The following is a 57,671-nucleotide window of genomic DNA, read 5'->3' on the forward strand; positions in this document are numbered from 1 at the left end:
TGTTCGCCATCTTTACAAAGATAGGTCCATCGACGTTCGGGGGCGGATATGCGATGATTCCAATCATCGAACGGGAAATCGTAGGCAAGCGGCAGTGGCTCGATGAAGCGGAATTGGCTGACATGCTGTCACTCGCGGGCAGTGCGCCGGGAGGCGTAGCGGTCAACTCAGCTGTATTCGTCGGGTATCGCAAAGCCGGCATCGCCGGAGCGATCGCGTCCGTCATAGGCATTACGCTTCCGGCACTTATGATCGTCATCGTGCTTAGCCTAGTGTATCTGCTGTACGGCTCGAATCCGAAGCTGATTGCCGCTTTGAAAGGGATTCATGGCGCAGTAATCGCACTCATTCTGATGGCGGCATACAGGATGGCGAAGGCGTCTGTCATAGACAAAACAACGGCCGCCGTCGCAATCGTGACCGTCCTCGTGCAAGTTATATTTAAAATCAACCCGATCTATATCATTGTGATCGGGTTATTCGCGGGCATCGCAATCATCAAGGGCAAGGAGCTAATCGGGCATAGAACGAGTATGGATCAACTTCAATCGCGGCCTAGCGCGCAGGAGCTCTTCGCGCCTGAATATTACATTTAGACAAGAGAGGGGTGGCAGACTATGGTATGGCAGTTGTTCTTTACTTTTCTGAAAATCGGATTCGTTTCCTTCGGCGGCGGCTATGCTGTCATCCCGATGATTCAATATGAAGTCGAAGCGCATGGCTGGCTCGAGACGGAGCGGTTCCAACAAGTGGTCGCGATGGCAGGCATGTCCCCTGGTCCGATCTCGACGAACACAGCGACGCTCGTCGGCTACGACTCGGCTGGCATACTAGGCGGCATCGCCGCAACACTTGGCATGGTACTGCCGTCGCTTGCCGTTATTGTTTTGCTATCGGCACTCTTCTTCCGGTTCCAAGGGAGCAAGTGGCTGAGGTCCTCGCTGTATGGATTAAGACCGATCATTGCGGGAATGATCGCATACGCGGCGCTGCATTTTGGATTCTTGAGCGGCAAAGAGGCGTTTACGTGGATGACTGTATCGACGTTAGTCATCTGTGCGGGCTGCTTGGTGCTGCTCACGCGGTATAAGCTGCATCCCGTTGCCGTGATTGCGGCGGCAGGCGTGGCAGGCATTGTTATATACACATGAGAAAAGGTTGTCAGATACAACCTTATTTGTTAGGCGTCCCGCGCACAGCGGAATCCGATATTGCTGCTGGAGCTGTCAGGCGTATTCGAGCTGCGTGCAGCTACGCGATAGCGATTGCAATAGGATTTGTGGCAGAGGAAGGAGCCGCCGCGCATCGACTTTGCCGTCCCCTTGGCTGGACCTTTCGGGTTGTGGCGAGGTCCTGTTAGGTGATCGTTCGGACTGAACCAGTCTGAACACATCTCCCATACGTTTCCTGACATATTGTACAGTCCGTAACCATTAGGCAGATAGGCGTTTACTGGCGATGTTCCGACATAGCCGTCGCTGGCATGGTTCTTCGTTGGGAATTTCCCTTGCCAGATGTTGCAGCGATGCTCGCCGCCTTGCTTTAATTCATCGCCCCACGGGTATCTCTTCTGCATAAGCCCTCCGCGCGCGGCGTATTCCCATTCCGCTTCGGTAGGGAGCCGTTTACCTGCCCAGCGGCAGTACGCTTCGGCATCCTTCCAAGTGACTTGGGCGACAGGATGGTCTAACCGGCTTGCAATATCGGAATCCGGTCCTTCCGGATGCCTCCAATCCGCCCCTTGCACGACCCACCACCACGGCGTGCTTTGAACGACGCTTACCACCTTCTTCGCCGTTTCAGGAGAGACGAGTGCATGAAATACGAACGACCAGCCGAACTGTTCGGTTTCGGTAGCATAGCCTGTTTCATCGATGAAACGGGCAAATTCTGCATTGCTAACTGCGCAAGGATCCATATAGAACGGCTCCAACGTCACTTCTCGGATCGGTCCCTCCCCGTCGGCCGGAAATCCCTCAGAGTCGTCCGTTCCCATCAGGAAGGACCCGCCTGCCAAATGCACCATGTTCTGTAGCTCCGCACGTTCGTGGTCAGACGGAAGGACAGCTTTATCACGCGGATCGAGCTGTAAAGAGGCTTGCACGTCTAGCGGAACATTCAAATTCAGAGAATTCAAATTCGCTTCGCTCCGCTTAGCCGCGCAGCAAGGTTGTATCGAAGATGATTGCAGGTCCATTGTCCGAAGCTCCTTTTTCGCTAACGTTTGAAGCCATTATACATGTAATTCTGCGCTTTCACGTACTTCTATGGATAAATCTCCCGATTTTGACGTGCAGCGGGGTCTTGTATGCAGGTAAGATAGAGTTAGATGTTGAGAGTAATAATGGTGAACCGCACAAAGTGGGAGGATGTAAGGATGCAGCCGAATATTTTGTTAATTACCGTAGATCAAATGAGAGGGGACTGCTTGCACTATCTGGGCCATCCCGTCATTCAAACTCCGAATTTGGACAACTTGGCGAGGAATGGGGCAACCTTCACGAACGCCTACACAGCAACGCCTTCTTGCGTACCGGCAAGAGCAGCGATCATGACCGGCATGAAACAGGAGAATCACGGCAGAGTCGGGTATCAGGATAGTGTGCCGTGGAACTATGAGCATACCATTGCCGGGGAATTCGCAGCGGCAGGCTATCATACTCAGTGTGTTGGCAAAATGCATGTATATCCCACTCGCAACCTATGCGGTTTCCATAACGTGGTGCTGCATGATGGCTATATGCATTACAACCGGGACCGTTCCAAGGCGACCCCGTTGTCATGGTGGGACCAGTGCGATGATTACGTGAATTGGCTTCGCGAGAAAGCAGGATCAAGTGTAGATATTATGGACAATGGCCTTGATTGCAACGCCTCGACGGTAGCGCGGCCATGGCATCTGGATGAATCCCTACATCCCACGAACTGGGCAGTGACGCAATCAATCGACTTCTTGCGCAGACGCGATCCGAGCAAGCCATTCTTCTTATGGACTTCGTTTGTCCGGCCTCATCCGCCGCTCGATCCGCCGCAAGCTTTCTTGGATCTGTATGACGGGCTCGAGCTGCCGCAGCCGCCGATTGGCGATTGGGCGGATCGGTCCGATAGCAGTCGCGACGGCTTGAATCCGACAACGGGCCGCGGCATTGTGCATGAGCGTATGCGGCAGCGGGCACTAGCTGCTTATTATGCGCTGATTACCCATGTAGACCATCAAATCGGGCGTCTGTTGAATGCTTTATTCGAATATGGTGTCCGGAGCAATACAATCATTCTGTTTACTTCAGATCATGGCGAACTGATGGGCGATCATTTGTTGTATAAGAAGATACTTCCTTATGAGGGCAGTGCGAAGGTTCCTTTTATTCTGAGCGATCCAACCGGTACATTGGAATTGAAGAATGGGAAGCTGGTGGACGACGTCATTGAATTGCAGGATATTATGCCGACACTGCTTCATGCGGCAGCCGTTCCGATTCCAAGTTCCGTTGATGGCATGAGCGTCATTCCACTCGCTCAGCGAGTGGCGAAGAATGAGGTAGCGTGGCGTGCATATATCCATGGAGAACATAGCTATGGCGAGCTGTCCTCCCACTATTTGACCGATGGAAAATGCAAGTATATCTGGCTCTCGCAAACAGGCCAAGAGCAACTGTTCGACTTGGAGCATGATCCGCAGGAGCTATGCAATTTGGCGGGGCTTGAGCAGCACGAGCACTTGCTTACGCTGTGGCGCGGGCGGTTGATCAGTGAGCTTAACGGCCGAGAAGAAGGGTATTCGGATGGTTCGAGGCTTATTGTTGGACAAACACCTGTGAATGTACTGAGCCATTTGCTCGCTAGTAACGATCATTGATCGGGCAGAGGGAGCTTTCGGTTGAAGGCTAGGCTCTATCGGATATGACAGTCCCTTATTAAGAGAAACCCGACTTCGTCAATGAAGTCGGGTTTCTTGTTAGTTAAAGGCTTTGCCAGTCGAAGATGGCGCAGTATTATCGAAGCCTGTTCGCTCGGCAATCGTTGCCAGGTTGAGCTTCGTATCGACCAAGAGCTTCTTGACCAGATTCAGCTTGACCGCGAGAATTTCGTCATGCGGCGTTCGTCCAAGCGATTTCTGGAATCGGCTGTCCAGTACGCGGCGTGATACCGAGAAGTGATCAAGGAGTTGCTGCACTTGAATGTCTTCGTGAGCGTGATCACGGATGAAGCGAATGACATCGGATACCATTTTGTCTTCAACGGCAAGTACGTTGGAGGACAGCCTGACTTGAATGCTGGTAGGCTCGATCAAGTGGATCCGTTCTTCAATGGACTCGCCCGCCATCATGCGATCCAGCAGCTGCGCAGCTATATATCCGGTCTTGAGTGCGTTCGTCTGGATGCTAGACAGAGGCGGGTTGGAAAGCTCGCACAGCAATTCGTCATTATCGACGCCAATAACGGCTGCTTCATCAGGCACGGCAACGCCGACATATCGGCATGCTTCCAGAAGCTGCTGGCCGCGAATATCATAGCACGCCATAATTCCGATCGGTTTAGGCAGCTCCTTCAGCCAGCGGATCAGCTCTTCGCTGCTGGAATGCCATGACTCTTCATGCGCCGCGTCCGCAGGCTCGAAGAATAGGCAATCGTAGCCTTGCGACCGCAAATATGCCTGATAGGCTTCGCCCCGCAGAATCGACCATTGGAAGCGGGGGTCGCCGTAGAAAGCGAAATGCTTGAAGCCGCGCTCCACGAAATGCTCAGCCGCCATCGCTGCGATGGACTGATCGTTCGTTTCCACACAAGGCAAGGTAGGAATTCTTCTGGATGCGCTGACGTCAATAGCGGGCAGCCCCTTCTCCCGGATGAACCTCGCCGTCTGCTCATTCTCAATCCGCGCAATAATACCGTCCCCGTTCCAATGGTCCAGCCACGCGAAATTGTTACTGCCTCTGCTATATTCTCCTAACGTGACGGACCAAGATGATGCATGTTCACGAAGGTAGTTTTTGATCCCGTTTAACAGTCCGCGCGCATACTCGTTAGAGGTTTCGATGAGCAGCGCGACCTGTTTGCGCCTCGGTGATGTGAATAAACTCATTAGATCCCCTCCATTTCGACATATTTCCCAATAGTAACGCCTAATCATGTTACTTATTATACAATACTCGCGTAAAAAATCTCATTTTTATAAAAAATAATTGCATCGACTTCCTCTGCCACTCGGTTTAAAGTTAGTTTTGTTAGCGCTTTAGCAAGCACTTATTAGGAGGATGCTCAAATGCAGCAAAAAGTACGTGTGGCTATTATCGGACTAGGCTTTGGAGCAGAATTTATACCCATTTATCAAAATCATCCGCATGCTGAGATGTATGCGATCTGCCAACGATCAGAAGACAGCTTGAACCAAATTGGCGATCATTTCGGCATTAGCGCCAGATATACGAGCTTCGAGCAATTGTTGAAGGACGATCAGGTCGACGCTGTACACATTAACACGCCGATCCCGAACCACGCTGAACTGAGCATTGCCGCGCTTAAAGCAGGCAAGCATGTTGCTTGTACCGTTCCGATGGCTACGACGGTGGAGGAATGCCGCCAGATCGTGGAAGCGCAAGAGCAATCCGGGAAAAACTATATGATGATGGAAACTTGTGTGTTTACACGTGAATTTTTGTATGTGAAGGAACTGCGCGATTCGGGCAAGCTTGGCCGCATTCAGTTCTTGCGCGGGGCGCACCATCAGGAAATGGCGGGGTGGCCTGGTTATTGGGAAGGTCTTCCGCCGATGCATTATGCGACGCACGCCGTAAGTCCGCTTCTGGCGCTGGCTGGTCAAGAAGCCGACTTCGTATCCTGTCAAGGCTCAGGCCGCATCGCTGACAACCTCGCTGAGAAGTACGGTTCTCCGTTCGCTGTTGAATCCGCTTTATTCCGCTTGCGTAATTCGGAATTGGCGATGGAAGTAAGCCGCTCCTTGTTCGCAACGTCGCGTGAATATGTAGAAAGCTTCGATATTTATGCGGAGAAAATGAGCTTCGAATGGCAGCAGCTGGAAGGTGAAGCTCCAGTCGTATTTACTGGCGAACAGGCGGAGCGGGTGAACGTGCCGGATTATGCCCATTTGCTACCAGAAGGCATCCGAAAGTATACTACGGAAGGTGTCTATGACGCATCCGAGAACGTGCACTTATCCTTCAAGCAGGGCAGCGGCCACGGCGGTTCCCATCCGCATTTGGCACATGAATTTATTATGAGTATTGTGGAGCAGCGTCCTGCTTTTCCAGATGTATATACATCGGCTAACTGGACCTGTGCGGGGATCTGTGCACATGAATCCGCGATGCAAGGCGGCGAGCTGGTGAAGCTTCCGCAATTCCGCAAATAGGAGAAGGGGGAAAAGAAGATGCAGCCATCCTTTTTAAGAGTGGAGAGTACGGAGTCGTGCATCCGAATCTTTCGCAGCGCTCAGTCCGAGCCGATCGTGGAGCAGCACGCAGAGCCAGGTAAGAGACCCTATATTCATCCGGTCGTTGCTCCAGATGGAGGCGGCGTACTGACGGAAAATGTGCCTCCTCATCATCCTTGGCAGCACGGAATTTATGTGGGGCTGAACGATGTGAATGGGGTCGGATTCTGGGAAGAAGGGCTTCGGAATAAGCCTACGGACGGCAGCTTTAATCCGTTGCGTCTTCAAGCGGTCATTGTCGAGACGAACTATGCGGCTTGGGAAGTAGAGACAGAGTGGCTCGATCCGAATGGACAGCCGATGCTGATTGAGACTCAAGGCTGGCGTCTTACCGATCACGGAGAACGCTACGAGCTGGACCTGGTCTGGTCTTTAAAGGCGGTAACTGCGATTACTTTCGGACAATACACCTATGGCGGCTTGTTCCTCAGAATGCCTTATCGTGAAGAGTTCGGGGGTCAAGCGATCAATAGTGAAGGCCAGATTAATGGGGAAGCAGAAGGGCAGCGCGCTCGCTGGGTCGCTTGCTGCTTGCCGATCGAAGGCAGGTCGGATGAAGCGGGTATCGCTTATATGGATCACCCCGGCAACGCTGAGCATCCGGTTCCTTGGCGCGTCGATAATCAACTCGGTATCTCGCCGAGCCGCTGCATCTCTGGCGCTTGGCAGCTTGGTGTTGGTGAAGTGAGCACCTCGAAGTACCGCGTTCTCGTCTTCTGCGGAAGCACGAATCCAGATGTTGTGAATGCAAGCTGGCAATCATTCGCTAGTCTTTAAGGAGGGAACTACAGAAGATGAGAACGGTCATTGTTGTAAGTCCTGCGTTCGAAATCGTATGGCCATGGACAGCGGATCGCTTCCACAGCCTCTTTGCGGCGCAAGGTGCAGCGGAGTTTACGCGGTTGGAGCGAGGGGAAACGCGCACGCTGGACCAGCTTATCGAAGAGCCGGGCAGCGTTACGAGATTAGTTACCTTGATGGGCCCCATTACGGCCGAAGGTATGCGTGCCTTCAGCAGCCTGCAAGAAGCGGTCATTATAACACAGCCATATGACCGCACAATTCCAGAAGACCTGCAGCAAGTTTTAGAAGATGCTGGGGTGAAGCTGTACCGCCATAATAGCGAAGGGTATTGGGGACAGTCCGTATCCGAGTTCGGTCTTGCCTTAACGCTATGCGGCTTGCGGCGTATTCCGCAAACCCACCACGAGATTATGACAAGCTTGCAGCCTTGGGATTATGATCCGATTGGCGATAATCCAAAGCGCAGAGGGCATCAATTCGGGGATAACCCTGGCTTTACGAGCGGAACGGTCGAAGGCAAGCGTATTCGTATCGTAGGAGCTGGCAATATCGCCTCCAGATACGCAAGCTTCGTCAATATGCTCGGTGCTGACGTTGCGGCGTGGGACCCGTTCGCTCCGGAGCCTAACTTCCACCGTACGGGAGCACGAAAGGAATGGCATCTGGATCGGCTCGTTCAAGATGCGGAAATTTTCGCGCCGATGGTGCCATTGACACCGCAAACGCAAGGCCTTGTTACGGCTGAGCACATCTATGCGCTGCCGAAAGGCTGTTTAGTCGTATTGGTGACGCGCGCTGACGTCTGCGATATGAAAGCGATTCGGGAACGCGTACTGAAGGACGAAATCAGCCTCGCTGCAGACGTATTTGATATTGAGCCTCTGCCGCTTTCAGACGAACTTCTTGGTAGACACAATGTCGTGCATACGCCGCATAATGCGGGTCGCACGATTCAATCGTGTGAGCGTTGGGCAGAACTGTTATTCCAGCAATTCTTGCCGGTATAAGCGGTATCCTATTGGCTTCCCTACTCAAGCGGGAAGCCAATGGTTTACTGCAGCGGTCAACCGTCAGCGTTCAGCAGCTGCAAGCGGCAAGCGACTATCAGAGGTCGAATTGGTCGGTATATTAATAAGCAGTGACCTATGGTCACCTAGGGAGCCTTCCCGACGAAGGCTTCTTTTTCATCTTCCGGCGCACTCCTACGACGAGTACTGCTTGCGGAACCGAAGAGGCGAGACGCCGGCATACTGCTTGAAGCAGCTGGAGAAGTAAGGCGCGTACTGGAAGCCGACATGCTCGGCGATTTGTGCAATCGACCATTCCGTCTTGAGAAGCAGCAGCTTGGCTTGCTCTAGCCGGTATTCGTGCAGGTACTCCATCGGCGTGCAGCGGTAGATCTCTTTCATGCATCGCACAACATAGTTCGGGTGAAAATGAAGTGCAGCCGCAAGGCTCTCGTTCGTCAACTCTGTCTGGTAATACTGCCGCAGGAACGCCTCCGTCTTCTCCGCAAGCTTCAAGGCAGGGGAATTGCTCTTCCCGCTATTGCTCTCCTCCAGCACATGCAGCAGTTCCATGAAGAGCTGCTGCTCATTCCAGAACGCTTCGGAGCGGAGCCCGCCAGCCGAGGCAAGCAGCTTCTGCAAATGCCGCTCAGCCATCTCGAACTGCGGCGGCGAGGCGTACTGCCGAATCCGAATCATATAAGGGTTACTCCAAGCGTTGCGCACCGGATGGACAGAGTCTTGAGGAGTATCCGCCACATGATAGGTTCCTGTGAAATCAAAATGAGTCCAATAGAAAATCGTTTCTTCCTCACACGGTCTGACCGAATAATGATAGCGGTCCGGAAGCAGCAGCAGCGTCTGTCCCTTTGTTAACGACCATTCTTGATCGTCTTCGCCAATATAGAGCGTCCCTTTCACAACCCATAATAAATCGAACAGCCCGATGTTCTTCCGGCTCGGATGCTGCTCTCCCGGCTGCAAGGTCGTTAACCCGGTTGTAATGTAATACGGAACGGGAGGAATCTCCATTATCACGAATGTCTGCTGCTGGTTCATGTGCACATCCCTGCTCTCGAAATGAGTGTCATATTTTATAAAAAATGTGTTGGTCTTATTCGTAGTTTCCCGTTATTTATAACGATAAACTGGATAACAAGAATAGTCAAAAGTCATATAAAAGTCACTCGAATTCCAGGAGGGAATACAGATGGGAGCACCACAAGTAAGGATCAGCGATAGATTTTGGGATTCGTACATAGAGCTTGTCAGGAAGACGGTCATTCCCTATCAATGGGAAGCGCTGAATGATCGAATTGCGGATGCCGAACCGAGTTATGCGATCCGTAATTTCCGCATTGCGGCAGGACTGGAAGAGGGCGAATATGGCGGTATGGTCTTTCAAGACAGCGATGTGGCGAAATGGCTTGAGGCGGTAGGCTACTCGCTTGCGAATCATCCAGATGCAGCATTGGAACGAACAGCGGATGAGGTTATTGACCTGATTGCATTGGCTCAGCATGATGATGGCTACTTGAATACCTATTTTACGGTAAAAGCTCCCGGAGAGCGGTGGACGAATCTCTATGAAGCGCATGAACTCTACTGTGCGGGTCATATGATAGAGGCTGCTGTCGCTTATTATGATGCAACGGGGAAGAGGAAGCTGCTCGAAGTTATGTGCCGATTCGCTGATTATATTGACCTCGTATTTGGCAGCGAGCCCGGCAAGCTTCGCGGCTATGACGGACACCAAGAGATTGAGCTTGCGCTGGTCAAGCTTCACAAGGCAACGGGAGAAGAACGATATCTGGAGCTGGCGAAGTATTTCATCGATGAGCGGGGAGCGGAGCCGAACTTCTTCACTGAGGAATGCAGGCAAAGTGAAGGGGTTAGTATTTGGACAAAGCAGAAGCTGCCGGTCCCTTCTACTAATCAATTGGCGTACCTGCAAGCGCATCGTCCGGTTCGCGAACAGGATACGGCAGTTGGTCACTCGGTCCGAGCTGTCTATATGTATGCGGCTATGGCGGATCTAGCAAGGCTTACGGGGGATACGAGCTTGCTGGATGCATGTCGCCGGCTATGGGCGAATACGACGAAGAAGCAGATGTACATTACGGGCGGAATCGGCTCAACGCATCACGGTGAGGCGTTTACGTTCGATTACGATCTTCCGAACGACACCATATACGCGGAAACCTGCGCTTCCATCGGGTTGATCTTCTTTGCTCAGCGCATGCTGCAGCAGGAGGTGAAGGGCGACTATGCGGACGTGCTGGAGCGGGCGCTCTACAATAACGTGATCGGGAGCATGTCGCAGGACGGCAAGCGTTACTTCTACGTTAATCCGCTGGAGGTGTGGCCGAAGGCTTCACAGTTAAATCCCGGACGTCATCATGTAAAGGCTGTACGGCAGAAATGGTTCGGCTGCTCCTGCTGTCCGCCGAATGTAGCTCGGCTGCTCAGCTCCTTGAACGAGTACATCTACACAACGTCTACAGAGGACAATATCATTCATACGCATCTCTTTATCGGCAGCGAAGCTAGCTTTACATTGGCGGCGGGAAAGGTGGCGTTTGTTCAGCAATCGAACCTTCCATGGGAAGGCCAAGTGTCGATCGAGCTAACCGAAGCGCCGAAGGAGGCGTTCACGCTTGCGCTAAGAATACCGTCTTGGAGCCGCGGGAAGGCTGCATTAACAATTAACGGAAAATCTTCGGAATATGAAGTGGAGAATGGGTATGCTGTCGTATGTCGTGTATGGTCGCAGGGTGATGTCGTTGTGTGGGAGCCTGAACTGAAGGCACAGCTGACTGTTGCTCATCCGGAAATTCGAGCGAATGCGGGCAAAGCCGCTATTGAGAGAGGGCCTCTTGTCTATTGCTTGGAGGAAGTCGATAACGGCAATGCCCTCTCAGCCTTGACCATTCGAACGGAGATGGAACTCCAGTCCAACTACGACACTAGCTTGCTTGGAGGGGCGGTAACGATTACAGCGGAAGGCCAATCGGACAACAGAAATTCATGGCAGGAGGATACACCGTACCGCCCGTTAGAAAATAATGAGCAGTCACCAAGCGTTCTCCTTAAAGCGGTACCATATTACTTGTGGGGAAATCGTCAGCAGGGAGAAATGACCGTATGGACTCGGACTGCTTCCGCGGGGAGCATAGATAAATAAACAAACAAGCCCAACACATCGGAGTGCCTGGGCTTGTCCTTTTCAAAGCTGCTTCCTACGCACGATAGGATTCAATCGCGATGGAGTTCGGACCGTTGTCTCTCGCACGGCTAAGCGATTCAATGGAATCCTCGACCATTTGGCGAATAGCAGGCAGCTGGATATGACCTACGAGTCCGCCGATGTAGCAGCCCATTTGCTTCTTGCATCCGATGCTGGAGAAGTCGAACCGCTTGATTTCATCAATGATAGACTGCGCGGTTTGAACACACAATTGCTCTTCGGCTTTGGCAATGACGAGGAACTCGTCGCCGTGAGCACGGCCGATAGCGGCCCCGGACAAGTAGCGCTGGACATTCGATTCAATTACTTGATAGAAAGCGACAATGACTTTGTCCCCTACCTCGAAGCCGTAATCGTCGTTGACTTGTTTAAAATGACTAATATCGAGGCGGAACACACTAATCTGATCCTGTGCGGAGCACGAGTCGACGATGCTAGAAGCTGCATCAAGGAACGTTTCGAAATTTGGGATGTTCTTCTTGATTTCATGAACGCCTGCCTGCTCAAGGAGCAATAAATCTACTTTTTTATCCATTTCAAACCCTTCCTTCTCGATGAAGTGGATGAGGCGGTCAATTGCGACTTTCTTCTGAATTTGCACATTTAACGCGGAGTGAATTTCGACACGCTTACGGATCAGCTGTTGGATGATTCGGAAGCCATCCGTAGGACCGCTCAGAAGCTCTTTTATTTCGGATAATGAAAAATCAAGATTTTTAAGAATGACAATCCAATTTAATAGATGCGCTTGGTTAGACTCATAAGAACGGTAGCCTGTCTCCGCATCAATTGCGGTAGGCTTCAGCAGCCCGATCTCGTCATAATGGCGAAGCATTTTGGCAGTTACGTTGTTCATTGCAGCGAATTCGCTAATTTTCAAGCAAGGCGCCTCCTCATGAAGTACTCCGGCCGGAATAACTTAACCTAAAGATAAACCTTCCCCTAATAGGAAAGTCAACGTTTTTATATGCTTATGTCGTTTTTTGTATGTTTACTTGGGAGGATAGGTCGACGTGAAACGCGAATAGGAGATAAATACCAAGAAATGGATGGTGATCAACATGAAGCTAGTACTTCTATTCGGTCCGATGGCTGTCGGCAAAATGACGGTAGGGCAAGAGCTTGCGCAAATCACGGAACTGAAGCTGTTCCATAATCATATGACGATTGAGCTGCTGTGCCCGTATTTCGGGTTTACCCCGGAGATGTGGGAGTTGACCTATCAGTTCCGAATGCAGATCTTCGAGACGTACGCGAAGGGCGAGGGCTACGGAATGATTTTCACCTACGTATGGTCGTTTGAAGTGCAGCAGGATTGGATTTACGCGAAGCAAATCTGCGATATATTCGAAAAGAACGGCGGCGAAGTGTACTGGGTCGAGCTTGAGGCGGATTTGGACGCGAGAATCGAGCGGAACCGAAGCGAGAATCGGCTCGCTCATAAGCCATCGAAGCGGGATGTGGAGCAATCGGAAGCGAGAATGCTCGCAGGAGTAGAGCAGCACCGGCTGAACTCGGGCGAAGGTGAACTTGTGCATGATCGTTACTTGAGAATTAACAATACCGATCTGACGCCGGAGGAAGTTGCGAATAGGATTAAGACGCATTTTGAATTGTGAGCATTTTCAAGGTGACAGAGGATTTCCAGTATCGGGTAGGGAAAGAAGAGATTAGCAGGAGGCGCACTCAAGGTTGAGATTCCAACATTGGCGATCCGGACTTACCGGATTCGATTCGAATAGGAGGAGATACCCGCGATGGCAGAAAAGCTGAAAGCCAGAATTGAAAACTCTCTTACGGTATTGCTAGTCTCGGATTTCGAGAAGTCGAAGAAATATTATGAAGAGGCGCTCGGCTGTGAAGTGAATGAGTTTTGGGCAATTCGGGATAACTTCGGACTGGGCTTCAAGCTCATTCAGGCGCAAGACCCGGGCGACGTTCGGCCGAACAAAGGAACGTGGAATACCTACGCCTACGTGCAAACGCATGAGGAATTGGATGCACTGTACGAGGAATTCAAATCGAGCGATGCGATTATCGTGTCAGAGCCGGTCGTAACTGAGCATGACTGGGGAGCTTGGAAGGATTTTGCCGTGCAGGATTTGGATGGCTACGTGATCGGGTTCGGGTCGGGGAAGAAGTAAGCGAACTTGCAGTGACCATTGGTCGCTGCTTTTTATTTGTAACGAATCACCGTATCGCTATTCGCCGCTTTCCCGGCTCCATGCAACCATTTTGCCGGTAATAACGTCTATACGATTCGTTAGAGTTTAAAAGTGTGTGATTTCAGTCCAATAGCGATTGTGGAATTCGTTAGACGAAAGCGAGTCGGCGCGATGCTATCACCTATAATTTACCTCTAAACAAAGGAGCACGTTTCTGCCAAGATAGTAATGAACTAGAATACAACAATCAGTAATAGAATAGAGGTTCCCTCTTGATTAACATTAACAACAAGGTACGAGCAGATAGAAGCACCATCGATCAGTTTCAGAACCAAATCAGATTGAGGCTTCCCGCTGACTATATCGCGTTCTTGGAACAGTTTAATGGCGGGTATCCAGAGCCAAGTATATTCCATATGAAGATCTACCATCCACTGGACATGGAATCAACCATTATGAAGTCCTTCTTTGGTTTCGGCTTGGAGAATGGCGATGATCTTATGGAGAAATACCGCTTCTATAAGAAGCTGTTGCCGGCAGACTCGATTCCCATCTGCAGCACAGAGGGCGGAAATATTGTTCTGATGTCGCTATCCATTGAGAATTATGGCGAGATTTATATTTGGGATCATGAACGTGCACATCGGCATCGGGCGGTGCTGCGTGATTTGCAATATATTACGGACTCATTTACTGATTTTCTAAAACGAATTATGCCCTATGATCTTAGTGATGTCCCGACCAAAGGTTATGAAGTAGAATCGCTTTGGATACATCCTGATTTCTATAAGATTATGAATAATGATTAAGCTTGGGGCTGTTTGAACAATGAAAAGATGGATCGTAGCAATCGGAATTCTAATTATCATCATTGGCGCTGGATGGATCACTTATGTGAAATACCCTCGCACAGTTGATGTGCAGCTATCGGGCGTAAAGTATCAGCTAGGTTCCGAAGGGGCTAAGTTTGGTACGGAGCCTACAGCAGTTGTCATTCAAGGTAAGCTGTATACGAGCCTCAGAGGGGATCGGGTATTCAAAGGTACAATTGATATTGCCGGTGAGCAAATTCCGGTTCCTGCGGATCAGCGGAAGTTAGAGATTCATTTTGCCGACGACGGTTGGGGCTCAATGGCCTATCCTTATGTGATCTTGAATGGCCGGGGAGCAGCCGTAGACACCGAAATATATCAATCGCATCAACTATTTGCGAACGCGGACTTCAGTCAAGTGACGTTCCTGCTGTCAACCCCTGACAACTATTCGACAGGTGCAAAAGGGCATACAGTCTGGAGCGATGTGAATGGGATGATGCTGTCGGCCCCAGCAAGTTCGCGTGAAGAGGCACTTGCTCTATCGAATATGCTGATGCGTGATTTTATTAAAAAGCCATTGCAATAGCCGTTTATTTGCTAATCTCCATCTATCCGTACCTCGGAAGGTGGAGCTTCTTTTTTAGGTGGGAAATGGGTTAAAATGGTTACAAAAGAACTGTCTATCAACTTTGACCAGAGGAGCGACCACCATGCAAAAGGTATTCTTCATCTCCGACCATCATTTTGGACATAAGCCTATTATTGATTTCGAATCGAGGCCTTTCGCCGATGTCGATGAGATGAACGAGCGGATGATTGAGTGCTGGAATACGGTCGTCGGCAAGCAGGATAAAGTGTTTCACTTAGGCGATTTCTCGTTTCTGAATCAAGAGAAGACGAAGACGATCGTGTCACGGCTGAACGGCTACAAGGTCCTCATTCTCGGCAATCATGACAGGGGCCGTTCGCGGGCGTGGTGGCTGGAGGTTGGCTTCGATGAGGTGAGCGAGCATCCGATCATCTACAAGGATTTCTTCTTCCTCTCGCATGAGCCGATGTACATGAACAAGCATATGCCGTACGTGAACGTGCATGGACATATTCATTCGCAAAAATATGCAGGCAGCAACTACTTCAACGTCAGCGTAGAACACTGGGACTACACCCCGATTACGTTTGAGCAGATCCGCGATGCCGTTGTGCCGAGCGAAGAGGGCGAGTGACCTAATGCGAGGCGGCAGTAAATGTACAGGACAGCTTAGCCAAAATGCTTTATACTGCTGAGGAAGGTCAATCGCATATTTTGAATCGTTTGTGACCAAGCAGCCAGGTTTCAACCGATAAGTGGAGTTGTTTATATAGTGGGAACGCCTTATTCGGCGATATTAACGCTTATGGTGACAGCCGGCGTCATTAATGTCATCATGGGCATTTACGTGTTCTTTTACCGGGCCAAGCAGTCTATGTCCAAAACCTTCATCGCCTTCACGCTTCTATCGGCGGTTTATGTATTTGGCTCTACGCTTGAGCTTTCATCGAGCACTCTTGTGGAGGTTAAGCTCTGGATTAAGGCGGAGTATTTCGGAATGCCTTTTCTGCCGCCGCTTAATTTGCTGCTCGTTATGTACTTCCTCGGCATGGACCGCTTACTAAAGCGTCCTGTCCGTATTGCAATGTTCATCCTTCCAGTAATTACGCTCGTGCTCGTGCTGACGAATGATGCACATGGGCTGTACTACCGCTCGATTGAGCTGAAGCAAGGGGCTTCTTTTCTAAAAGCGAACCTGAACGCCGGGCCGTGGTACATTATCGCAGGTGCTTATACGTTCGGCTGCATGATCGGCGGAGTTACGCTGCTGCTCATCTATTGGAATCGCATGAAGTCGTCGTATCGGCTTCAGCATATGACGATGCTTGCGGCGCTGCTGCTGCCGCTGGCAGGAGACTTCTTGTACCTGGGCAACCTGACGCCAGATGGCATTGACCCGATTCCAGCCATTATGGCCGTCACGTCCGCACTTTATATGTGGGCGCTCGCTGGCAGAGGAATGTTGAACGTGGTGCCAATCGCCCGCGATAATCTGTTTGAGAGCATGAGCGACAGCGTTCTTGTGCTGGATCTGGAGAATCGGCTCGTCGATTATAATCCGGCAGCGGCGCTTGTTATGCCTGAGCTGTCCGCACAACATCTTGGCATGCCTATTGAGGAGTTATGGCGGTACTATACCGATGAGCCGCTTGCGAATCTGGTGAATGGTGACCTCCAAGATGAGCGAGAAGTGATCTGGACGATCGGCGATCGGTCCTATCATTACAGCGTTCGGTCCTCGGTCGTCCGTAAGAGCGGGGGGCAGGTGGTCGGCAAGCTGCTCATTCTGATTGATATTTCGGAGCAGGTTGAGCTGCAGAAACAGCTGCATTCGCTTGCTTTCTACGATGGGCTGACGGGGATTTACAATCGCAATCACTTCCTGCACATGAGTGAACAGCTCATTGCGCAGTCGGTAGCAAGCGGTGGCAACTTCGCCGTTCTGCTGTTTGATATTGATTATTTTAAACGAATTAACGATACGTATGGCCATGATGTCGGCGACCAAGCGCTGCAGCATGTCGTCACCGTATGCCGCCGTATGCTTCGTGATGGAGATGTGTTCGCTAGATATGGCGGCGAGGAGTTCGTTGTCGCGCTGCCTGGCATGACACTGGAAGAGGCGGGACAAGCTGCGGAGCGCATTCGCGCGGAGATTGCCGATCACCCGTTGGTGATGCCGGTGGAGTCGATCACGATTACAGCCAGCTTCGGCGTTGCTGCGGGAGATCGTCAAGCCGCTTATGAAGTGAAGCAGCTGCTCAAGCTTGCGGATCAAGCGCTGTATGATGCGAAGCGTGCAGGAAGAGATAGAGTATGTCTGGCTATGAGAGCACCGGCATATAGCATATGAGAACATGAATGCTCCTTTTACGGGCAGCAGGCTTTGAAGCCTGGCTGCTGCGATACGGGGAGCATTTTTGCTACTGTGCGCGATTTGTGGGTATCCGAGCAATCCGTTATTGTCTTGAGTAAAATACTCCCATACAATGGGCATATATCCAGACGGAGAGCGAGTGATTGTCATGAAAACAACTGCGGAGTTTGGCTGGCTTAAAGCGATGAACAATACAAGCAGGAGGTTTGGCTCAGACTATGGATCAAATCAAGAAAACTAGCGATTCAGATAGATTAGAAGTGGTTGCGGAAGCAGAGGCAGAAGCAGGAGCAGGCGCAGAGGCAGGAGCAGATGCAGAAGCAGGAGCAGGAGCAGGGGCAGGAGCAGGATCAGAAGCAGAAGCAGGAAGCTTGCATGCTGGTGAGGTGAGAGTGGATGCCGCGTTAGTGAAGCGCCTGTTGGCAGGGCAATTCCCGCAATGGGTGGAGCTTCCGCTTGTGCGGGTAAAGTCTACCGGCACGGACAACGCCATCTATCGGCTTGGCGATGAACTGTCGGTGCGGCTTCCGCGAATTGAATCGGCGACCGGACAAGCAGAGAAGGAGCTGCATTGGCTACCGAAGTTGGCTCCGTATTTGCCTTTGGCGATTCCAACACCGATAGCGATTGGTGAGCCTGCCGAAGGGTATCCTTGGCAGTGGGCAGTGTATCGGTGGTTCAGCGGTGTGGATGCAATCGTCGGACGTATTGACAATTTGGCTGAAGCGGCGAAGGCGATGGCGCAGTTCGTCGCGGCTTTGCATCGAATCGATCCGACTGGCGGGCCGCTTCCAGCAGGCTCGCGGAGGGATAAGCTCGCCATGCGGGATGAGCTCGTCCTCAAGATTATTGCGGATATGCACGGCGAGATTGATCATGAAGCGGCGGCTGACGCATGGTCTGCGGCGATGAAGCTGCCGGAGTGGCAAGGGGAGCCGGTATGGATTCACGGTGACCTTCATGCGGGTAATCTGCTGATTGATGAGGGACGGCTAACGGCGGTGATTGATTTTGGCTGCATAGGCGTAGGCGATCCGGCGTACGACATGCTGTTCGCATGGAGCATACTCGATGCGCAGACGCGGGAGATCTTCCGGGCGGAGCTGCAGCCGGATGAGCAGACCTGGGTGCGAGGCAAAGGCTTCGCGCTATCGATGGGGCTGATCGCGTATCCTTATTACAAGGAAAGCAATCCCTTGTTTGCAGGCGTGGCGAAGCGAATTATTGATGAGGTGCTCGCGGATTACCGGAGCAGCTTGGGATAGCGAAGTGGCGGTGCGGAGGCGTAGAAAAAGCGGGCCTTTGCCCGCTTTTTTTTATTGCTAGACGAGATAAGCCCAGGAGCGAGCTGCCCCTCGATAAAGAAAAGGATGATATGCTTTTTCATATTTCAGTATCAGCAAACTACAGTTTTCTATAAACAATCAGGCCAAACAAGGCAAAGATTTAGAAGAAGCAGTGTACTGGCTTTTAGGAATAATAAAATAAAATTCCAAAAATAAACACTGATAGCGCATACAAAAAGCTGTTGAGAACAACCGCTATTATCTGTACAATGAGATTAAGCGCTTAATCTACTATTGAAGTATGTGGAAGGGGCTATTATTTTAGGCATCTCTTAATCACATAATACAATTCTGGTATCGGTACCAGAAAAATGCTAGTCATACAGGGAGGCAATATATAATGGAATTCTTGACGATTAATGGCGTTTCGCTGTCTCGGCTTATGATGGGGACAGGCGATATTAGTAAGATGGACGGAATGGAAATGCTCGATATCTTTGTTGCAGCTGGCGGAACGACTATCGATACAGCGCATCAATACCGAAGAGCAGAAGTGACGATCGGCGAGTGGATGGCAGCTAGAGGAAACCGCAGTCAGATGGTCATTATGACTAAAGGCGCTCATCATGACGATGGGAGCCCGGGACCTCGGGTGAATGCGGAAGCGATTCGTAAAGATTTGTATGAAAGTCTTGAACGATTGCAAACCGACTATATTGATTTGTATGCCCTTCACCGCGATGAGCCAGGAACGCCAGTTGGTCCGGTTATGGATGAGTTGAATCTCCACTTGGCTGCAGGCCGAGTACGTGCGATCGGCGCGTCCAACTGGTCGTATCAGCGCATTCAAGAAGCGAATGATTATGCAAAGGCTAACGGTTTGCAAGGCTTTATGTTCAGCAGTACGAACCTCGCACTCGCGACGGCGAACGAGCCGAGATGGGCCGGCTGCGTGTCAGCGGATAAGCAGACATGCCAGTGGCATGAACAGTACCAGATTCCACTGCTTTCTTGGTCGTCGCAGGCTGGAGGATTCTTCACAGGTCTGTTCTCGCCTGAGGATCGCTCGAACGAGGAGATGGTGCGCGTTTATTACAACGGTGACAACTGGCGTCGTTATGAGCGTGCGAAGGAACTGGCAGAACGTAAAGGCGTCACCGCGCTGCAAATCGCTCTATCCTTCGTGCTTAACCGTCCATTCCCGACAGGTGCTATTATCGGGCCCCGAAATGAAGCGGAGCTGATGGATTCTGTGAAAGCGATGGAGATTGAATTAACGGCACAAGAGCTTGAATGGTTGGATCTAAAATGTGAGGAGCTGGCAGGATGAGACAAAAATTTGCGGCACAGCTGTATACGCTGAGAAACGAGTTGAAGAAGGATTTTCCTGGCACTCTTAAAGAATTGAAGAAGATGGGCTGGAGCGCTGTTCAGATCGACGGCTTGCACGGCAATGATCCGCGAGAAATCGCAGCGGTAATGGATGAGCTTGGCCTTCATACGGCAGGTATGCATGTCGGCCTTGAGCGGATGAAGTATGATTTGCCGGCTGTACTGCAGGAGGCGAGCTTGTTCAAGACGAAGGATTTCATCTGTCACTCGCTGCCGGATGAACTGATGAACCCTGAAGGATACCGGAGCGTTCGTAACGATTTGCGCCAAGTCGCAAGCCAAGTAACTGATTTGGGATTGCGGGCAGGATACCATAACCATGACTTCGAGTTTCATACATCACTTGATGGACAATATGCGTTGGATTATGTGCTTGAGCTGGACCCCGTTAATCCTGTCTATCCGGAAATTGATACTTACTGGGTGAAGAAGGCGGGGCTGGACCCGCTTAGCTATATCCGGCAGTATGCTGGACGTATGCCTATTCTGCATCTGAAAGATATGACTTCGGACGGACGCGAATACTTTGCGGAAATTGGGACTGGAGTGATCGATTTTGTTCCGATTATTGCGTGGGGTGAGCAAAGCGGTGTGGAATGGTATTGCGTGGAGCAGGATTATTGCCCGGGTAATCCGCTTGATAGCATAGCGCTTAGCTTTGACAATTTGCAGAAGATGGAACTGGCCGTTAAGCGGTTATTGCAGCAAGTTTAATTAAATATGTCATGAATATGAATAGTCTAGCTAACTTTGCACCTACTCGGTGGACCCATGGATTTGGGAACGTAGATATGAGATCGATTCGTTATGATATCCTGTCCAGCTGTGCCATCTATACTGGAAAGCGATAGGCTATTCTTGATATGAGCAGAACAGACCGCGGCCCACACAGGCTGCGGTATACACCCAGATAATATGCGTGAGCTTAGCTACGAGCAGCTGAACGCGCAGAAGCGGGTCTTTATAACAGGTAACCTAGACGACGGTCAAAGAAGATATTCAGATGAAGTCGTTTGTGGAAATGAGCTTAGATCCCATTACGACATCCGGAAGCCGAAACATCTATTAAAACTTTGTAAAAATGAAATTATGTTATAGATTTATTTTGGAAGAGTTGCTATAATCACATTATGATAACGTTTTCATTTCCAGCACATTAGGAAATGAATTTTTTCAAACACATTCTGGTAACGTTTCCAGAAATAACACAAGCGAGACGATTGACATCATTGAGAGAAGAAGGTGAATTGAAAGCTTATGGCACAGACGTCGACTTCGAACATGAAGCCGAGCAGGCCTGGAGCTGCTTTGTGGAAAAACATTGTGCTCCATCGCTACTTATACTTCATGCTGCTCCCGTGTCTCTTGTTTTTCATTATTTTCAATTATATTCCGATGGGGGGCTTGCTTCTCGCCTTCAAGGAATACAAGTTCAACAAGGGAATTCTTGGAAGTCCATGGATCGGGTTTGACTATTTCGTAACGTTCTTTCATTCGTATCAGAGTAGAGAATTGATTCAGAATACGCTCATTATTAGTTGTATGAAGCTGTTTGTGTACTTGCCGTTTCCGATCGTGCTGGCACTTATGTTCAACGAGGTTCGGAACAAATGGTTCAAGAACGTTTCGCAGAGCGTTCTCTACTTACCGCATTTTCTCTCGTGGGTCGTCGTAGTTGGTCTTGTTCAGCGGATTCTTGCGCCAGATACAGGCTTACTTAATGAACTCATCACGAATATGGGCGGCGATGGAAGCACCTTCTTCATGATGGACCCAAAGTATTTCTATCAGATTATGTTCGGCAGCCATTTGTGGAAGTCGATCGGCTGGGATTCAATCATTTATATGGCAGCGATTTCAGGTGTAAATCCCGATATGTATGAAGCAGCAAAGATTGATGGCGCAGGCAAGCTTCGAGAGATATGGAGCATTACGCTTCCTTCGATTATGCCTACCGTCGTTATTCTGTTCATTTTATCGCTTGGCAACATATTATCCGCCGGTTTCGATCAGCTATACTTGCTCCGGACACCAGGTAATATGCAGCTTTCCGATATATTGGATACTTACATTATTCGCGTAGGATTAAAAAACGGCCAGTTTGGTTATGCGACTGCTGTCGGAATGATACAAGGTATAATTGGACTTATACTTGTCGTATTCGCGAATCGCCTCTCACGCAAGGTATCTGACACATCTTTATGGTAACGCTTCCATGTCTCATTATGCAGCATCTAACCATTGGTGGAAATGTCAACTGACGTATTCATAATAATCTAGACAAAAAGGGGTATAACGCATGAGCAGAAAATGGATGAAGTTTCTAGCACTTCCTGTTATGGCGGCAATGGTATTGACGGGTTGCTCCAACAACGGGAATAACGTAGCAAACAATGATCAAGCTTCGGACAGCAAGAACGCTACAACTAATAATGCAACTGCAACAAATGCAACTGACGGAAAGCCGGCAACATGGATCGCAGACCGCAAAATTAAAGGTCTAGTATTCATGGGAACTGACGATTATACCGAAGAAATGAACCCCGAAATTAAAGCAGAAATCAAGAAGCAAACAGGTATCGATTTTGAAATCGAAATTATGAAATCTGCCGACTCGCTTGAAGGTATGATTGCAGGTCTTGCAGCGAATGACCTGCCGGATTTCATCGCTTTCTACCTCAATAACAGCGGTCGTCCGGAAATGCCAGTCGCTCTGAAAGCAGCGCGCGAGGGCATGTTCACGGATCTGGCTCCTTTCTTCAAAGATTCGAAAGTATACAGCAAATACTTACAAGACGATTACTTGCCAGCGGATACGAAGTTCGGTGTCATGTTCCGTCCTGAGTTTAACGGTGCTACTTACTTCACGCATATGAACATTCAGCGCAATGGCGGTCAAGTGACTTGGAGAGGTGTAGGCGGTCCTTACATCCGTAAGGATATCGCAGACGCGCTTGGTGTTGATCCACGCACAATTACAACAACGGCTCAGCTGGAAGATCTAGCTAAGAAGATCAAAGCAGGCAATTTCAAGGATAAGAACGGCACGGCTGTAACGCCAATCGGTCCTGGTTACTGGGGCGGTCATGAAATTGGTGCCCTGTTCAACGATTTGGAGTGGGGCGACTCTGACCAACATATCAAGCAAGACAAAGACGGTAAGATTCTTCACGAAGCGCAAACGCCTATCGCTATGAAACGGGTTGAATATGTACAAAACATGATCAAAGATAAACTGATTCAACCGGAGTTCTTCACGATGGACGAGAGCCGCGCTACAGAAGGTGCAATCAACGGTACTTGGGCAATTATTGCGGATATGCACAGCTATCAAGAATTTAACCAAGATATGCACTACATTCCACTTGGTCCAATCAATAAAGTAGACGGTCCTTATAAGAAGGTCATTGATTTCAAATCGGGTTACTCTGCATGGGCAGTTCCAGCTACAACTGAGAAACCAGAAGAAGTTGTGAAGTTCGCTGACTGGCTTGCTAGCCGTGAAGGCAAGCTGCTGTGGAAATACGGTATCGAAGGCCGTGATTATACGCTTGATGCGAACGGCAACCCGCTTGTGAAGAAAGAAGTTATCGATCTGAAAGTGAAGGATCCGAACGAAGCGAAGAAGCTTGGTTTTGCAGGAGTAGGCAACAACTGGGGCGATATTCTCGGCAGCACTGACAACGATAATAAAGCGGATTTCGGTGAAGAGAACTATGGCGACAACACGAACTCGGGTTTATTCCCGGCGGTTGAGAAAATTGCGACATTCTATGGCCTTGATCAGAAGATCAAAGACGCTGAAGTCGTGGATGCATACCAGCCAAATTCGTTCATTGGTGAGTTCGAAAACGGTACTGATTTGAAGACGGCGCTCGATAACTACAATGACAGCCTGGTTCAAGCTTACTACAGCAAGAACCTTGATGCAGCGAAGAAGATTTTGGACAGCGCTTTGAAACAAATGGAATCGGCAGGTCTTGATGACTACTTGAAGCTTCTTGCTGAGAAGAATGCAGATCCAAAAACGAAAGTGAAACTGTAACAGCTAGCAGCATCTCAATCACAGATGGTTAGGCGGTTTCGTCCGCAACTCGGATGAAACCGTCTTTCTTGATTGTTCGATCAGCTTTGCAGCAGGAGGGAGAAAACGGTGAACGAATTTTATAAGCTTAGTGTAGGGGAACGAGTTTTTCGAATTGTCAATTATACACTCATCGTATTGCTGTGCTTATCGATTATTCTTCCTTTCCTAAACATATTTGCGTTAGCATTCAATCCCGGTAAAGATGCGGAAAGAGGTGGCATTTACTTCTGGCCGCGCGTTTGGACGCTCGAAAACTTCAATAAAGTGTTTGAATCCTCGAATATTGCAACTGCTTTCGGTATTTCGATGTTTCGTACCGTAGTAGGAACGATTTCCAGTGTGTTTTTGACAGCGATGGCTGCCTATGCGCTTAAGAGTAAGACTATTCCCGGCGGCAAGTTTTTCATGATGTTTATCTTCTTTACAATGTTGTTTGGCGGCGGCACAATTCCTTACTACATGCTACTGAAATGGATACATTTAACGGACAACATCTGGGTGTATGTAATACCGAGCTTGTATAGTGCATGGAATTTGATCATTATTCGGACATTCTTTCAGCAAATTCACCCGAGTTTGGAAGAGTCGGCCCGAATTGACGGATATAACGACTTTGCAATCTTTATTCGCATTATTTTGCCGCTCAGTCGTCCGGTTATCGCAGTTATCGGTTTGTTCAATGCGGTCAGCCATTGGAACGATTGGTTCACAGGTGCTTTCTTCGTACGTAAAGCGAGTTTAAGGCCGCTGTCTACGCTGCTGCAGGAGATGCTGACTAGCGCTGAAGCAATGCGAAACACGCTGAACCAAGCAGCAGGAACAGTCAATTATACGCTGCTTGATAAAATTCAAATTACAGGTGACTCGCTCAAAATGGCGACGATTATCGTCGTTGTCGCTCCGATTATTATTATTTATCCATTCGTCCAGCGGTATTTTGCCAAGGGCATTATGATCGGATCGATGAAAGAATAGATAATAGAAGGAATTTTACCTTATTATGAAGAATTGCATTCCAATGATATTTCAAGTAAGAGGGTGAGTTATGTGCAGCCAAAGATTAAAGACGTGGCACGGCTGGCCGGTGTTTCGGTTACGACCGTTTCCCGTGTGCTCAATGGCGAGAAGTATGTCAAAGACGATCTCAAACAGAGAGTATACGTTGCCATTGAAGAATTAGGATATGCTCCTAGCCAAATTGCCCGTAGTTTGGTGCGTAACAAAACAAACCTGATCGGCGTCATCGTTCCGGATATTACGTCTAGCTTCTATGCGACGATTCTAAGTAGCATTGAAGAAGCGGCGAGTGCCAACGACTACAATTTGCTCGTGTGCAACATTAGCGAAAATATTGATAAAGAGCATAAATATTTGAACGTCTTTCAGGAGATGCGGGTCGAAGGCATCATCATCATGCATGAGAAAATTAACGAGGACATTCGAAATCTGATTCAGAAGATGAAGATTCCGGTGATCTTCTCAAGCGTTAAGCCTATGGAGCAGGAATTCGTATCGGTCATCGTAGATGATTACAAGGCAGCCTATGATGCGACTAATTACTTGATCGGGCTTGGGCATGAATCGATTGGATTTATCGGCGGCGACATGAGGGACATTACTTCCGGCCAGAACCGTTACAGCGGCTACCGTAATGCACTGACGAACAGTGGCATCAAAATCATTCATGAGCATATCCGTTTCGGCGACTACAAGGTGAAAAGCGGCTATGAGCAAATGAAAGCGCTATTGCGCGTGAAACAGCCCCTGACTGCGGTGTTCGCCGTGAGCGATGATATGGCTGTCGGCGCGATGAATTGCATTCGCGACAATGGACTGCGTGTACCCGAGGATATTTCTGTCATGGGGTTTGATGGTAGCCAACTAACGGAGCTGACTCGCCCGACGCTTACCTCGATGGAGCAACCGATTCATGAAATGGGCAAGGTGACGATGAGAGTACTGCTCAGTCAAGTCGAGACTGGTGAAGTGCCTACGAGCGACATTATTCTTGAGCATCGGTTGGTTGCACGCGATAGCTGCAAAGCGAGAAATGGTTCGTAGCAGGGTGAGAAGCGCATAAATGGAGCAGACGGGGATGAGGCAGTTGTGAAGAAATACGATGCAATTGTTATTGGCGATGCAAACATCGATTTGGTCGTTGCCGGCTTGAGCGAGCTGCCAGAGCCAGGGCAAGAAGTGTTTGTCCGCGATATGACGCTTCATGTTGGCGGCGGAGCCGCTTTGTTCAGCATGGCTTTGGCGAAGCTTGGTCTGAAGCTTGCATTTAACGGCACACTTGGCGAGGATGGTTTCGGACACTTCGTACGGGAACAATTTACGCAATATGGAATCGATACAAGCTATATATACAAGAGCAACTTCAATACGGGGATTTCCATTGCGATTAACCCCGAGGTAGATCGTTCCTTCATCTCTTATTTGGGCTCTAATACAGAGCTAAGCTTGCAGCAGCTGGATATGGACAGTGTAGCTTTGGCGAGGCATGTGCATTTGACAGGGTACAAGGGAAGAAGGAACCATGCCGAATATATGAAGGTTGCGAAGGAAATTAAGTCACTCGGAGTGACCACCTCGATCGATGTAGGCTGGGATGAGACGGGCGAATGGTTCTCGGGTATTTTTGAACTGATGCACGAGGTGGATGTCTTCTTCATGAACGAAGTGGAAGCGCAACAGTTTACAGGGCTGTCGAATATCAAGGATATTCTCCACAAGTTTGCGGAATACACCGATCATATCGTCATTAAGCTGGGTTCAGCTGGAGCGGTTGCGGCTGTCCATGGTCAGACTAAATTCCAGTCCGGGTTTCAAGTGCCTGTTGTCGATACGACGGGTGCAGGGGATTCGTTTAATGCTGGTTATATTTACGGGTTTCTCACCGGACAGTCCATTGAGATGAGCTTGCTATACGGCAACGCTTGCGGTGCATTATCCGTATCAATGTCCGGCGGCAGTACCGGAACGCCTGACGGCATTAAACTGGAAAAGTTTATTTCCGAGCGGGGCAGCAGTACGACAGAGATCTGGGAGACAGCGTAGTATCCCTTGCGAGGAGGAATGAAGTGATGGTCAGCAAGTTGAAATTTCGGCATGACGGAGCTTTCAAAATTATACAGTTTACCGATATGCATATCGGCAACGATCATGAAGAGGACAGGGTGAAGGATGGCATGACGGCCGACTTGATACGGCGTATTATTGCCTCCGAGCAGCCTGACCTGATCGTGCTTACCGGCGATATGATCTGGAGCGACGGCGTAGCTAACCCGCAGCAAACATTTCGCAGGGCGATTATGCCTGTTGTTGAATCAGGGCTCCCTTGGGCGGCCGTATACGGTAATCACGATGCGGAATCAGGAGTCACACGGGAGGAACTGCTCGCGATTCAGCAAGAGCATGAGCAGTGCCTAAGCGTTGCCGGGCCTGCTGACATTAACGGGGTCGGCAACTATGTTCTGGGCATTGAAGGTGCTTCTGGTGATTCAGATGCGGCAGCGTTGTATTTCTTCGATTCTGGTATCAATGCGCCTAAACCGATCGGCGGATATGCGTGGATACATCCAGATCAAGTTCATTGGTATACCGAGCAATCCAGACGACTTGCAGAGCAGCACGGCTCGCCGCTGCCTGCCTTGGCCTTCTTCCATATCCCATTCCCGGAGTATGAAGAAGCGTGGACCGGCGAGGATGTTACTGGAACGAAGGAAGAAAATGTGGAGTGCCCACGAGTCAATACCGGCTTATTCGGGGCGATGGTTCATATGGGCGATGTTATGGGAACATTCGTTGGACATGATCATGATAACGACTATTGCGGCACCTTGCACGGCATTCGTCTCTGTTATGGCCGAGTTTCCGGCTACAACTGCTATGGTAAGTTTCAGCGAGGCGCTCGAGTTATTACCCTTTCCGAAGGGAAGCGGAGCTTTGAGACTTGGATTACGGAAGCAGATGAGGGAATTGTACGATGAAATTCGGATTTGGCCGTGAATCGGCTGTTTCTGGTATCGATACCAGAAATGCCTAAACAACGTTACACGATGACTAACCACGATTACGGAGGTCCACATGAACCATACTATGTTTGGTGGAAGTATTAGCCGGAATGTTCTGGAAGGCTATCTTTCCAGGGCAGTTACGTCCGCAGATTTGGTCAACAGTACTACTTTAAGCGATGACTTGAGGATGATCAAGAACATTGGGGCTAAGTTTCTAGGCCGTGCTTCAGGCGTATGGCTGCTGGAAGCGGATGACGATGAGCATTACCGCAAGTCCAGGGCGCTTGCTGAACGTGTACACGAAGTCGACCCGGACATTATGCTGCAGACATGCATTTTCGAAGCTGTTTTCCAAGAAGTAGAGAAGATTAAGATTCCGGATTGGGTGTTCAAGGCTTTCCAATTACCGGTCGAGAATCGTACTTTCTGTATTACCGATATGCTGTTTGACGGGAGACCACAAGGGTTCGTCTGGGAAGATGGCGGAGGTATTCCTAATTTGAATAAGCTAGAGTCACAGTTCTGGTTTTATTACCGAGCGGTAAACTATATCGATGCCGGATTTGAAGCCATTCATATGGGTCAGATTCACCTATATACCGCCGAGGATCAGGGGTTCAAGAAGACGATTTCTTTATTCCAAATGATCCGTGACTACGCGAGAGATCATGCGCGGCGAGGCATTGTGCTGCTCGACGCACATACGCACGGAGTGAATATTGACGGCCGGCTTCTATTCGACTTTCATTCCATGCCTTATTCACGGATGCCGATTCTCGACAGACCAGGCGACAAGCTCGCTTTGGTGCAAGAGGGATTCAGTGAAGGCGGTGTGACGCCAAGTGGATGGAGCTGCGATTCTTTGCCAATGCTGATGGAGCTCGATAATTGGGGCGGCAAATTTTTCGATGAGAACGATAACCTCCCCAACGAACGCAGGGCATGGAAGGAATGGTGGGGGTACGATCAGATTGCTTGGTTTGCCTCGCAGGATGAAGAGGGACGCAACCAATTTCTTGAATACGCCTTCAAATGGACGGCTGTAAATAATGTCAACTCTTATATGCAGATGCCGATTCGAAGAGGACTAGGCAGCTGTCAGGTTCCAATGCAGACCGGCAGTGCGGGAGTAGAACTATCAAACTGTTATCAGGCCAATCGAGCAGGCGAGGGCTGTCCACTTGGATTTGGACAGGAAGAGATGATTAAAACGCTGTGGCAATCGGAAAAGGGACTCAGGCAGAGAGCAGGTAATCCGCTGCCGAACACTTCCTATGGAGCGGAAGACAGCTACGATCCTGATACTGGAATCAAACTTCCGGCGCGTGTTATCTTATACGGAAGCTTCCAGCATCATGTAGGCGCGATAAACCAAGATTCCAATAGCGAAACGACGCGGATGACTTACATCGGTAATAGCATCTATCGACGCACGTTCGTAATGCCGTTCAAAGGTTCATACGAATATGCGGTTGCGCCATACGGAACGTTGTCTCAGACCTATTCCATTGACAGTTATCCGCGAAGCGGGTCTTCGACGAAAGCAACAATGGTCATAGAACGAGATAACACGGTCATTGAATTTCTCTTCAACTTCATGAATCGGAGCCTAACGGTTCAAGTAATCGAAGGATTGTAATGCACTGTAAATGACAGTGATGCATAGCGCGGAATAACACTTAGACGAAACGGTAAGTATATATCCAGAATTTGTTGATTCAAGACCTTTCAGAAGAGATTGGGTTGGAAATTAAAAATCTTATGTCTCAAAAAGGGCAGACTCTCCTAAATGAGTTTCAGCCTGTTCAAAGCGGAAAGGGTAGCCACGATGGCTACCCTTTTTTTGTCCTTATGAAAACGACGGTAGTGTGTAGTAGTACAACGACATAAAGATGAGGAGATTTTCTTGTCGTTTTTTTAAAGTCAAGAAAATCCCACTATAATGTACGGACGACAAAAAAATCACCATATTCAGAACAAATGAGGATTTGCCGTATTTAGAGTTTCGCAAATGATTAACGTTGATCATGTAGAATTGCCGTATTTAACACGGGATCCGTTATTCCGGATCATGATATAGAACATATTTGGGATAGCTTTTATAAGGCTGACAAGCCAGGAATCGCTATGAAAACGGAACGGGATTAGGTTTATCCATTGTAAAGCGCATAATGGATATGCACAAATCCCATTTGGCGTATATAACACGGACGGGGGAGTCGTATTCTGGTTTGAGGTGCCTGTTATGACGGCAGAAAAGTTCCGTTATAACGCGGTTCATCTTTTTATGCTTATATGTGGTATGATATATCTAAATATTTGAACTTATGAAGGGGAAGAAGTTGTTTTGAACCTTGAATTGCAGCAGTTTAAAGCAGAGTTTTTTAAAGCGCTTGCCCATCCGATGCGTATTCGCATTTTAGAGGTTTTGTCTGAAGGCGAACGAACTGTAAATGAGATTCAAACCATCATTGGAAGCGAAGGATCATCGGTTTCGCAACAGCTTGCTATTCTTCGCAATAAGAACGTTGTTTACGGATTAAAAGACGGAACGACCGTTATATATAGTTTACGTGATCCACTTGTGAAAGAGCTTCTGGCGGTTGCAAAGAACATCTTTGATAATCACTTAGTTGGGACGATCACGATGCTAGAGAATATGCGAACTGAATAATACTTTTACTTGAAATGATCAATGCCAATTGCAGGCATTGATTTTTTTTGTGCTCAGAGTTATTATTCTTTCATATATTCAAATATTCAAATATTAAAAGAGAAGAAGGGTTCCGAGATGAATTGGTCGAGCAGGTTCAAAGGGTACAACTTAGAATCGTTGCAGCGAGACATCGTTTCAGGGTTAATAGTCGGAATCGTAGCTATCCCATTGGCGATGTCCTTTGCAATAGCCTCTGGGGTAAAACCTCAATATGGAATTTACACAACGATAGTCGCTGGTTTTCTTATCTCTCTGCTCGGAGGTTCGAAATTTCAGATTGGAGGGCCCACAGGTGCATTTATTCCGATATTAGTCGGTGTTGTATTGCAATACGGGTATGAAAATCTACTGATCGCCGGGTTCCTTGCCGGGTTGTTACTTGTATTGATGGGAGTCTTTAGGCTCGGTATTCTTATTCAGTTTATCCCTCGTCCAGTCACGATTGGATTTACGGCAGGCATAGCTGTAATCATATTTTCAGGTCAGATCTCCAACTTTCTGGGTCTTAAAAACATTTCACGGCATAATGATTTTTTTTCAAACATGAGAGAAATCGTTCTTCACCTGCCAACACTGAGCCTATACAGTCTATTAACAGCAACCATCTGCTTAATCGTTATGTTACTGACCCCAAAATACCTTTCGAAATTTCCAGCGTCACTCATGGGTCTAATTGTATCTACACTTGTTTCGATGCTTCTGTTTAAAGGTGAGATAAGTACAATCGGTTCCGCATATGGAGCTATTCCAAGTTCACTGCCTGTATTTTCATTACCCCATATAACACTTGAAAAGATCGTCCTTCTCATACAACCAGCGTTAGTTATTGCAATGCTTGGTGGTATTGAATCGCTTTTGTCTGCCGTTGTAGCGGATGGCATGACTGGCAGCAGACATAATAGTAATAGGGAGCTAATCGGGCAAGGAATAGCCAACATAGGAGCTTCATTATTTGGTGGCATTCCTGCTACTGGAGCGATTGCGCGTACGGCGACAAATATTAAAAGCGGAGCTGCTTCACCAGTTTCGGGAATGGTTCACGGGCTTGTCGTGTTAATCATCCTCATGCTATTCGCACCGCTTGCATCAGACATACCGTTATCAAGTATGGCGCCAATACTTATGGTTGTTGCTTGGAATATGAGTGAACGTAAGCATTTTGCTCAATTGCTTCGTGCGAAAACGAGTGAATCCATGATTATGGTCGTCACATTTATACTGACAGTTTTTTTGAATCTTACCATCGCTGTTGAGATGGGGCTGTTACTAGCAGCATTTATGTTTATGGTGCGAATGAGAAATTCTCTAAGAGTTACGAAGGTGCAGTATGACAATCTCATGAATGAAGAGGACTTGAAGCCATACATGATGGAGTATGATTCAAGGATCGGCATTTACTCGATTGAGGGACCCTTGTTTTTTGGAACAGCGAATAAGTTTGAAGAGTTATTCGAGAATGAAAGTACTTCGAACCAGAACGTTTTAATTATCAACTTGAAAGGTGTATCAGTTGTTGATTCGACCGGCGAGTCCAAGTTAGCTACTATCGTCAGTCGTACAGTCTTAAAAGGCGGGACGATCATTTTGTTGGGCTTACAGCAGCAGATAAAAGAGTTTTTTCGTAAAAGCGGCTTTGTTCATGTGATTGGAGAAGAGAACATATTCGATGATTATTACGATGCGATATATGAAGCTCATAGAAGGACAACTGCTCTTAATCGAACAAACTGAAAGCTTGATTCAATCTCGGGTAAACTATTCACGTGGATATAATAGATAATATAATTTACAAAAATAAAGGGGGGAATATCGGAATTTATTGTCGCAGGCCTCACGTAAATTCCAGAGCGAAAATGAAGCAAAAAAGAAGCAGAGAAGCTGTCATTGAAATGGGGACTGAGTTTCTTCGAGACGCCGGTGCGGAAAGCATTTGTAAGGTTTGCATTTCCGGTGGAGGTTCTTGCTGCATAAGTTGTCAGCACCTTATAGATCGAGTGGGATGTCAGAAACGGAATACAAGTTGTACCGCATGGTTGTGCGGTTTTCATAATTATATTTTGTTTGAATTGAACCTGTTAGAAGAATGGAATAACTTTTGGGATGAGGTGCCTGGAAAAGACTTTAGGAAAGATGAGACGCCAGAATTCTTTTTTATGACAAAGTCACTTTCTAAGCCTGATATTAGACATATTTGTGAAGCCTTTGCCAAGGATCTCGATGTATTAGCTAGTAACCAAATTGCTATTGGGTTCATTCTTACTCTCAGAGAGAAACTGGATAGGTGTATTGAACTCACTGAGGTATACCGATATGACCAAACACACAGAAATATTGTGTTGCGAAAAATAAAGAGTTTATCCAGTCTGTTTACGCAGTTCAACTTAGTTTTACAAGAATATCGTCTCGAATCACAACTTACCGACACAACTGAATCCAGTTAGAAATAAAAGGGCCGCCTCCCGGAACAGGCCGAGCCGTATCGGTTGTTATTTAGATGTATCTGCATTATAATGCTTTTTATATTCAAACTTTTGAATATTTGGTTTTGCGCAAAATAATGATATGAGCAGCCAGACGGTAAGCAAAATTGGCGTTGATGCTTTGAATGGAGATAATGAATAATGTCGGATTTTCCAAATTGTCCTCAATGTAACTCGGAGTATACGTACGAAGACGGAGGATTATTTATTTGCCCGGAATGCAGTCATGAATGGCCGAAAGAATCGGACACTAAGAAGAGTGACGATAATAAGATGATCAAAGATTCTAATGGAAATGTATTAAGCGATGGCGATACCGTGACCATAATTAAAGATCTTAAAGTCAAAGGGAGTTCATCTGTTTTAAAAATAGGTACCAAAGTAAAGAATATTCGCCTTGTTGACGGTGATCATGACATTGATTGCAAGATTGATGGCTTTGGAGCCATGAAGTTAAAATCCGAATTTGTAAAAAAAGTATAGGCAAGTTGGCTGAGTGCAAGGCAGCCTGCCCGGGAAACTGGGCGGGCTGCTTTTTTGGATATTGAAATGTATCACAGCAGGTCACCTAATTTCGCTGTGTGGTTGCAACTTTTTACAGAGCTTACTCCCTCAATTCTAGCATGCTCGAAGCCATAAGCTTAACTTTGACATGCACTTCAATTCCTGGAATCTCGTCGTTGACGGCAAGTCAATGGTCCTAATGTCAACTCAATCAACATAAGTACGATAAGAAATGATGTTGATTCGAGATATCTTCCCTTGGACATCATCCTTCAGGAAGAGCATGAGGAAGATTTCCGTTATGCCCGATGTCGTATACCAAGAGCCTGTTGCAATGGATTGTGCCGTATTTTTGAATACAGGAAATAAGTAGCCGTAATCCTTATATTGAAAGTTCACTGTCATGACATATAAGCCGGCGATAATGATCCAGGGCAGAAGGATGCCATTGGTTATGGCGATTGCGGCCAGTCCCTTTCTTGCCGTGAAATAACAAATGCCGATGAGACATAGACCAACTACCCATTGTGGCGTATAGGTCAAGTAAGACGATTTGGAACACACGATCGTATTCCAAATTCCACCGGTTTTATGTGTAAAAAACAGGGTTCCCTCAACGGAAGCTTGTTGCGATGCATGATTGTCTTTGCCAGAAAGCAAGGGAAACCGCTATGATAATGCTTGCATCGAGTCTCTTCACAGCACGCTACTGATTTTACAAAATCACACGTATGGGCTATAATACGAAATAATCTATTTGAACTGCAAAATGAATACTGCTTTACCGGAGGAGCCTGCCAACAGCGGGCTCCTTCTGTTTTTTTTCGGCTTTATGATCACGTGATATAGGAGGGTTCATCTTTGGAGCAGCAAGCAATTTGGGCAATTGGCATTTTTCTCGTTATTTATGGATTGATCATTTCGGAGAAAGTACATCGAACGATTGTTGCCATGATTGGCGGGCTGCTGATGGTCGCTTTAGGCATCGTCGATCAAGAGACTGCTATCCATCATATTGACTTCAATACACTCGGGCTTCTCATCGGAATGATGATCATCGTAAGTATTACTGCGGATACAGGTCTATTCAGATTTATAGCTGTGTGGGCAGCGAAGAAATCAAAGGGGAAACCGGTTCGCATTCTTATCTCGTTGTTAATTATCACTGCTGTATGCTCTGCTTTTCTGGACAACGTAACAACCGTATTGCTGATGGTTCCTGTTACACTAAGCATCACTAGGCAGCTGAGGATATCACCGATTCCGTTCTTAATTACTCAAATCATGGCGTCCAACATTGGCGGAACGGCGACGCTAATCGGAGATCCGCCGAACATAATGATCGGCAGTGCAGCGAAAGAACTTACATTCCTGGCGTTTATTATGAATCTTGCGCCAATTGCGATTATCATTCTCGCGATCAATATTCCTATTTTTATACTTCTGTTTCGTAAACAGATGATTGTCAAACCTGAATTGACGAAGGTTATTATGGAAATGGATGCCAAAGAGCTCATTACGGAGCATAAATTGCTATATAAATGCCTATCGGTACTGTTGCTTACGATGCTGGGCTTCTTCCTTCATCAAGCGCTGCACCTGGAATCGGCTACGGTTGCGCTTTCCGGTGCGTTCCTGCTGCTCTTGTTGACAGGTGAACATCGCATGGAGGAGGCTTTTACCAAGGTGGAATGGGCGACGATTTTCTTCTTCGTCGGGCTCTTCGTGCTTGTATCAGGCCTTGTTGAAACCGGAGTCATCGCGCGTTTGGCAGAGCAAGCCATCGAGTTGACGGACGGTAATCTCGTAGCAACGTCCATGCTGATACTATGGCTGAGTGCGATTGCGTCTGCGTTTCTGGACAATATTCCGTTTGTTGCAACCATGATTCCGATGATCCAGGATATGGGTAACATGGGCGTCAGCAACTTGGAACCGCTGTGGTGGAGTCTGGCGCTAGGTGCATGTCTGGGGGGGAATGGAACACTCATCGGCGCGAGTGCGAATCTTATTGTTGCACAATTGTCTTCGAAAGAGGGATACCCCATTAAATTTATGGCCTATTTCAAATACGGGTTTCCGTTGATGCTATTATCGATTGCAATTTCAAGCGTTTATCTATATGTCAGGTATTTAATCTGAGAAGACAGGAGCTTGGTCCGATGGAACTGAAGTATACGTATAACAAGTTTATTATTGAGCTGACAGAAACGCCGAATGAGGGGGATATCGAGCTCGAAGTTCAAATTGTGGAGGATGCTTACTGGCCTGCTATGAAGAACGTACAACGATTCTTTGAAGAGAACGAAGTGTATACCGATGTGTTGTTTTACCCCTATGAGAACCATAGGTTTCACATTATCGTTCGCGAGGACCACTACGCGACATTTATTCTGTGTCTAATGAAGCATAAGCTTCTGCAGAAGGTGGAATGGATATAGCCACTGCGAACCACGAGCGCAGTATAACCAGCTTAGTTTCCGGTTTAACCGGAAAACGGGGAACCCGATTTTTAGGGGCGAATCGGTCATTTCGATGATCGTAGGGAACCATCTATCCCGAGTTCGTCAGCTAACCTCGTAGCTTTGGATGGGTCATCTATTGTTGCAGATAAATTTGTATATTCAGAGGCCCTTTTATTAGGGCTTCTTTTTATTTGCTGAAGGAGGAGGTGCCCCCCCCCATGGCAAGTAGGTAGAAGAAGAAAGTAGGTAATTACCCATTGACAAAAACTAATCAGATTAGTTATTCTAAAACTAATGATATTAGTTTTCCTGGGGAGGAACTATTAGAATGAGAATAATACGCAAAGGTGACCTGTATCAGCTTACGTTTATGCCGAGATTTTTTCCTGTGAATTGTTACATCGTGGATGAGGGCAGTGAGCTGACGCTTATCGATGCGGCGCTGCCGTTTAGTGCCGATCCGATTCTGCAAGCGGCGAAGGACATCGGCAAGCCGATTACGCGCATCGTGCTGACGCATGCGCACGGCGACCATGTTGGCGCGCTCGATAAGCTGAAGGCAGCGTTGCCGAACGCGAAGGTATACATCTCGACTCGGGATTCCCGTCTGCTCACGGGAGACCGCTCGCTGCTCGAAGGCGAGCCGAACACGCCGATAAAAGGCGGCGTGCCGACGAAGCTGGCGACTCGCGCGGACGTTCTGATGAACGACGGCGACATGATCGGTTCACTGCGCGCCGTATCCTCGCCAGGACACACACCGGGCTCGATGGCATTTTACGATACGCGAAGCGGCGCTCTCGTTGCAGGCGATGCAATTCAGACTCGCGGCGGCGTTGCTGTTTCGGGACAGTTTAAGCTGTGGTTCCCGTTCCCTGCATTCGCAACTTGGCATAAGGAAACCGCGCTTACTAGCGTACGCAAGCTCCGCGACCTAGAGCCAACGCTCCTCGCCGTCGGGCACGGAGAATTGCTGGAAAATCCCGCTGCCGCCATGAGCAAGGCAATCGCAGAAGCAGAGAGTAAGCTCGGACAGCGGCGATAGCACAACAGAGCACACTACAACACATCACAACAAATCACATCTTAAGGAGACCACATCATGCCAAGAGTTGGACTTGATCTTGATACGATTTTGCAGGCTACGGCTGAGCTTGTCGATGCGGAAGGGCTAGAGACGCTAACGCTCGCGACATTGGCGCAGAAGCTGGGCATACGCTCGCCTTCGCTATATAATCATGTGAACGGACTGCCGGGGCTTCGCCACGAACTAACTTTGTACGGCCTGAACCAGCTGGGAGCGGTGATGCGAAGCGCTGTTCAAGATAAGACGAGAGATGATGCGATACGCGCACTCGCGCACGCTTATCTCGAGTTTGCTCGCAAGCATCCTGGGCTGTATGCCGTCACGCAGCGAGTCATGGACCGTGCCGACACGCAGATCCAGCAAGCTGCGGGCAACATTGCAAGCATTCCAATCGAAGTGCTGCGCGGGTACGGGCTCGATCACGAGCTGAGCATTCATCTCGTGCGCGGACTACGCAGCCTGATGCACGGCTTCGCCTCAATCGAGCAGCAGGGCGGATTCGGAATGCCGATTGATCTGAACATTAGCTTCCGGCTGATGGTCGATACGTTTCTTGCAGGCATTCATGCGCAAACGTCGAAGTAACTCGTAAAAACCCATTCATTTTCGAGGAGGCGTCTTTCTTCATGTTTCTAGTCAATTCTCGCGCATTGATTGAGCGGACAATTAATGGCAGCATTGAAATCGTGGTTCAGACACGGAATAAGCCAGACGGACCTCAGCGTATAGAGCTTCCAGGCGGCAGAATCGAACCGTTTGAATCGCTGTTCAAGGCGCTTATTAGGGAAGTGAAGGAAGAAACGGGATTGGACGTTACAGAGATCGAGGGTGAAGCTACGCGGATAGACACCGTAGGGATTGATCCCAATTTCGAAGTAGAGTGTTTGAGACCATTTGCTGTTTATCAAACGATTAAAGGGCCATTTGATTCGGTTGGCGCCTATTTCCGCTGCAAAGCCAGTGGCGAATTGTTGAAATCAGGCGATGAAACGAAGAATCCCAGATGGGTAAATGTAGATGAATTACGGCGGTTGATGAACGACGATCCGCTGCAGTTCTCAGATGTGGACCGTGCAGGAATCATGTATTATTTAAAATATGTTAACCAATACCGTCCTTGAGGACGGTTTTTCTTACTCTGCCTGTCATCGCCCAAAAGGAGTTCTTATCATGCCTAAATTCAACACGCTCAGCACACGGTTCATTCTTCTCTTCTGTGCGATTACGGTTCCACTCTTATCTATTCTGTACCTCGCCGGTAATTTCACGAAGGGCGTCGTACTGACGCAGGTGGCGAATTCGTATCAGAATCTGGTCAGCGCGCCGCAAAGGCAACATCTATGGCGTCCACGTCCATCAAGAGCTTGGCAACTTGCAAGGCGTCGCACTAAGCAAAAGAACTTGTAGATAAATATCATATCGATCTGAGCCCGCTGAAGTCCGGCGAATTCAAGGACCTCGGTCCGATTCTGAAGCAAATTAAAGATGCTGAGCCTGGCGTTACGCCGGCAGTCGGCCCATCCTTCCCGCTTGGTGCATACTTCGGCTCCGGCAGCATGGAGAACATTATCGGTCCGATCGGACTCGACCAACGCGATACGAATCCGGATAACCAGTACAAGGTTGTAGATGCCTATGAGACGACGCGTTACATGGATCTCGCGAAGCTGACGCATGAATGGTACAAAGCCGGCTATATCAACAAGGATGCAACGACGCCGGGCATCGACATCTGGAAGAAGTTCCAGGCGAAGACTGCTTTTGCGGCGATCGGTACCGACCTTGAAATCGTGAAGGACATGAAGATCGGCGAGCCGTCTCTCATGGCGAACAAGAGCACGCAGCTTGGCATGGACATCATCCAAGTGCCGCTTAATATCGACCGGCTTCACACATCGAAGCTGTCGGCGACCTTGCAGGCAATTTCCCAAACGTCGAAGGACCCTGCCCGCGCAATGATGCTATTGAACCTGTTCTACAAGGATAAGAACCTGCTCACGTTGTTCAACTACGGCGTGGAAGGCACGCACTATGTGCTGAATAACGATCAGATTGATGTGCCGGCAGGCAAGACGAAGGATAACGTCGGCTTCTTCCACGACAACCAGTGGCAGCTGGGCAACCAAATGCTCGACTATACGCGTGTCGGCGAAGACCCGAACAAATATTTGAACTATGAGCAATTCAACGAGCAAGTAAAGAGCCAATCCTCGCCGCTCATCGGCTTCGTATTCGACTCCGAACCGGTGAAGAACGAGCTGATCGCAGTCTCCAAGGTACAGAGCACGTTCGATCCAGGCTTCCAATCCGGTCAGCTTGATCCGGAGAAGGAGCTGCCGAAGATGATCGACAAGCTGAAGAGCGCCGGCCTTGACAAAATCATTGCAGAAGCGCAGAAGCAAGTCGACGCATGGCGTGCGGCGAACGGTAAGTAAATCGAGTTTGTATGCAGAGAATCGGGGTATGACCCACAAGGTTATACCCCGAATTATTTTTAGGCAGAAGGAAGTGCATGGACTCATGTTAAAGGTAACAATCTGGAACGAATATTTGCACGAAATCAATAATGCGAAGGTTGCGGAGATCTATCCGACAGGGATTCACGGTGCGCTTGCAGAAGCTTTAGGAAGAGAAGACTTCTATGTGCGGACAGCGACATTAGAGCAGCCAGAGCATGGCTTGACGGAAGAGGTGTTGAATGCGACCGATGTTCTCATCTGGTGGGGGCATCTCGCCCATGACCGGGTTGAGGATTCGATCGTAGAGAAGGTGTATCAGCGTGTGCTAGGCGGCATGGGGCTTATCGTGCTGCACTCCGGGCATGCGTCGAAGATCTTCAGCAAGCTGCTGGGCACACCAACGGGACAGCTCAAGTGGCGCGAAGCAGACGATAAAGAGCGGATCTGGGTTGTGAACCCCGCGCATCCGATTGCAGCTGGCATCGGCGAGTATATCGAGCTGCCGAAGGAGGAGATGTACGGCGAGCATTTCCACATCCCAGCGCCGGATGAGCTTGTGATGATCTCGTGGTTTGAAGGCGGGGAAGTATTCCGCAGCGGTGTTACGTACAGCCGAGGCCGGGGCAAAATCTTCTATTTCCGTCCGGGTCACGAGACGTACCCGACCTACCACAACCCGCAGATTCAGCGCGTTATCGCGAACGGAATCCGGTGGGCCGCGCCAAGCGCCGCCGCTTCGCCTGTATATGGGCATACAGCTCCGCTGGAGAAGATTCAGCCGAAGGCATAAGGCATAAGGGAATAGGAATAAGCTGAAGGTACAAAAGAGGAGGAACGATGAAGACGATGAGCAAGTATCGAATTGGCTTAATTGGACTCGGCGGCATGGCGCAGGCGCATATCCGCTGGATGTCGGCCTTCGCAGATCGCATGGAGCTTGTTGCGGTGAGCGATGTGAATGAAGAAGTGCTAGCGCGAGTTGGTGACCAGCAGGGCATTGCGCCTTCGATGCGCTATTCGAACTATACGGCGCTTATTGAAGACCCGAACGTGGACGCGGTCGTGTCCGTTACGCCGAACAATGTGCATGCTGACATCGTCGCGCACTGCCTGGCATCACGCAAGCCGTTCATGGCAGAGAAGCCCTTCACTCGCGTTTTCGAAGAAGCGTTGCCGCTGCTTGCGCAGTACGAGCAGCATCCTGTGCCAGCGATGATCGGCTTCACGTATCGCTTCACACCTGCGTTTCGCTATGCGCGAGAGCTGATCCGCGAAGGGAAGCTTGGTCAGATTCGCAGCTTCTCGAGCCAGTATTTGCAAGGCTGGGGAGCACCACAGTATAACGTTGGTTACAATTGGCGCTTCGACAAGTCGGTGACCGGCACTGGAACGCTCGGCGACCTCGGCTCGCACATGATTGATATGGCGCGCTTCCTCTTCGGCGAATTCGAAGAGCTGTCGGCGCAGCTGCATACGATTGTGCCGCAGCGGCTAGATTCGCGCACAGGCGAGCAGGTGAAGATCGAAGTCGATGACTTCGCGAGCTTCCAAGCTCGGATGAGCGGCGATGTGCACGGCATCTTCCTAACGTCGCGCAATGCCATCGGCTCCGGCAACCAACACGAGATCTCGATCTACGGCGACACCGGCACGCTCCATGCGTCGACGGAGGACCCGAACAAGATCGTATGGATTCGCGAGGAAGACGGCCAGCTGGCTCGCACCGTATTGAACGTGCCGAAGCGCTGCGAAGTGACGCAATATGAGCAGTTCTTGTCGATGCTGGAAGGCGGTCAGCCGGACGGATTGCCGGGCTTTATGGACGGCTATCGGAATCAGCAGGTGCTGGATGCGATTATTCGGGCGAGTGACTCGAAGACGGTTGTACAACTATAATCTGTGAAAAAGACCGCGCGCAGCTTGATGCTGTGGGCGGTTTTTTTCATTGGGACGAATTTGAAGTAATGGGCGAAATTCAGTAATAATATCCCTATAGATCGTAATTCTGTCACGCGGATATGAAAGTCGTACATGCTATAGTGAATGGATAGAATCTAATCGCTAGTGGCACGTAGGCAGAATCCGCAGATACAAGGTACAACGAGAAAGGAGACTGGCGATGCTGCTTGAGGTCATTGCACTTACAGAGGAAGACGCCATGACGGCTTCGCGCTTCGGCGCTGACCGAATTGAGCTTGTTTCAGTCATTGAAGAGGGAGGACTTACTCCTGATGCCAGCGTCATCTCGCAGGTAGCGGCGGTATGCACGATCCCTATGCACATCATGATACGCCCGCACAGCCGGTCGTTTCAGTATTCGGAAGCTGATTTAGCGGACATGATTCGCTCGATCGAGGAGATTCGGGCGATGCAGCTGCCGAAGCTCGGTGCGTTCGTGCTTGGCGTGCTTAACGCCGATCAGACCGTCGATGAGGAGCAACTGAAGGCGCTGCTTGAAGCTGCAGGCGATGTGCCGGTAACCTTCCATCGCGCGTTTGATGAAGTCCGCGATCAAGCTGAGGCGCTGGATACGCTAATGCGATACCCGCAGGTACGCACGGTGCTCACTTCCGGCGGCGTGCCGAATGTGCTGCATGCGACCGAGCAGATTGCGAAGCTAGTCCGGCAGGTACAAGCAAAAGGCTCGGCGCTTGAAATTTTGGCAGGCAGCGGTCTCACCGTAGAAGCGGTGTCCGAGTTCGTGGAGGCGACACCGGTGCGGGCTGTACATTTTGGCTCAGGCGTTCGTGAGAACGGCTCGTCCACCGCGCCGATTGATTCGGCTCGGCTCTCGGACCTGCGTGCTATTCTGAATCAGCGATAACAAACAAGGAGGCAGCTTAGATGAAGATCGGATTAAGTACGTACAGCCTGCTCCCGGCGCTCAAGTCGGGAGAGATGACTGTGCTTGACGTTATTCAGTGGATCGCCGACAACGGCGGGGAACATATGGAGATGGTGCCTTATGGCTACACACTCGTTGATAACCTGGAGCTTGCAGATGCGGTAAGAGAGAAAGCAAAAGAGGTAGGCATCGCATTATCCAACTATTCGATGCCAGCGAACTTCGTGCAGCCGACTGAAGAGGAATTCGAAGCAGAGATGGCGCGGGTGAAATCGCATATCGATCTCATTCACCGGATGGGCATGAACCATCTGCGTCATGATGTGACGGCGTTCACAATTCCGAAGGAACAGATGACAATTGCCTGGTTCGAAGAGAGCTTGCCGCTTATCGTGCGAGGCAGCCGTATTATCGCCGATTATGCTGCGCAGTTCGGCATTACGACGACAATTGAGAACCATGGCTTCAGCGTACAAGCTAGCGACCGTGTGCAGCGCGTGTTGCAAGCGGTTGACCGGCCGAATTTCAAGACAACGCTCGATGTTGGCAACTTCATGTGCGTTGACGAGAATCCGATCATCGGTGTTATGAGGAACCTGCCGTATGCGTCGCTTGTTCACTTCAAGGACTTCTACTTCCGTCCATACGATGCACCACCAGGGGGCGGCGATTGGTTCCGTACCTCACACGGCAACTACTTGCGCGGTGCAATTGTAGGTCATGGAGAAATCGAAATCCGCAAAATCGTCAAGCTGATCAAGGATTCCGGCTACGACGGCTTTATTACAGTGGAGTTCGAAGGTATGGAAGAATGCAAATCCGCTTCCAAGATTGCAATGGACAATCTGCGGACACTTTGGCAGGAAGCATAAGAAAATTCAAGGAGGCGTTTACGAAGCGATGCAAACGGAGCAGCGTATCATTCCTAGCGCAAAACAGCTGGCATACCAGGAGTTGGAGTTCGGACTTTTCATTCATTTTGGATTGCGTACCTTCTATGAAGGCTATGCCGATTTCGACGAGCGGCCGATGACGACTGCCGCCTTCAATCCCGTTGGGCTGGACTGCGAGCAGTGGATTCGCACGGCCAAAGAAGCCGGTATGGAATACGCGGTGTTGACAGCGAAGCACCATGACGGGTTCTCGAACTGGCCTTCTAAGTACAGCAGCTTCACGGTCGAAGCTTCACCATGGCGTGAAGGACAAGGTGATGTCGTTCGCGAGTTCGTGAACGCTTGCCGGAAGTATGATGTTAAGCCTGGGCTTTACTATTCACCGTATGACGGCTCGGCGGACTTCTATACGCAGGATGCCAAGGCGTACGACGATTACTTCGTCAATCAGATCACGGAGCTGCTGAGCGGCTACGGCGATATCGATATATTATGGTTTGACGGCTGCGGCTCGGAGGACCATACGTATGATTGGCCGCGGATTATCGGCGAGATTCGCCGCATGCAGCCGAACATTCTAATCTTCAACATGGGTGATCCCGACTTCCGCTGGATCGGCAATGAAGACGGCATTGCGCCGACTCCTTGCTGGAACGTAGTAGATTCGACGGACTTCTCGATCTATACGGATAAGCTGGATGATCTTGGCGAGCAGATGTGGCTTCCGGCAGAATGCGACGTGCAAATGCGCGCGAACGGTTCTACCTGGTTCTACAGCGATGCCGACGAACATATGGTGAAATCCGTCGATGAGCTGATGGGGCTCTACTATCTCTCCGTCGGCAGAGGCACGAATCTGCTGCTGAACATCGGGCCGAACCGTGACGGACTGCTGCCTGCCAAGGATGCAGACCATCTGACTCGTTTCGGCGAAGAAATTCGCAGACGCTTCGGCAATCCGATTGCGACAAGTGAAGCTTGGGTGCAAGAAGGCCGCACATGGCAGTACAAGGCGGAAGCTTCGCATCTCATCGACCATGTCATCATTGAAGAGGATCTCACCGCAGGTGAGCGAGTACGCCGCTTCACAGTCTCGATCATCTCGGCTAAATCACACCGCCTTGTTACGATGTACGAAGGCAGCAATATCGGCCACAAAGCCATTATCCGTATTCCTACCGTAAAAGCGGCCGGAGTGATCGTAGAAGTAACCGAATGCGATGACGAGCCAATTCTTCGTTCCATCTCGGTGCACTATGCGGGCGGCGACGTTTAAGAGCAGCTAGATTATATGAGTACAGCCCGAGCCTGGCAGATTTCATCTGCCAGGCTTTATTTTTGAAGTATAGTTAATGAAGAGAGGAGGGATCGGCAAAGTGAAGAATCGAAGATCCATCCTAGCGCTAGCAATCACGATGCTAGTGTTATTGTCAGCAGTTACTTCCGCAATTGTTATCCATCACGGTCAAGGTGGTAGAGCTCCCGTAGTAGTTGACCCGCATGAGATCGGATTCAACACTCAGGATCCTTACTTCGCTGGGGAAGACGAGCTTAACCGCTTATATGATCAAGTTCGAGGCACTGGCGCGCAGTGGGTACGAGCAACTTTATTCTGGGATATGATGGAACAATTTGAGGGTAGCATCGATTGGACGCAGGCAGATCTCATTCTCGATACGGCTGCGGCAAAAGGGCTGAAGCTGGTGCTCGTTATTCGCTCATCGCCTTCTTGGGCGGCTGACGGCGCGGATACTTCACTGCACAATTATATACCCTCGGACGGAGATGCATATGGGCTATTCTGCTATGAGGTTGCCAAGAGGTACTTGGAGAAGGGCGTTCCGCTTGTCTTCGAGCTCGGCAATGAAGAGAACATGCAGTTTTTAAATATGCCAGAGGTTGACGCTGCTCAATATACGAGGGCGATGCTTATTCCAGGCTCGAAAGGCATTCGCAGGGCGGCGATGGAGCTTGGCGCTGTGCGTCCGCTTGTGCTCGTAGGTGGGTTCGCGCCTGTTGAGCCCGCCTATATCCCCAACAGCGTCCGGCCGCTTGATTTCATGCAGGCGATCTATGACAACGGCGGACAAGGCTATTTTGACTCCATTGCCTATCATCCGTATACGTATGTGTCCGAGCCGTCGAGCATCCACTGGACATTTAGCGAGCTTGCAAGTCTCGTCGATCTCATGAATAGCCACGGCGATACTGACCGCAAAATCTGGGCGACGGAAGTGGGCTGGGCCACCGGCACAGGCGAAGGGGAAGTAAGTGAGGCGGACCAAGCGCAATTCACAAGTAAGGCTTTCGATGTCTGGTATGGCTTACCTTACGCCGGGCCGATGCTCTGGTACGAGTTGGTGGATAACGCCTCGGACGATGATGCCAACCGGGAGAACAAATTCGGGTTATTACACAGCGATGCGAATTGGACGCCTAAACCGGCTTACGACGTATTCGTGGCCAAAGTTCGTTCCTATCATGTGAAGTGATGGAGCCAACGCTGCTAGAAGATGTGGTAAACTTATCCTAAATCTTTGATAGAAAGCGGTGGATATGGGATGGCGATTCACATTGCTTTGCTGCGCGGCATTAATGTCGGCGGGAAGAACAAGATCAAGATGGCGGAGCTGCGCGAAGCGCTTGCGACAAGCGGATTTGCGCGGGTGCAGACGTATATTCAGAGCGGAAATATTTTGTTCGAGTCGGATCAAGAGGAACCGGAGCTAGCCCGTCAGATTGAGCAGGTGATCGAGAATTCGTTCGGTCTGTCCATTCGAGTTATTATTCGCTCTGCAGCAGAGCTTGAGCATATCGCGGCGAACTGTCCGTTCACGGAAGCACAAGTTGCGCAGGCGAAAGCATCCTGTGAAGGGGAGTGCCTGTATGTGTCGATGATGCTGGAAGCGCCGAAGCCGGACAAGCTCAGCAAGCTGGAAGCGTTCGATGCCGGTGCGGATCAGTGGGCTCTTACTGGCCGTGATCTGTATCTGCTGTTTGCGGAGAGTGTCCGTAATTCGAAGCTTGCTGTCCAAGTGGACAAGCTGAGTCCGCCGACGACGGTGCGCAACTGGAACACCGTGAACAAGCTGGTTTCATTGGTGCGTGAAATGGAGGGACAAGCATGAACAAGGACAAGGAAACGAACATGAACATGAACATGAACTATGACTTGACGCATTATCCGTACTCGTCGAGAAGAACGGCGACCGTTGCTCGGGGCGGAATGGTCGCGACGTCGCAGCCGCTTGCTTCGCAGGCAGGGCTTCGCGTCCTGCAGCAGGGCGGCAATGCCATCGACGCGGCAATCGCAGCGGCTGCTTGTCTCACCGTTGTCGAGCCGACCTCGAACGGCATCGGCGGCGATGCATTCGCCATTCTATGGTACAAAGGCCAAATGTATGGCCTTAATGCAAGCGGCGGCGCGCCTTCGTTGCTGACGCTGGATGCCGTCAAGCAGCGCGGCTACGCGGGGGAGATGCCGGCAAGCGGTTGGTTGCCGGTCACCGTCCCTGGCGCGCCGGGTGCTTGGGCGAGCTTGTCCGAACGGTTCGGCAAGCTGCCGTTCGCGCAGCTGATGGAGCCTGCCATCGCCTATGCAGATGGCGGTTATCCGGTCAGCCCGGAGCTGAGCATCAAGTGGTCGCGGGCTTATGAGGTGTGGAAAGCGCGGCGCGAGAGCGGCGGAGAAGGTGCGAGTGGAGTCTATGACGAGTGGTTCCGCGTCTTCGCGCCGAATGGAAGAGCACCGAGGCCAGGAGAGATGTGGCGCTCGGAGGGCCATGCGTTCGCGCTTCGCGAGATCGCCGCGACGAAGGGCGAATCGTTCTACCGCGGCGAGCTCGCGGAGCGAATCGACCGATATGCGAGGGAGAGCGGCGGCCTGCTTCGCAAGGAAGATCTAGCCGCATTCCGGCCGGAATGGGTGCAGCCGCTGTCGGTCAATTATCGCGGCTACGATGTGTGGGAGCTGCCGCCGAACGGGCAAGGGCTTGTCGCGCTGATGGCGTTGAATGTATTGAACGGCATTCCGCTTGGCGACAAAGACAGCGTGGAGACATACCACGCCCAGATCGAATCGCTCAAGCTGGCTTTCGCGGACGGCAAGCATTACATTACCGATCCGGCGCGGATGAATGTCAGCGCGGAAGAGCTGCTGTCGCAGGATTATGCGGCGCAGCGAAGAAGTTTGATCGGCGCGGAGGCGCTTATGCCGGAGCCGGGCGAGCTGCCTAAGGGCGGCACGGTCTACTTGGCTGCTGCCGACGGGGAAGGCAATATGATCTCTTTCATTCAGAGCAATTATAACGGCTTCGGCTCTGGCGTCGTTGTGCCGGGGACAGGCATCAGTCTTCAAAACCGAGGGAATTCGTTCTCGCTTGATCCTGCGCATGCCAACGTTCTGGAGCCAGGCAAAAGGCCTTATCATACCATTATTCCAGGCTTTCTTACGAAGGACGGCGAGCCGATCGGTCCGTTCGGCGTCATGGGCGCATTCATGCAGCCGCAAGGACATTTGCAGGTGATCTCGAACCTGATCGACTATAAGCTGAACCCGCAGGCTGCCCTTGATGCGCCGAGGTGGCAGTGGACCGAAGGCAAGCAAGTGCTTGTAGAAGCGGAGGTACCGCCTGCTATTGCAAAGGGGCTTCAGGAACGCGGGCATCACATTCAAGTGATGGCCGACCGCAAAGCTTTTGGCTGCGGACAAGTGATTTGGCGGGAGCCGAGCGGCGTATTGATTGGCGGGACAGAACCAAGAACAGACGGCTGCATAGCATCATGGTGATTGCGGCGTTATCGAGAGGAGACTTGTAGCCTGATGGTTGGACATGCAACTAGACAACAATTGGCGGAACCGCTCTGGTTCCTGCAAGAAGCGGAGCTCACTGCAGCGAATGAATGGCTGCAGCTTCCGGCGGATGCGCTTCGCGCGCTAACAGCAGCAGCAGCGGAGATACGCGCAGATGAAGCTCTATGCAAGTTGGCGCAGGAGGGGCGCGCGCTGCTGTTCCCCGAGGATGCTAGTGGCGCTGATACTGAAGATGCTAGTGGCGCTGGCTCTGGCGCCGATGCGCATGCTGCCGGAGTTAGCCCCTATCGGGCAGAAGTGTCCGATTGGATCAAGCGCACAGGCAATAAAGCTGCGCAGTTCATCCCGCTTGTCCTTTTCAGCGGACTGCCAAGAACAATTGAACAGTATAAACACTATGGCATCCCGAAAGAGGTGCTCGTCCATACGCTGAGCGACTTGAAGCTGTGGATGGAGCATTACTACCGCAAGCACGGCAGCTGGGGCACCGATATTATGTGGATGCATCATCATTTGACGTTCCAGCTGTTCCGCCTCGGGAGACTACAGTTCTGCTGGAGCCGATTCAATGGGCATATGGTTGTACTGCGCAATACGAAAACGAGCGAAGTGGTCGTTATGGCAGAAGGCGGCATCCGCTTCCGGCGCGATGGCCTCATCGACGGCACGAGCGGGCGGTTCGAGTCCTCTGATAACGGAGGTGGCGTTTGGCAATCTGAGCTTCTTCTTGAAGAAGCAGCAATACGCGGACACCGCATCAATGCGGACGGCTATGCGAGCCAAGCGCAGACGACCTTGTCACCGCGCGAGGATTGGGACATTATCCTTCGAGACGGCGATTCCGTGCTCGATATTCATGTCGCGGCTGATGGCAAGCTGGACATCCGCGAAAGCGGCGAATCGCTGCGCGAGGCGAGCCGATTCTTCGCGCAGTACTTCCCGGAAGTTGGCTTCCGCGCCTATGCGTGTACTTCATGGCTGCTGGATTCGCAGTTCAGGAAGCTGCTGGCACCAACTCAAAACATCGTTCAGTTCTTGAACGGATTTCATCTCTACCCATCCGCGAACGACGGCACCGAAGGGCTGAGGCGGATCTTCGACGGGCAATTGTACGCCGATTGGGGGGATGCGCCGCAGGATACGTCACTTCGCCGTATCGTTCGGCAGCATATGATGGATGGTCACTCGCTGCGCGATATGGGCGGGGTTATTTTGCCAGATGACGCGGTGTGGCAGTAGCTTTAGGTGGCTGTTCGTTTATGTTAGAATTAGCAAATTAGAAGTATATGAACATCTAAGAGAGGTATCTATTCTACATGCTGCCATTACAACGAAAACAAGCTGTGCTGAACTATCTGGCGCAGCGCGGCGCTGCAACGATGAAGGAATTGAGCGATCATTTTGGCGTGTCGGAGATGACGATTCGCCGCGATCTGACCTTGCTCGAGCAGGAGCTGCGTGTTACACGCTCGCACGGTGGTGTCGTCTACAATGATACCGGCGCGGTGGCGGACGAGCCTGATCTCGCTACGAAGCTTGCGAACAACGGGGATGTGAAGGACAAGCTGGCGGCTTATGCGGCAGAGCATTTTGTTCGCAGCTCCTCCGTTAATATATTGGAGAACGGTACGACCGTTTCGCGTATGGCAGACTATCTCGGAGCCTATGACAACTTGACGCTGGTTACGAACGGGATCGACACGCTGGGCAGGATTCGTCCGCTCTCTGCGAAGAAGCATACGATTATTAGCTGCGGCGGCATGCTGCGCGAAGTGTCGGGCACATTCGTTGGCCCTGTGGCGGAGGAGTTTTTCAAGCGCTACCACGCGGATACGCTGTTCCTGTCCGCACTCGGCTATTCCCATGAAGAGGGCTTCACGGACCCAAATCTGATGGATACGCAGGTTAAGAAAGCGATGATGCGCTCCGCAGAGAAAGTCGTTATTCTGCTCGATTCGTCCAAAATCGGCAAGCGGTTCTTCTCTACCGTTGCCCACCTTGGCGACATTCATGCTTTCGTTACAGATGAGCGAATTACAGATGCAGATAGGCATACGATTGAAGAGGGCGGGGCAGAGCTGCACATCGTTTAATTCCTCCCTTTTACAGATGTCCAATCATGTTCATTTATGTTATATTGTGATAGTTAATATGACATGAAGGAGCTGGACTTTACGTGAAGGCAGCCTACAATAAAGCACCATCCATCACGATACGCGGCTATGACCATGAGGCATGGTCAGGCTATGAGGCGATCGGGCACACCCTATCAGCCGCACTTGCGCGAACAGAAAAAGAGAAAACCGTTGTCGTCATCGAATGCTACCCCGGTGTGAGACAGCAGGAAATTATAGACGGACTGAGCGAAACGCTTCGTCCGTCGCTTGTCGTTCAAGCAGAAGAAGCGGCTCTGGCCCCTAGCGATGTCGATGCCAAAGTCGAGCGCTACATGACGGATGATCGTGTATTCGGCTATATGACGCCGTTCACGATTGGGGAGTTTTACGATACAGGGCGGGTCGCGGAGCTGCAAGAGCAGATCAAAGCAGAGGACAAAGGCATCATCCTCGTCATCGGCTTCGGCGCTTCGCTCATCACACAGGGCGATGTGTTCGTCTACGCCGACATGGCGAGATGGGAAATCCAACAGCGTTACCGCTCGAAAGAGTACGCGAACTGGAGAACAGCCTGCAAGGAAGAGGATATTCTGCGACTTTATAAGCGCGGCTTCTTCTTCGAATGGCGGATGGCGGATCGGCTGAAGCGCTCGCTGCTGGAAAGCATAGACTTCTACTTGGATACGAATACAATGGATGCTCCTAAGCTGCTCTCGAAGCAGGCATTGTTCGCTGGACTTGGGCAGGCGGTGAGCCAGCCGTTCCGGCTTGTGCCGTATTTTGATCCGGGCGTATGGGGCGGCACTTGGCTGGAAGCGAACATTGATCTACCGAAGCGGGCGCATCCGTATGCATGGGGATTTGATGGCGTACCGGAGGAAAACAGTCTTTATTTTGATTATGATGCGATTCGGGTCGAGCTGCCGTCGATTAATGTGGTGTTCTTCGAGTCGATCCAGCTGCTCGGCGAGAAGGTGTATTCACGCTTCGGCGCGGAGTTCCCGATTCGTTTCGACTTCTTAGATACAATCGGCGGGCAAAATCTTAGCCTGCAAGTGCATCCGACGACGGACTATATCCGCGAACAATTCGGCATGCCGTATACGCAGGATGAGAGCTACTATATTCTTGAAGCTTCGCCTGGCGCTGAGGTGTACTTAGGGCTGAAGGACAATATTCAGCCTGAAGCGATGCTGGCCGATTTGCGCAAAGCGCAGGAAGGTGGAAATACTTTTCCAGCGGAGCAGTACGTCAACGTCTATCCGGCGGCAAAACACGACCATTTTCTAATCCCGGCAGGCACGGTTCACTGTTCAGGTGCAGGCTGCATGGTGCTGGAGATTAGCGCGACACCTTATATTTTCACATTTAAGCTGTGGGATTGGGATCGACTTGGCCTTGACGGAAAGCCGCGGCCGGTTCATGTGGAGCATGGCTCCAAAGTTATTCAGTGGGATAGGACTACCGACTGGACGACGAGCGGCTGCGTAAGTGTGGTCGAGACGATTGCGGAAGGGGAAGGCTGGAAGGAAGAGCGTACCGGTCTGCATGAGCTGGAGTTCATCGAGACAAGGCGGCATTGGTTCTCTGCGCCTGTTCTTCATGAAGCAAACGGCAGCGTCCATATGCTGAACCTAATTGAAGGGGAAGAAGCCATTGTGGAAAGTCCGGACGGCGCCTTCGAGCCGTTCATCATCCGTTACGCGGAGACGTTCATCGTGCCTGCATCCGTCGCTTCTTATACGATTCGCCCAAGCGGGCCAAGCATTGGTAAAACAATTGGAACGATCAAAGCGTACGTGCGAGCATAGGAGGCGGATTTAGCAGATGAGCCGTGACGTAATACTTGCCTTCGATGTTGGCGGAACGCAGATTAAAGCCGCGGCGATGCGTGAGGGCGAGATCATCGCCTCGACCGTGGGACACTATGATTCTCGCTCGGAGCTTGGGGCGGATGCGATTATTGCCCATTTTGTAGCTATTGCAGTCGATGTGCTAGGGCGCGAGGGGCTATCGGAAGAGCAGATTGTTGGGTTCGGGCTTGCCTTCCCTGGCCCGTTCGATTACGAACAAGGTGTCTGTCTCATTCAAGGACTTGGCAAATTCGAGTCACTGTACGGGCTTAACATCGGGGATATGCTGGACGATGCGATCCGTTCGCACGCCCAGCTGAGCAGACGATTAAGTTCGAAATTCCACATCGTCTTCGAGAATGACGCGGCGCTGTTCGGCCTCGGAGAAGCGAATAACAGCGGCGAGGCATTGGACGTAGAGCGTGCAGTGTGCTTGACGATTGGGACAGGGCTTGGTTCCTGCTATCTCGAGCGTGGACAGCTTGTAAAGCATCGCAGCGGCGTGCCGGAGAACGGCTGGTTGTACGCGCAGCCATACGGCAACCGGATCGCGGATGAGTGCATCTCGCGCAGAGGTGTTCTGCAGTTGGCTGAGGAGATGGGGATGGAGCTTGCAGGCAGAGATGTGCGCGAGCTTGCAGATGCTGCAGCTTCTGGCGATGCAGCTGCAGTGCAGCTGTTTGATCACTTCGGCCGGCGGATGGCGGTCATTCTCGGCCCGGCGTTTCAAGCGTACGAGCCGAATCGGATCGTGCTCGGCGGTCAAATCTCGAAGAGTGCGGATCTGTTCGCTCCCGCGTTCAAGGAAGGACTGCTTGCGCAGGGGATTATCGCGCAGGTGCGGGTAAGTACGGATACGTTCGCGAGCACGTTCAGAGGTATCTATCATTTGGTTAAATAGAGTAGAGCGATAGAGTGGAGAAGCAGGGGAGAGACTGCTTCTCTGCTTTTTTGTTTTATAGAGAGAAATTGCGTAATTTTGCAGTACTGCGACTCGTCCTAATCATGTAAATTAGAAATAAAAGGTAATACAAGGAGGATGCACGATGAAGCTGACTCACAAGCAGAAGCTGTCGATGTTGAACGATGGATATATTTACGTCCCCGGTGTTATCCCAAAGATCATGGTGGATCAAGCGGTCAAGCATATTAATCACGCGATCGGTGAAGGGATGCCGCCTGAGCGGATGACGACGTTCCGCGCGCAATCGTACTGTCCCGACTTGCAGGACAAGTCCCCGATTACGGGGCTTTACAACGACACGCCAGTTAAGTCACTCGTCGAGGACTTGCTTGGCGAAGGAATGAGTCTACCTGTCGGCGGCGGGCAAATCGCGCTGCGGTTTCCATCGCTTCAAGACCCGACGACTGTGGCGCGTCCGCATTTGGACGGGATGTACTCGCCGCACAACGGAGTAAAGGAAGGGACGATCGGCAACTTTACGATGCTTGTCGGCGTCCTGCTCAGTCCCGTGCGTGATGATTTCGCCGGTAACTTCACAGTATGGCCCGGCACACATGCATCGTATGAGCAGTACTTCCGTGAGCATGGAGCGGAGTCGCTGCTGGGCGGCATGCCTCCGGTTGCACTGCCAGAGCCTGTCCAAACGAAGGGAGAGCCGGGGGATATTTTCCTTGTGCACTATCAGCTAGCGCATAGTGTAGCGGCTAATGCATCTCCTTGGCCTCGATACGCAATCTTCTTCCGGGTGAAGCACACCGAGCACGGCATAGACTGGAAGGCGCCGATGACCGATATTTGGCTGCACTGGCCGGGTATTCGCGAGATAAAGAGCTGAATTTGCAAGCAGAACGAGCAGAACGAGCAGTACGAGCAGAACAAGCAGTACGAGCAGAACGAGCAGAACGAGCAGAACGAGCAGAACGAGCAGAACGAGCAGAACGAGCAGAACAAGCAGAACAAGCAGAACAAGCAGAACGAGCAGAACGAGCAGAACGAGCAGAACGAGCAGAACGAGCAGAACGAGCAGAACAAGCAGAACAAGCAGAACAAGCAGAACAAGCAGAACAAGCAGGTAATCTTTTAAAATGTATACATATTGTACTCATTAAATTTGTGTGCTAGTCTAGGACTATCAAGTCGAGGTGTATTTCTATTTCTACCCTTACGAAACGGGAGAGTGAGTGCGGAGAATGGAAGCTTTGCAGCGGTTGAAGATTAGTGATAATAAACGATTTTTGGTGCATGAGGATGGAACGCCATTCTTTTGGCTTGGGGATACGACATGGGAGCTGTTTCATAAGCTGAACCGTGAAGAAGCTGTAGAGTATTTGCGTAATCGGGCGGAGTTGAAGTTCAATGTCGTTCAAGCCGTCGCATTATCGGAATTCGAAGGACTGACGACGGACAATTATTACGGGCGCAGACCGCTGAAGCTGAACGTAGAGGGCCAGTACGATCCAACAATGCCGGATACGGACGGCGACTATCATTATTGGAATCATGTCGATTATATCGTTGATCGAGCAGCGGAGCATGGCATCTATATTGCATTGCTGCCTACGTGGGGAGACAAGTATAATTTGGCCTGGGGCAAAGGGCCTGTTGTGTTTAATGCTGACAATGCGCGCGTATATGGCAAGTGGCTTGGGGAGCGCTACAAGGATCGCACGAATATTATTTGGGTGCTGGGCGGGGATCGGCCTCTGCAAACGGGACTTCATTTTGACGTGAATCGGTCTCTTGCAGCGGGCTTGTCGGAGGGGGATGGTGGCTCGAACTTAATCACATTCCATCCTTGCGGCAATACGTCATCGTCTTTCCATCTGCATGATGAGCGTTGGTTGGGCTTCAATATGATCCAATCCGGACATCATGCGCAGGTTCGCGTCAATTACAGCCACGTCAGTGCAGATTACGCGAAGTCGCCGGTGAAACCGACGCTCGACGCCGAGCCTTGCTACGAGGATCACCCGATTAACTTCAAAGAGGCGAACGGTTATTTCGACCAAGCGGATGTGCGGCAAGCAGCCTATTATGCCGTCTTCTCCGGTGCGTTCGGACATACGTATGGGCATCATTGCATTTGGTCGATGACGACGGAGCTGACGCCTTACTTCGTGATGCATTGGCGTGATGCGCTGAACCGTCCGGGAGCTACGCAAATGAAGCATGTACGCGGGCTGATCGAGTCGCATTCGTTCCTCGATCGGGTACCGGATCAGAGCTTGCTTGCTGCCAATCTGGAAGGCGCCAACTATATGGTTGCGACGCGCGGGGAAAGCTATGGCCTCATCTATAGCCCGAACGGGCTGGCTTTCACTGCGGTGCTAAGTCGATGGAACGGCAGCCGCGTTAATGCTTCCTGGTTTGATCCGAGAACAGGTCAGTACAGCAAGATTGGCGAGTACGAGGGAAGCGGTGAAGTAAGGTTCGTGCCTCCAACGAGCGGTCGAGGCTGCGATTGGGTGCTGGAATTAGTGGTTCAATAAGTAATTTGGCTGCCGGTTATGCCGGCAGTCTTCTTGCTTTTAAACGGTTTGAAAAAGGTGGTGGGTTTGATGAAGTTGACGAGATTATTGTGTGGGATCGCATATGCGCTATTGCTGAGCTTGCTGCTGACGGCATGCCGGGGAGAGCCGGCTGTCGTTAAGGAGACAAGCAGCGAACAATCGCAGCCGCCAGCAATTAAGCTTGAGACGATTTTCCCTGAGGGGACGCTCGACAATCCGGTTGGCGTGGTAAGCGAGAATGGGGTATCGAGCAGCTTGAAGGATCATCTGTTCGTGGTGGAGCAGAAGGGGAGGATCATCATGCTCGATCCGGCACATCCTGCTTCGGAGCCGAAGACCGTGCTGGATATTCGGGACCGGGTCCACTCGGACGGGAATGAGCAGGGGCTGCTCGGGCTTGCTTTTCATCCGAAGAAACCAGGCATCGCATTCGTGAACTACACGACGAAGACGCATTCCGTCGTCGCTAGATTTGTGATGAAGGACCCGGAGCATCCGGAGCTGCTCGATCCGAAGAGCGAGGTCATCTTGCTTACATACGAGCAGCCGTTCGCGAATCATAAAGGCGGACAGCTTGCTTTTGGCCCAGACGGGTATTTGTACATTGGAGCGGGTGACGGGGGCAGCGGCGGCGATCCTTACGGTAATGGTCAAAATACACATACGCTGCTCGGCAAAACATTGCGCATCAACGTGGATGTCGGCGGATACCAGAGCAAAAAATACACGATTCCGGCTGATAATCCGTTCGCGGATGGAAAAGCTGGCGAACCTGAGATTTATGCGTATGGCTTGCGTAATCCGTGGCGGTTCAGCTTCGATTCCGTGACAGGGAAGCTGTGGGCTGCTGATGTAGGGCAGGACCGTCTGGAGGAGATCGACATTGTCGAGAAGGGCGGTAACTATGGTTGGAATGTGATGGAAGGTGACCTTTGTTATAGGCCAGAGGAGGGTTGTGACAAAACAGGGTTGATCGAGCCGATATACACGTACGGGCGGGATCTTGGCGTTTCTGTTACTGGGGGCTTCGTGTATCGGGGGTCAGCGATTCCTGATCTGGTTGGATGGTACATCTATGGCGATTACGCCATGGGCACGATTTGGGCGCTGCGGCAGAAGTCGGATGGCAGTGTGCGGAACGTGACGCTGCTTCAGTCAGGCGAGCTAATTACTTCCTTCGGCGTCGACGCAGCAGGCGAGTTGTACGTGTGCGCGCAGAACGGCAGCTTGCTTCGCATTGTTCAAGGGTGATAATCAGCTGATATGAGGGGGGAAATGCACAAGAGTGTTCCGTGGTAGCCTACATTGACGAAAATAGCTGGATATTCGTGCGAGAAGGGTACCCAGTATCCCACATCGCCGAAAATAGCTGGATATTCGTGCAAGAGGGGTACCTGGTACCCTTCATTGGCGAAATCAGCCGGAAAATCGCGTAAGAAGGGTACCCAGTATCCTATATCGGCGAAACCATTGGCTCAGCCTCGATACAAATAAAAAAACACCGAGAAAGTCCTCAGACCAGGGACTATCTCGGTGTTCCGAAGCCGTCGGACAATCGACGGCTATTTGCTATTCATCGATGTCTTTCGGTTTAACATGTTCTGCAAACAGCGCACCAGAGCGTGCATCGGCGAGCACAGTGGTGAGCCATTGCTTCTCCGTCTCACCGAACTGGATGAAGCCTCGAATCATCAGCTCGGAGCCGCGAGGTATGATGCCTTCCTTC

Annotated in this window: 56 protein-coding genes and 1 riboswitch (2 of these 57 running past the window's edge); of the genes, 50 read left to right on the forward strand and 6 right to left on the reverse strand. The window is 50.4% G+C overall.

Features of this window, described 5'->3' with window-relative positions; genetic code table 11:
• Both BMY11_RS20255 and BMY11_RS20260 read left to right on the forward strand, forming a co-directional pair.
• On the forward strand, positions 1–596 hold the 3' portion of the coding sequence (locus BMY11_RS20255; RefSeq protein ID WP_090580370.1) for a chromate transporter. It extends 43 nt beyond the left edge of the window; only the last 596 of its 639 coding nucleotides appear in the window; its start codon lies off the left edge, out of view; it ends in the stop codon at positions 594–596.
• 21 nt (positions 597–617) lie between these two features.
• Entirely contained in the window at positions 618–1,151 is a 534-nt protein-coding gene (locus BMY11_RS20260; protein ID WP_090580372.1) for a chromate transporter, read from the forward strand.
• Positions 1,152–1,180: 29 nt separating this feature from the next.
• Here BMY11_RS20260 and BMY11_RS20265 read toward each other — a convergent pair whose 3' ends face one another.
• Positions 1,181–2,197, reverse strand: coding sequence for a formylglycine-generating enzyme family protein (locus BMY11_RS20265; RefSeq protein WP_090580375.1), 1,017 nt, complete (start codon positions 2,195–2,197; stop codon positions 1,181–1,183).
• Between the two features lie 180 nt (positions 2,198–2,377).
• On the opposite strand from BMY11_RS20265, the gene BMY11_RS20270 reads away from it, so the two are divergent.
• Positions 2,378–3,856 carry an arylsulfatase gene (locus BMY11_RS20270; protein WP_090580379.1) on the forward strand — a complete coding sequence of 493 codons (1,479 nt, stop codon included), beginning with the start codon at positions 2,378–2,380 and terminating at the stop codon, positions 3,854–3,856.
• 99 nt (positions 3,857–3,955) lie between these two features.
• On the opposite strand, the gene BMY11_RS20275 is transcribed toward BMY11_RS20270, so the two are convergent.
• On the reverse strand, positions 3,956–5,083 hold the full coding sequence (locus BMY11_RS20275; RefSeq protein WP_177182731.1) for an AraC family transcriptional regulator: 1,128 nt from the start codon (positions 5,081–5,083) through the stop codon (positions 3,956–3,958).
• A 180-nt stretch (positions 5,084–5,263) separates the two neighbouring features.
• Here BMY11_RS20275 and BMY11_RS20280 point away from each other — a divergent pair, with 180 nt between their 5' ends.
• Genes BMY11_RS20280 through BMY11_RS20290 form a run of 3 tightly spaced genes read left to right on the forward strand, consistent with a single transcriptional unit; the run spans position 5,264 to position 8,262 of the window.
• Positions 5,264–6,370 carry a Gfo/Idh/MocA family protein gene (locus BMY11_RS20280; protein ID WP_090580385.1) on the forward strand — a complete coding sequence of 369 codons (1,107 nt, stop codon included), beginning with the start codon at positions 5,264–5,266 and terminating at the stop codon, positions 6,368–6,370.
• 18 nt (positions 6,371–6,388) lie between these two features.
• Positions 6,389–7,228: a DUF6807 domain-containing protein gene (locus BMY11_RS20285; protein WP_090580388.1), complete on the forward strand. Its 840-nt coding sequence runs from the start codon at positions 6,389–6,391 to the stop codon at positions 7,226–7,228.
• A gap of 17 nt (positions 7,229–7,245) precedes the next feature.
• A complete protein-coding gene (locus BMY11_RS20290) occupies positions 7,246–8,262 on the forward strand; it encodes an NAD(P)-dependent oxidoreductase (protein WP_090580391.1) in 1,017 nt (338 codons plus the stop codon).
• A 195-nt stretch (positions 8,263–8,457) separates the two neighbouring features.
• Here the strand turns inward: BMY11_RS20290 and BMY11_RS20295 are convergent, their stop codons facing one another.
• Positions 8,458–9,321, reverse strand: coding sequence for a helix-turn-helix transcriptional regulator (locus BMY11_RS20295; RefSeq protein ID WP_177182732.1), 864 nt, complete (start codon positions 9,319–9,321; stop codon positions 8,458–8,460).
• Positions 9,322–9,472: 151 nt separating this feature from the next.
• On the opposite strand from BMY11_RS20295, the gene BMY11_RS20300 reads away from it, so the two are divergent.
• Positions 9,473–11,446 carry a glycoside hydrolase family 127 protein gene (locus BMY11_RS20300; RefSeq protein WP_090580395.1) on the forward strand — a complete coding sequence of 658 codons (1,974 nt, stop codon included), beginning with the start codon at positions 9,473–9,475 and terminating at the stop codon, positions 11,444–11,446.
• A gap of 55 nt (positions 11,447–11,501) precedes the next feature.
• Here the strand turns inward: BMY11_RS20300 and BMY11_RS20305 are convergent, their stop codons facing one another.
• Positions 11,502–12,389 carry a diguanylate cyclase domain-containing protein gene (locus tag BMY11_RS20305; protein WP_090580398.1) on the reverse strand — a complete coding sequence of 296 codons (888 nt, stop codon included), beginning with the start codon at positions 12,387–12,389 and terminating at the stop codon, positions 11,502–11,504.
• Between the two features lie 181 nt (positions 12,390–12,570).
• On the opposite strand from BMY11_RS20305, the gene BMY11_RS20310 reads away from it, so the two are divergent.
• From BMY11_RS20310 to BMY11_RS20405, 20 genes are all read left to right on the forward strand, one after another.
• Positions 12,571–13,128 (forward strand): P-loop nucleotide/nucleoside kinase family protein, encoded by a 558-nt coding sequence (locus BMY11_RS20310; RefSeq protein ID WP_090580687.1) that lies wholly within the window; start codon positions 12,571–12,573, stop codon positions 13,126–13,128.
• A gap of 138 nt (positions 13,129–13,266) precedes the next feature.
• Positions 13,267–13,653, forward strand: coding sequence for a VOC family protein (locus BMY11_RS20315; protein ID WP_090580402.1), 387 nt, complete (start codon positions 13,267–13,269; stop codon positions 13,651–13,653).
• A 293-nt stretch (positions 13,654–13,946) separates the two neighbouring features.
• Positions 13,947–14,483, forward strand: coding sequence for an SMI1/KNR4 family protein (locus tag BMY11_RS20320; RefSeq protein WP_090580404.1), 537 nt, complete (start codon positions 13,947–13,949; stop codon positions 14,481–14,483).
• Between the two features lie 19 nt (positions 14,484–14,502).
• Positions 14,503–15,075: a hypothetical protein gene (locus BMY11_RS20325; protein ID WP_090580407.1), complete on the forward strand. Its 573-nt coding sequence runs from the start codon at positions 14,503–14,505 to the stop codon at positions 15,073–15,075.
• A 124-nt stretch (positions 15,076–15,199) separates the two neighbouring features.
• Entirely contained in the window at positions 15,200–15,712 is a 513-nt protein-coding gene (locus tag BMY11_RS20330) for a metallophosphoesterase (protein ID WP_090580410.1), read from the forward strand.
• A gap of 138 nt (positions 15,713–15,850) precedes the next feature.
• Positions 15,851–17,431, forward strand: coding sequence for a histidine kinase N-terminal 7TM domain-containing diguanylate cyclase (locus BMY11_RS20335; RefSeq protein ID WP_090580413.1), 1,581 nt, complete (start codon positions 15,851–15,853; stop codon positions 17,429–17,431).
• 242 nt (positions 17,432–17,673) lie between these two features.
• Entirely contained in the window at positions 17,674–18,720 is a 1,047-nt protein-coding gene (locus BMY11_RS20340; protein ID WP_090580416.1) for an aminoglycoside phosphotransferase family protein, read from the forward strand.
• Between the two features lie 421 nt (positions 18,721–19,141).
• Positions 19,142–20,071: an aldo/keto reductase gene (locus tag BMY11_RS20345; RefSeq protein WP_090580419.1), complete on the forward strand. Its 930-nt coding sequence runs from the start codon at positions 19,142–19,144 to the stop codon at positions 20,069–20,071.
• The gene (locus tag BMY11_RS20350; protein WP_090580422.1) at positions 20,068–20,847 is read left to right on the forward strand and encodes a sugar phosphate isomerase/epimerase family protein; all 780 of its coding nucleotides are present in this window, start codon (positions 20,068–20,070) and stop codon (positions 20,845–20,847) included. Before BMY11_RS20345 ends, BMY11_RS20350 begins: the two co-directional genes overlap by 4 nt.
• A 543-nt stretch (positions 20,848–21,390) precedes the next feature.
• On the forward strand, positions 21,391–22,341 hold the full coding sequence (locus BMY11_RS20355; RefSeq protein WP_090580425.1) for an ABC transporter permease: 951 nt from the start codon (positions 21,391–21,393) through the stop codon (positions 22,339–22,341).
• A 91-nt stretch (positions 22,342–22,432) separates the two neighbouring features.
• Positions 22,433–24,178: an extracellular solute-binding protein gene (locus BMY11_RS20360; protein ID WP_090580427.1), complete on the forward strand. Its 1,746-nt coding sequence runs from the start codon at positions 22,433–22,435 to the stop codon at positions 24,176–24,178.
• A 108-nt stretch (positions 24,179–24,286) separates the two neighbouring features.
• Entirely contained in the window at positions 24,287–25,195 is a 909-nt protein-coding gene (locus BMY11_RS20365; RefSeq protein ID WP_090580430.1) for a carbohydrate ABC transporter permease, read from the forward strand.
• Positions 25,196–25,267: 72 nt separating this feature from the next.
• Positions 25,268–26,281 carry a LacI family DNA-binding transcriptional regulator gene (locus BMY11_RS20370; protein WP_090580433.1) on the forward strand — a complete coding sequence of 338 codons (1,014 nt, stop codon included), beginning with the start codon at positions 25,268–25,270 and terminating at the stop codon, positions 26,279–26,281.
• A 45-nt stretch (positions 26,282–26,326) separates the two neighbouring features.
• Complete coding sequence (locus tag BMY11_RS20375) at positions 26,327–27,280, forward strand: carbohydrate kinase family protein (protein WP_090580436.1); 954 nt, start codon at positions 26,327–26,329, stop codon at positions 27,278–27,280.
• Between the two features lie 26 nt (positions 27,281–27,306).
• The gene (locus BMY11_RS20380; protein ID WP_090580438.1) at positions 27,307–28,212 is read left to right on the forward strand and encodes a metallophosphoesterase family protein; all 906 of its coding nucleotides are present in this window, start codon (positions 27,307–27,309) and stop codon (positions 28,210–28,212) included.
• 97 nt (positions 28,213–28,309) lie between these two features.
• On the forward strand, positions 28,310–29,878 hold the full coding sequence (locus BMY11_RS20385) for a pullulanase X25 domain-containing protein (RefSeq protein WP_090580441.1): 1,569 nt from the start codon (positions 28,310–28,312) through the stop codon (positions 29,876–29,878).
• Between the two features lie 708 nt (positions 29,879–30,586).
• Entirely contained in the window at positions 30,587–30,913 is a 327-nt protein-coding gene (locus BMY11_RS20390; protein WP_090580444.1) for an ArsR/SmtB family transcription factor, read from the forward strand.
• A gap of 117 nt (positions 30,914–31,030) precedes the next feature.
• The gene (locus BMY11_RS20395) at positions 31,031–32,686 is read left to right on the forward strand and encodes a SulP family inorganic anion transporter (RefSeq protein WP_090580447.1); all 1,656 of its coding nucleotides are present in this window, start codon (positions 31,031–31,033) and stop codon (positions 32,684–32,686) included.
• Between the two features lie 122 nt (positions 32,687–32,808).
• Positions 32,809–33,396, forward strand: a complete 588-nt coding sequence (locus BMY11_RS20400; RefSeq protein ID WP_143069318.1) for a hypothetical protein — start codon at positions 32,809–32,811, stop codon at positions 33,394–33,396.
• 180 nt (positions 33,397–33,576) lie between these two features.
• Positions 33,577–33,918 (forward strand): zinc ribbon domain-containing protein YjdM, encoded by a 342-nt coding sequence (locus BMY11_RS20405; RefSeq protein WP_090580454.1) that lies wholly within the window; start codon positions 33,577–33,579, stop codon positions 33,916–33,918.
• A 228-nt stretch (positions 33,919–34,146) separates the two neighbouring features.
• On the opposite strand, the gene BMY11_RS20410 is transcribed toward BMY11_RS20405, so the two are convergent.
• Positions 34,147–34,503 (reverse strand): GerAB/ArcD/ProY family transporter, encoded by a 357-nt coding sequence (locus BMY11_RS20410; protein ID WP_177182733.1) that lies wholly within the window; start codon positions 34,501–34,503, stop codon positions 34,147–34,149.
• 297 nt (positions 34,504–34,800) lie between these two features.
• Here BMY11_RS20410 and BMY11_RS20415 point away from each other — a divergent pair, with 297 nt between their 5' ends.
• The 23 genes from BMY11_RS20415 to BMY11_RS20525 all read left to right on the forward strand — a co-directional run bounded on the left by BMY11_RS20415 (position 34,801) and on the right by BMY11_RS20525 (position 57,196).
• The gene (locus BMY11_RS20415) at positions 34,801–36,081 is read left to right on the forward strand and encodes an ArsB/NhaD family transporter (RefSeq protein ID WP_090580461.1); all 1,281 of its coding nucleotides are present in this window, start codon (positions 34,801–34,803) and stop codon (positions 36,079–36,081) included.
• Positions 36,082–36,101: 20 nt separating this feature from the next.
• Positions 36,102–36,380: a hypothetical protein gene (locus BMY11_RS20420; RefSeq protein ID WP_090580463.1), complete on the forward strand. Its 279-nt coding sequence runs from the start codon at positions 36,102–36,104 to the stop codon at positions 36,378–36,380.
• A 19-nt stretch (positions 36,381–36,399) separates the two neighbouring features.
• Positions 36,400–36,539, forward strand: a riboswitch (cyclic di-AMP (ydaO/yuaA leader).
• Positions 36,540–36,732: 193 nt separating this feature from the next.
• Positions 36,733–37,449 (forward strand): MBL fold metallo-hydrolase, encoded by a 717-nt coding sequence (locus tag BMY11_RS20425; RefSeq protein WP_090580466.1) that lies wholly within the window; start codon positions 36,733–36,735, stop codon positions 37,447–37,449.
• Between the two features lie 57 nt (positions 37,450–37,506).
• Entirely contained in the window at positions 37,507–38,076 is a 570-nt protein-coding gene (locus tag BMY11_RS20430; protein WP_371262899.1) for a TetR/AcrR family transcriptional regulator, read from the forward strand.
• A 41-nt stretch (positions 38,077–38,117) separates the two neighbouring features.
• Positions 38,118–38,612: an NUDIX hydrolase gene (locus BMY11_RS20435; protein ID WP_090580472.1), complete on the forward strand. Its 495-nt coding sequence runs from the start codon at positions 38,118–38,120 to the stop codon at positions 38,610–38,612.
• Positions 38,613–38,661: 49 nt separating this feature from the next.
• Complete coding sequence (locus BMY11_RS20440; RefSeq protein ID WP_090580474.1) at positions 38,662–38,898, forward strand: hypothetical protein; 237 nt, start codon at positions 38,662–38,664, stop codon at positions 38,896–38,898.
• A gap of 149 nt (positions 38,899–39,047) precedes the next feature.
• Complete coding sequence (locus tag BMY11_RS20445) at positions 39,048–39,926, forward strand: ABC transporter substrate-binding protein (protein WP_090580475.1); 879 nt, start codon at positions 39,048–39,050, stop codon at positions 39,924–39,926.
• Between the two features lie 85 nt (positions 39,927–40,011).
• On the forward strand, positions 40,012–40,740 hold the full coding sequence (locus tag BMY11_RS20450; RefSeq protein ID WP_090580478.1) for a ThuA domain-containing protein: 729 nt from the start codon (positions 40,012–40,014) through the stop codon (positions 40,738–40,740).
• Between the two features lie 56 nt (positions 40,741–40,796).
• Positions 40,797–41,846 carry a Gfo/Idh/MocA family protein gene (locus BMY11_RS20455; RefSeq protein ID WP_090580690.1) on the forward strand — a complete coding sequence of 350 codons (1,050 nt, stop codon included), beginning with the start codon at positions 40,797–40,799 and terminating at the stop codon, positions 41,844–41,846.
• Between the two features lie 223 nt (positions 41,847–42,069).
• A complete protein-coding gene (locus tag BMY11_RS20460; RefSeq protein ID WP_090580481.1) occupies positions 42,070–42,774 on the forward strand; it encodes a copper homeostasis protein CutC in 705 nt (234 codons plus the stop codon).
• Positions 42,775–42,794: 20 nt separating this feature from the next.
• On the forward strand, positions 42,795–43,667 hold the full coding sequence (locus tag BMY11_RS20465) for a sugar phosphate isomerase/epimerase family protein (RefSeq protein WP_090580484.1): 873 nt from the start codon (positions 42,795–42,797) through the stop codon (positions 43,665–43,667).
• Between the two features lie 28 nt (positions 43,668–43,695).
• Positions 43,696–44,964: an alpha-L-fucosidase gene (locus BMY11_RS20470; RefSeq protein WP_090580487.1), complete on the forward strand. Its 1,269-nt coding sequence runs from the start codon at positions 43,696–43,698 to the stop codon at positions 44,962–44,964.
• A 100-nt stretch (positions 44,965–45,064) separates the two neighbouring features.
• Positions 45,065–46,180: a hypothetical protein gene (locus BMY11_RS20475; RefSeq protein WP_090580490.1), complete on the forward strand. Its 1,116-nt coding sequence runs from the start codon at positions 45,065–45,067 to the stop codon at positions 46,178–46,180.
• Positions 46,181–46,249: 69 nt separating this feature from the next.
• Positions 46,250–46,816 carry a DUF1697 domain-containing protein gene (locus BMY11_RS20480; RefSeq protein ID WP_090580493.1) on the forward strand — a complete coding sequence of 189 codons (567 nt, stop codon included), beginning with the start codon at positions 46,250–46,252 and terminating at the stop codon, positions 46,814–46,816.
• Positions 46,813–48,477, forward strand: coding sequence for a gamma-glutamyltransferase family protein (locus BMY11_RS20485; RefSeq protein WP_305728898.1), 1,665 nt, complete (start codon positions 46,813–46,815; stop codon positions 48,475–48,477). Before BMY11_RS20480 ends, BMY11_RS20485 begins: the two co-directional genes overlap by 4 nt.
• A 33-nt stretch (positions 48,478–48,510) precedes the next feature.
• Entirely contained in the window at positions 48,511–49,740 is a 1,230-nt protein-coding gene (locus tag BMY11_RS20490; RefSeq protein WP_090580496.1) for an acyltransferase domain-containing protein, read from the forward strand.
• A gap of 77 nt (positions 49,741–49,817) precedes the next feature.
• A complete protein-coding gene (locus BMY11_RS20495; protein WP_090580499.1) occupies positions 49,818–50,594 on the forward strand; it encodes a DeoR/GlpR family DNA-binding transcription regulator in 777 nt (258 codons plus the stop codon).
• Positions 50,595–50,677: 83 nt separating this feature from the next.
• The gene (locus tag BMY11_RS20500; RefSeq protein ID WP_090580502.1) at positions 50,678–52,429 is read left to right on the forward strand and encodes a class I mannose-6-phosphate isomerase; all 1,752 of its coding nucleotides are present in this window, start codon (positions 50,678–50,680) and stop codon (positions 52,427–52,429) included.
• Positions 52,430–52,445: 16 nt separating this feature from the next.
• A complete protein-coding gene (locus tag BMY11_RS20505) occupies positions 52,446–53,372 on the forward strand; it encodes an ROK family protein (RefSeq protein ID WP_090580505.1) in 927 nt (308 codons plus the stop codon).
• A gap of 145 nt (positions 53,373–53,517) precedes the next feature.
• Positions 53,518–54,270: a phytanoyl-CoA dioxygenase family protein gene (locus BMY11_RS20510; protein ID WP_090580508.1), complete on the forward strand. Its 753-nt coding sequence runs from the start codon at positions 53,518–53,520 to the stop codon at positions 54,268–54,270.
• A 2-nt stretch (positions 54,271–54,272) separates the two neighbouring features.
• Complete coding sequence (locus tag BMY11_RS20515) at positions 54,273–54,557, forward strand: hypothetical protein (RefSeq protein WP_177182734.1); 285 nt, start codon at positions 54,273–54,275, stop codon at positions 54,555–54,557.
• 68 nt (positions 54,558–54,625) lie between these two features.
• Positions 54,626–55,924 carry a glycoside hydrolase family 140 protein gene (locus BMY11_RS20520; RefSeq protein WP_177182735.1) on the forward strand — a complete coding sequence of 433 codons (1,299 nt, stop codon included), beginning with the start codon at positions 54,626–54,628 and terminating at the stop codon, positions 55,922–55,924.
• A 69-nt stretch (positions 55,925–55,993) separates the two neighbouring features.
• Positions 55,994–57,196, forward strand: coding sequence for a PQQ-dependent sugar dehydrogenase (locus tag BMY11_RS20525; protein ID WP_218150200.1), 1,203 nt, complete (start codon positions 55,994–55,996; stop codon positions 57,194–57,196).
• A 318-nt stretch (positions 57,197–57,514) separates the two neighbouring features.
• Here the strand turns inward: BMY11_RS20525 and BMY11_RS20530 are convergent, their stop codons facing one another.
• Positions 57,515–57,671, reverse strand: the 3' portion of a protein-coding gene (locus BMY11_RS20530) for a PadR family transcriptional regulator (RefSeq protein WP_090580511.1). Its footprint extends 419 nt past the window's final position; only the last 157 of its 576 coding nucleotides appear in the window; its start codon lies beyond the right edge, outside the window; its stop codon occupies positions 57,515–57,517.

Source organism: Paenibacillus sp. OV219, assembly GCF_900110075.1.
Classification (GTDB): Bacteria; Bacillota; Bacilli; order Paenibacillales; family Paenibacillaceae; genus Paenibacillus_Z.

What these genes read in the sequence shown, in the direction of transcription:
- BMY11_RS20260 (WP_090580372.1), top strand. Translation starts at nt 618, where the DNA reads ATGGTATGGCAGTTGTTCTTTACTTTTCTGAAAATCGGATTCGTTTCC.
- BMY11_RS20265 (WP_090580375.1), bottom strand. Translation starts at nt 2,197, where the DNA reads ATGGACCTGCAATCATCTTCGATACAACCTTGCTGCGCGGCTAAGCGG.
- BMY11_RS20270 (WP_090580379.1), top strand. Translation starts at nt 2,378, where the DNA reads ATGCAGCCGAATATTTTGTTAATTACCGTAGATCAAATGAGAGGGGAC.
- BMY11_RS20275 (WP_177182731.1), bottom strand. Translation starts at nt 5,083, where the DNA reads ATGAGTTTATTCACATCACCGAGGCGCAAACAGGTCGCGCTGCTCATC.
- BMY11_RS20280 (WP_090580385.1), top strand. Translation starts at nt 5,264, where the DNA reads ATGCAGCAAAAAGTACGTGTGGCTATTATCGGACTAGGCTTTGGAGCA.
- BMY11_RS20285 (WP_090580388.1), top strand. Translation starts at nt 6,389, where the DNA reads ATGCAGCCATCCTTTTTAAGAGTGGAGAGTACGGAGTCGTGCATCCGA.
- BMY11_RS20290 (WP_090580391.1), top strand. Translation starts at nt 7,246, where the DNA reads ATGAGAACGGTCATTGTTGTAAGTCCTGCGTTCGAAATCGTATGGCCA.
- BMY11_RS20295 (WP_177182732.1), bottom strand. Translation starts at nt 9,321, where the DNA reads ATGAACCAGCAGCAGACATTCGTGATAATGGAGATTCCTCCCGTTCCG.
- BMY11_RS20300 (WP_090580395.1), top strand. Translation starts at nt 9,473, where the DNA reads ATGGGAGCACCACAAGTAAGGATCAGCGATAGATTTTGGGATTCGTAC.
- BMY11_RS20310 (WP_090580687.1), top strand. Translation starts at nt 12,571, where the DNA reads ATGAAGCTAGTACTTCTATTCGGTCCGATGGCTGTCGGCAAAATGACG.
- BMY11_RS20315 (WP_090580402.1), top strand. Translation starts at nt 13,267, where the DNA reads ATGGCAGAAAAGCTGAAAGCCAGAATTGAAAACTCTCTTACGGTATTG.
- BMY11_RS20325 (WP_090580407.1), top strand. Translation starts at nt 14,503, where the DNA reads ATGAAAAGATGGATCGTAGCAATCGGAATTCTAATTATCATCATTGGC.
- BMY11_RS20330 (WP_090580410.1), top strand. Translation starts at nt 15,200, where the DNA reads ATGCAAAAGGTATTCTTCATCTCCGACCATCATTTTGGACATAAGCCT.
- BMY11_RS20340 (WP_090580416.1), top strand. Translation starts at nt 17,674, where the DNA reads ATGGATCAAATCAAGAAAACTAGCGATTCAGATAGATTAGAAGTGGTT.
- BMY11_RS20345 (WP_090580419.1), top strand. Translation starts at nt 19,142, where the DNA reads ATGGAATTCTTGACGATTAATGGCGTTTCGCTGTCTCGGCTTATGATG.
- BMY11_RS20350 (WP_090580422.1), top strand. Translation starts at nt 20,068, where the DNA reads ATGAGACAAAAATTTGCGGCACAGCTGTATACGCTGAGAAACGAGTTG.
- BMY11_RS20355 (WP_090580425.1), top strand. Translation starts at nt 21,391, where the DNA reads ATGGCACAGACGTCGACTTCGAACATGAAGCCGAGCAGGCCTGGAGCT.
- BMY11_RS20360 (WP_090580427.1), top strand. Translation starts at nt 22,433, where the DNA reads ATGAGCAGAAAATGGATGAAGTTTCTAGCACTTCCTGTTATGGCGGCA.
- BMY11_RS20380 (WP_090580438.1), top strand. Translation starts at nt 27,307, where the DNA reads ATGGTCAGCAAGTTGAAATTTCGGCATGACGGAGCTTTCAAAATTATA.
- BMY11_RS20385 (WP_090580441.1), top strand. Translation starts at nt 28,310, where the DNA reads ATGAACCATACTATGTTTGGTGGAAGTATTAGCCGGAATGTTCTGGAA.
- BMY11_RS20395 (WP_090580447.1), top strand. Translation starts at nt 31,031, where the DNA reads ATGAATTGGTCGAGCAGGTTCAAAGGGTACAACTTAGAATCGTTGCAG.
- BMY11_RS20400 (WP_143069318.1), top strand. Translation starts at nt 32,809, where the DNA reads ATGAAGCAAAAAAGAAGCAGAGAAGCTGTCATTGAAATGGGGACTGAG.
- BMY11_RS20405 (WP_090580454.1), top strand. Translation starts at nt 33,577, where the DNA reads ATGTCGGATTTTCCAAATTGTCCTCAATGTAACTCGGAGTATACGTAC.
- BMY11_RS20420 (WP_090580463.1), top strand. Translation starts at nt 36,102, where the DNA reads ATGGAACTGAAGTATACGTATAACAAGTTTATTATTGAGCTGACAGAA.
- BMY11_RS20425 (WP_090580466.1), top strand. Translation starts at nt 36,733, where the DNA reads ATGAGAATAATACGCAAAGGTGACCTGTATCAGCTTACGTTTATGCCG.
- BMY11_RS20430 (WP_371262899.1), top strand. Translation starts at nt 37,507, where the DNA reads ATGCCAAGAGTTGGACTTGATCTTGATACGATTTTGCAGGCTACGGCT.
- BMY11_RS20435 (WP_090580472.1), top strand. Translation starts at nt 38,118, where the DNA reads ATGTTTCTAGTCAATTCTCGCGCATTGATTGAGCGGACAATTAATGGC.
- BMY11_RS20440 (WP_090580474.1), top strand. Translation starts at nt 38,662, where the DNA reads ATGCCTAAATTCAACACGCTCAGCACACGGTTCATTCTTCTCTTCTGT.
- BMY11_RS20445 (WP_090580475.1), top strand. Translation starts at nt 39,048, where the DNA reads ATGGAGAACATTATCGGTCCGATCGGACTCGACCAACGCGATACGAAT.
- BMY11_RS20450 (WP_090580478.1), top strand. Translation starts at nt 40,012, where the DNA reads ATGTTAAAGGTAACAATCTGGAACGAATATTTGCACGAAATCAATAAT.
- BMY11_RS20455 (WP_090580690.1), top strand. Translation starts at nt 40,797, where the DNA reads ATGAGCAAGTATCGAATTGGCTTAATTGGACTCGGCGGCATGGCGCAG.
- BMY11_RS20460 (WP_090580481.1), top strand. Translation starts at nt 42,070, where the DNA reads ATGCTGCTTGAGGTCATTGCACTTACAGAGGAAGACGCCATGACGGCT.
- BMY11_RS20465 (WP_090580484.1), top strand. Translation starts at nt 42,795, where the DNA reads ATGAAGATCGGATTAAGTACGTACAGCCTGCTCCCGGCGCTCAAGTCG.
- BMY11_RS20470 (WP_090580487.1), top strand. Translation starts at nt 43,696, where the DNA reads ATGCAAACGGAGCAGCGTATCATTCCTAGCGCAAAACAGCTGGCATAC.
- BMY11_RS20480 (WP_090580493.1), top strand. Translation starts at nt 46,250, where the DNA reads ATGGCGATTCACATTGCTTTGCTGCGCGGCATTAATGTCGGCGGGAAG.
- BMY11_RS20485 (WP_305728898.1), top strand. Translation starts at nt 46,813, where the DNA reads ATGAACAAGGACAAGGAAACGAACATGAACATGAACATGAACTATGAC.
- BMY11_RS20490 (WP_090580496.1), top strand. Translation starts at nt 48,511, where the DNA reads ATGGTTGGACATGCAACTAGACAACAATTGGCGGAACCGCTCTGGTTC.
- BMY11_RS20495 (WP_090580499.1), top strand. Translation starts at nt 49,818, where the DNA reads ATGCTGCCATTACAACGAAAACAAGCTGTGCTGAACTATCTGGCGCAG.
- BMY11_RS20505 (WP_090580505.1), top strand. Translation starts at nt 52,446, where the DNA reads ATGAGCCGTGACGTAATACTTGCCTTCGATGTTGGCGGAACGCAGATT.
- BMY11_RS20510 (WP_090580508.1), top strand. Translation starts at nt 53,518, where the DNA reads ATGAAGCTGACTCACAAGCAGAAGCTGTCGATGTTGAACGATGGATAT.
- BMY11_RS20520 (WP_177182735.1), top strand. Translation starts at nt 54,626, where the DNA reads ATGGAAGCTTTGCAGCGGTTGAAGATTAGTGATAATAAACGATTTTTG.
- BMY11_RS20525 (WP_218150200.1), top strand. Translation starts at nt 55,994, where the DNA reads ATGAAGTTGACGAGATTATTGTGTGGGATCGCATATGCGCTATTGCTG.